The 57671-nt window shown below is 71.5% G+C and carries 48 protein-coding genes, 3 pseudogenes and 1 riboswitch (1 of these 52 running past the window's edge); of the genes and pseudogenes, 22 read left to right on the forward strand and 29 right to left on the reverse strand.

Features of this window, described 5'->3' with window-relative positions:
• Positions 1–152 precede the first annotated feature (152 nt).
• Both EER30_RS27840 and EER30_RS27845 read left to right on the forward strand, forming a co-directional pair.
• Positions 153–390 (forward strand): annotated as a pseudogene (locus tag EER30_RS27840) (steroid 3-ketoacyl-CoA thiolase); the annotation flags it as partial.
• Positions 391–460: 70 nt separating this feature from the next.
• Positions 461–2464, forward strand: coding sequence for a S9 family peptidase (locus EER30_RS27845; RefSeq protein WP_205650445.1), 2004 nt, complete (start codon positions 461–463; stop codon positions 2462–2464).
• Here EER30_RS27845 and cydC read toward each other — a convergent pair.
• The 3 genes from cydC to EER30_RS27860 are packed head-to-tail and all read right to left on the reverse strand — an operon-like array spanning position 2421 to position 8368.
• A complete protein-coding gene (gene cydC / locus EER30_RS27850; RefSeq protein ID WP_240670340.1) occupies positions 2421–6017 on the reverse strand; it encodes a thiol reductant ABC exporter subunit CydC in 3597 nt (1198 codons plus the stop codon). The genes EER30_RS27845 and cydC overlap by 44 nt on opposite strands.
• Positions 6014–6994, reverse strand: coding sequence for a cytochrome d ubiquinol oxidase subunit II (gene cydB, locus EER30_RS27855; RefSeq protein WP_127503586.1), 981 nt, complete (start codon positions 6992–6994; stop codon positions 6014–6016). The genes cydC and cydB overlap by 4 nt, the downstream gene beginning before the upstream one ends.
• Before the next feature lie 12 nt (positions 6995–7006).
• A complete protein-coding gene (locus tag EER30_RS27860) occupies positions 7007–8368 on the reverse strand; it encodes a cytochrome ubiquinol oxidase subunit I (protein WP_127503587.1) in 1362 nt (453 codons plus the stop codon).
• Positions 8369–8447: 79 nt separating this feature from the next.
• Between EER30_RS27860 and EER30_RS27865 the strand changes: the two genes are divergently transcribed.
• The 3 genes from EER30_RS27865 to EER30_RS27875 all read left to right on the forward strand — a co-directional run bounded on the left by EER30_RS27865 (position 8448) and on the right by EER30_RS27875 (position 10964).
• Positions 8448–8798 carry a BlaI/MecI/CopY family transcriptional regulator gene (locus EER30_RS27865; RefSeq protein ID WP_127503588.1) on the forward strand — a complete coding sequence of 117 codons (351 nt, stop codon included), beginning with the start codon at positions 8448–8450 and terminating at the stop codon, positions 8796–8798.
• 4 nt (positions 8799–8802) lie between these two features.
• Positions 8803–9711 (forward strand): M56 family metallopeptidase, encoded by a 909-nt coding sequence (locus EER30_RS27870; protein ID WP_127503589.1) that lies wholly within the window; start codon positions 8803–8805, stop codon positions 9709–9711.
• Positions 9712–9833: 122 nt separating this feature from the next.
• Positions 9834–9972: riboswitch (cyclic di-AMP (ydaO/yuaA leader) on the forward strand.
• A 14-nt stretch (positions 9973–9986) separates the two neighbouring features.
• Positions 9987–10964 (forward strand): C40 family peptidase, encoded by a 978-nt coding sequence (locus EER30_RS27875; RefSeq protein ID WP_127503590.1) that lies wholly within the window; start codon positions 9987–9989, stop codon positions 10962–10964.
• Positions 10965–11070: 106 nt separating this feature from the next.
• Here the strand turns inward: EER30_RS27875 and EER30_RS27880 are convergent.
• Both EER30_RS27880 and EER30_RS48050 read right to left on the reverse strand, forming a co-directional pair.
• Positions 11071–12072 (reverse strand): annotated as a pseudogene (locus EER30_RS27880) (RNA-guided endonuclease InsQ/TnpB family protein); the annotation flags it as partial.
• Between the two features lie 12 nt (positions 12073–12084).
• Positions 12085–12279 (reverse strand): helix-turn-helix domain-containing protein, encoded by a 195-nt coding sequence (locus EER30_RS48050; RefSeq protein WP_205650447.1) that lies wholly within the window; start codon positions 12277–12279, stop codon positions 12085–12087.
• A 110-nt stretch (positions 12280–12389) separates the two neighbouring features.
• Here EER30_RS48050 and EER30_RS27885 point away from each other — a divergent pair, with 110 nt between their 5' ends.
• Complete coding sequence (locus EER30_RS27885) at positions 12390–13580, forward strand: AAA family ATPase (RefSeq protein WP_127503591.1); 1191 nt, start codon at positions 12390–12392, stop codon at positions 13578–13580.
• Entirely contained in the window at positions 13577–14719 is a 1143-nt protein-coding gene (locus EER30_RS27890) for a hypothetical protein (protein ID WP_127503592.1), read from the forward strand. The genes EER30_RS27885 and EER30_RS27890 overlap by 4 nt, the downstream gene beginning before the upstream one ends.
• A 95-nt stretch (positions 14720–14814) precedes the next feature.
• On the opposite strand, the gene EER30_RS27895 is transcribed toward EER30_RS27890, so the two are convergent.
• The 3 genes from EER30_RS27895 to EER30_RS27905 all read right to left on the reverse strand — a co-directional run bounded on the left by EER30_RS27895 (position 14815) and on the right by EER30_RS27905 (position 17667).
• The gene (locus tag EER30_RS27895) at positions 14815–15561 is read right to left on the reverse strand and encodes a YcnI family copper-binding membrane protein (RefSeq protein ID WP_127503593.1); all 747 of its coding nucleotides are present in this window, start codon (positions 15559–15561) and stop codon (positions 14815–14817) included.
• Between the two features lie 90 nt (positions 15562–15651).
• A complete protein-coding gene (locus tag EER30_RS27900) occupies positions 15652–16968 on the reverse strand; it encodes a sensor histidine kinase (RefSeq protein ID WP_432417574.1) in 1317 nt (438 codons plus the stop codon).
• A 39-nt stretch (positions 16969–17007) separates the two neighbouring features.
• The gene (locus tag EER30_RS27905; RefSeq protein WP_127503595.1) at positions 17008–17667 is read right to left on the reverse strand and encodes a response regulator transcription factor; all 660 of its coding nucleotides are present in this window, start codon (positions 17665–17667) and stop codon (positions 17008–17010) included.
• A gap of 103 nt (positions 17668–17770) precedes the next feature.
• On the opposite strand from EER30_RS27905, the gene EER30_RS27910 reads away from it, so the two are divergent.
• The 4 genes from EER30_RS27910 to EER30_RS27925 all read left to right on the forward strand — a co-directional run bounded on the left by EER30_RS27910 (position 17771) and on the right by EER30_RS27925 (position 21619).
• Positions 17771–18883 (forward strand): LolA family protein, encoded by a 1113-nt coding sequence (locus tag EER30_RS27910; protein WP_127503596.1) that lies wholly within the window; start codon positions 17771–17773, stop codon positions 18881–18883.
• A gap of 87 nt (positions 18884–18970) precedes the next feature.
• On the forward strand, positions 18971–20110 hold the full coding sequence (gene trpB, locus EER30_RS27915; RefSeq protein ID WP_127503777.1) for a tryptophan synthase subunit beta: 1140 nt from the start codon (positions 18971–18973) through the stop codon (positions 20108–20110).
• Entirely contained in the window at positions 20107–20928 is an 822-nt protein-coding gene (trpA, locus tag EER30_RS27920; RefSeq protein ID WP_127503597.1) for a tryptophan synthase subunit alpha, read from the forward strand. The genes trpB and trpA overlap by 4 nt, the downstream gene beginning before the upstream one ends.
• Positions 20849–21619 carry a GntR family transcriptional regulator gene (locus EER30_RS27925; protein ID WP_240670341.1) on the forward strand — a complete coding sequence of 257 codons (771 nt, stop codon included), beginning with the start codon at positions 20849–20851 and terminating at the stop codon, positions 21617–21619. Before trpA ends, EER30_RS27925 begins: the two co-directional genes overlap by 80 nt.
• 8 nt (positions 21620–21627) lie before the next feature.
• Here EER30_RS27925 and EER30_RS27930 read toward each other — a convergent pair whose 3' ends face one another.
• Positions 21628–21897 carry a DUF2277 domain-containing protein gene (locus tag EER30_RS27930; RefSeq protein WP_127503779.1) on the reverse strand — a complete coding sequence of 90 codons (270 nt, stop codon included), beginning with the start codon at positions 21895–21897 and terminating at the stop codon, positions 21628–21630.
• A gap of 78 nt (positions 21898–21975) precedes the next feature.
• Here EER30_RS27930 and EER30_RS27935 point away from each other — a divergent pair, with 78 nt between their 5' ends.
• Positions 21976–22359 carry a DnaJ family domain-containing protein gene (locus EER30_RS27935; RefSeq protein WP_127503598.1) on the forward strand — a complete coding sequence of 128 codons (384 nt, stop codon included), beginning with the start codon at positions 21976–21978 and terminating at the stop codon, positions 22357–22359.
• On the opposite strand, the gene EER30_RS47345 is transcribed toward EER30_RS27935, so the two are convergent.
• Positions 22348–23961: a DUF6114 domain-containing protein gene (locus EER30_RS47345; RefSeq protein WP_164842504.1), complete on the reverse strand. Its 1614-nt coding sequence runs from the start codon at positions 23959–23961 to the stop codon at positions 22348–22350. The two genes, EER30_RS27935 and EER30_RS47345, sit on opposite strands and share 12 nt — an antisense overlap.
• Before the next feature lie 87 nt (positions 23962–24048).
• Positions 24049–24687: a DUF6230 family protein gene (locus EER30_RS27950; RefSeq protein WP_127503600.1), complete on the reverse strand. Its 639-nt coding sequence runs from the start codon at positions 24685–24687 to the stop codon at positions 24049–24051.
• A gap of 391 nt (positions 24688–25078) precedes the next feature.
• On the opposite strand from EER30_RS27950, the gene EER30_RS27955 reads away from it, so the two are divergent.
• The 3 genes from EER30_RS27955 to EER30_RS27965 are packed head-to-tail and all read left to right on the forward strand — an operon-like array spanning position 25079 to position 30378.
• Positions 25079–27133, forward strand: a complete 2055-nt coding sequence (locus EER30_RS27955) for a transglycosylase domain-containing protein (RefSeq protein WP_127503601.1) — start codon at positions 25079–25081, stop codon at positions 27131–27133.
• Positions 27134–27181: 48 nt separating this feature from the next.
• Positions 27182–28471 carry a sensor histidine kinase gene (locus EER30_RS27960; protein WP_127503602.1) on the forward strand — a complete coding sequence of 430 codons (1290 nt, stop codon included), beginning with the start codon at positions 27182–27184 and terminating at the stop codon, positions 28469–28471.
• Complete coding sequence (locus EER30_RS27965; RefSeq protein ID WP_127503604.1) at positions 28468–30378, forward strand: ATP-binding protein; 1911 nt, start codon at positions 28468–28470, stop codon at positions 30376–30378. The genes EER30_RS27960 and EER30_RS27965 overlap by 4 nt, the downstream gene beginning before the upstream one ends.
• Here EER30_RS27965 and EER30_RS27970 read toward each other — a convergent pair.
• The 6 genes from EER30_RS27970 to EER30_RS27995 all read right to left on the reverse strand — a co-directional run bounded on the left by EER30_RS27970 (position 30323) and on the right by EER30_RS27995 (position 39825).
• A complete protein-coding gene (locus EER30_RS27970; RefSeq protein ID WP_127503605.1) occupies positions 30323–32941 on the reverse strand; it encodes a molybdopterin-dependent oxidoreductase in 2619 nt (872 codons plus the stop codon). The two genes, EER30_RS27965 and EER30_RS27970, sit on opposite strands and share 56 nt — an antisense overlap.
• A complete protein-coding gene (locus tag EER30_RS27975) occupies positions 32938–33729 on the reverse strand; it encodes an FAD binding domain-containing protein (protein ID WP_127503606.1) in 792 nt (263 codons plus the stop codon). The genes EER30_RS27970 and EER30_RS27975 overlap by 4 nt, the downstream gene beginning before the upstream one ends.
• Positions 33730–33794: 65 nt before the next feature.
• Positions 33795–35216, reverse strand: a complete 1422-nt coding sequence (locus EER30_RS27980) for a hypothetical protein (RefSeq protein ID WP_127503608.1) — start codon at positions 35214–35216, stop codon at positions 33795–33797.
• Between the two features lie 253 nt (positions 35217–35469).
• Positions 35470–37617, reverse strand: a complete 2148-nt coding sequence (locus EER30_RS27985) for an RICIN domain-containing protein (RefSeq protein WP_127503610.1) — start codon at positions 37615–37617, stop codon at positions 35470–35472.
• 10 nt (positions 37618–37627) lie between these two features.
• Positions 37628–38809 carry an alginate lyase family protein gene (locus EER30_RS27990; protein ID WP_127503611.1) on the reverse strand — a complete coding sequence of 394 codons (1182 nt, stop codon included), beginning with the start codon at positions 38807–38809 and terminating at the stop codon, positions 37628–37630.
• Positions 38810–38946: 137 nt separating this feature from the next.
• Positions 38947–39825 carry an SDR family oxidoreductase gene (locus EER30_RS27995; protein ID WP_127503612.1) on the reverse strand — a complete coding sequence of 293 codons (879 nt, stop codon included), beginning with the start codon at positions 39823–39825 and terminating at the stop codon, positions 38947–38949.
• A 127-nt stretch (positions 39826–39952) separates the two neighbouring features.
• Here EER30_RS27995 and EER30_RS28000 point away from each other — a divergent pair, with 127 nt between their 5' ends.
• On the forward strand, positions 39953–40531 hold the full coding sequence (locus tag EER30_RS28000; protein ID WP_127503613.1) for a TetR family transcriptional regulator: 579 nt from the start codon (positions 39953–39955) through the stop codon (positions 40529–40531).
• A gap of 32 nt (positions 40532–40563) precedes the next feature.
• Positions 40564–42252 carry an FAD-binding dehydrogenase gene (locus EER30_RS28005; protein WP_127503614.1) on the forward strand — a complete coding sequence of 563 codons (1689 nt, stop codon included), beginning with the start codon at positions 40564–40566 and terminating at the stop codon, positions 42250–42252.
• 10 nt (positions 42253–42262) lie between these two features.
• Here the strand turns inward: EER30_RS28005 and EER30_RS28010 are convergent, their stop codons facing one another.
• From EER30_RS28010 to EER30_RS28030, 5 genes are all read right to left on the reverse strand, one after another.
• Positions 42263–42550 carry an SDR family oxidoreductase gene (locus EER30_RS28010; RefSeq protein WP_240670342.1) on the reverse strand — a complete coding sequence of 96 codons (288 nt, stop codon included), beginning with the start codon at positions 42548–42550 and terminating at the stop codon, positions 42263–42265.
• Positions 42519–43010 (reverse strand): hypothetical protein, encoded by a 492-nt coding sequence (locus tag EER30_RS28015; protein ID WP_127503615.1) that lies wholly within the window; start codon positions 43008–43010, stop codon positions 42519–42521. Before EER30_RS28015 ends, EER30_RS28010 begins: the two co-directional genes overlap by 32 nt.
• Entirely contained in the window at positions 43007–43564 is a 558-nt protein-coding gene (locus tag EER30_RS28020) for an RNA polymerase sigma factor (protein WP_127503616.1), read from the reverse strand. Before EER30_RS28020 ends, EER30_RS28015 begins: the two co-directional genes overlap by 4 nt.
• A 58-nt stretch (positions 43565–43622) precedes the next feature.
• Complete coding sequence (locus EER30_RS28025) at positions 43623–44009, reverse strand: hypothetical protein (RefSeq protein ID WP_127503617.1); 387 nt, start codon at positions 44007–44009, stop codon at positions 43623–43625.
• 67 nt (positions 44010–44076) lie between these two features.
• On the reverse strand, positions 44077–45036 hold the full coding sequence (locus EER30_RS28030) for an RICIN domain-containing protein (RefSeq protein ID WP_164842505.1): 960 nt from the start codon (positions 45034–45036) through the stop codon (positions 44077–44079).
• Positions 45037–45653: 617 nt separating this feature from the next.
• Between EER30_RS28030 and EER30_RS50015 the strand changes: the two are divergent.
• Positions 45654–45857: pseudogene (locus EER30_RS50015) on the forward strand (short-chain dehydrogenase); the annotation flags it as partial.
• Positions 45858–45960: 103 nt separating this feature from the next.
• Here EER30_RS50015 and EER30_RS28040 read toward each other — a convergent pair.
• Entirely contained in the window at positions 45961–48408 is a 2448-nt protein-coding gene (locus EER30_RS28040; RefSeq protein WP_127503619.1) for a VIT domain-containing protein, read from the reverse strand.
• Between the two features lie 110 nt (positions 48409–48518).
• On the opposite strand from EER30_RS28040, the gene EER30_RS28045 reads away from it, so the two are divergent.
• Complete coding sequence (locus tag EER30_RS28045; protein WP_127503620.1) at positions 48519–49730, forward strand: RNA-guided endonuclease InsQ/TnpB family protein; 1212 nt, start codon at positions 48519–48521, stop codon at positions 49728–49730.
• A 13-nt stretch (positions 49731–49743) separates the two neighbouring features.
• Here EER30_RS28045 and EER30_RS28050 read toward each other — a convergent pair whose 3' ends face one another.
• Positions 49744–50376: a helix-turn-helix domain-containing protein gene (locus EER30_RS28050; protein WP_127503621.1), complete on the reverse strand. Its 633-nt coding sequence runs from the start codon at positions 50374–50376 to the stop codon at positions 49744–49746.
• 46 nt (positions 50377–50422) lie between these two features.
• Between EER30_RS28050 and EER30_RS28055 the strand changes: the two genes are divergently transcribed.
• Positions 50423–51130 carry a cyclase family protein gene (locus EER30_RS28055; RefSeq protein ID WP_240670343.1) on the forward strand — a complete coding sequence of 236 codons (708 nt, stop codon included), beginning with the start codon at positions 50423–50425 and terminating at the stop codon, positions 51128–51130.
• A 22-nt stretch (positions 51131–51152) separates the two neighbouring features.
• Here the strand turns inward: EER30_RS28055 and EER30_RS28060 are convergent, their stop codons facing one another.
• From EER30_RS28060 to EER30_RS28075, 4 genes are read right to left on the reverse strand one after another with little or no spacing between them, the layout of a single operon-like run.
• On the reverse strand, positions 51153–53243 hold the full coding sequence (locus EER30_RS28060; protein ID WP_127503622.1) for a M6 family metallopeptidase: 2091 nt from the start codon (positions 53241–53243) through the stop codon (positions 51153–51155).
• 39 nt (positions 53244–53282) lie between these two features.
• Positions 53283–53549, reverse strand: coding sequence for a hypothetical protein (locus tag EER30_RS28065; RefSeq protein WP_127503623.1), 267 nt, complete (start codon positions 53547–53549; stop codon positions 53283–53285).
• Positions 53550–53579: 30 nt separating this feature from the next.
• Positions 53580–54365 carry an ABC transporter permease gene (locus EER30_RS28070; protein ID WP_127503624.1) on the reverse strand — a complete coding sequence of 262 codons (786 nt, stop codon included), beginning with the start codon at positions 54363–54365 and terminating at the stop codon, positions 53580–53582.
• The gene (locus EER30_RS28075; RefSeq protein ID WP_127503782.1) at positions 54362–55261 is read right to left on the reverse strand and encodes an ABC transporter ATP-binding protein; all 900 of its coding nucleotides are present in this window, start codon (positions 55259–55261) and stop codon (positions 54362–54364) included. The genes EER30_RS28070 and EER30_RS28075 overlap by 4 nt, the downstream gene beginning before the upstream one ends.
• A 129-nt stretch (positions 55262–55390) precedes the next feature.
• Here EER30_RS28075 and EER30_RS28080 point away from each other — a divergent pair, with 129 nt between their 5' ends.
• Positions 55391–56692, forward strand: a complete 1302-nt coding sequence (locus EER30_RS28080) for a sensor histidine kinase (RefSeq protein ID WP_127503625.1) — start codon at positions 55391–55393, stop codon at positions 56690–56692.
• The gene (locus EER30_RS28085; protein ID WP_255436936.1) at positions 56689–57399 is read left to right on the forward strand and encodes a response regulator; all 711 of its coding nucleotides are present in this window, start codon (positions 56689–56691) and stop codon (positions 57397–57399) included. Before EER30_RS28080 ends, EER30_RS28085 begins: the two co-directional genes overlap by 4 nt.
• 149 nt (positions 57400–57548) lie before the next feature.
• Here EER30_RS28085 and EER30_RS28090 read toward each other — a convergent pair whose 3' ends face one another.
• A protein-coding gene (locus EER30_RS28090) for a dipeptidase (protein WP_127503627.1) crosses the window boundary here: on the reverse strand, positions 57549–57671 show its 3' end. Its footprint extends 1056 nt past the window's final position; the window shows 123 of its 1179 coding nt (coding positions 1057–1179); its start codon lies off the right edge, out of view — the gene reads right to left on this strand; its stop codon occupies positions 57549–57551.

A 57671-nucleotide genomic window follows, 5' to 3' on the forward strand; every position in this document is an offset into this window, starting at 1 on the left:
ACGTGCGCAGGGCGCATACTGGCGGTGACCTCGTCGGGGGTTTCGGTCGTGTGTGGTAACTCGATCCGAACCCACGACGAGGTTTTTACGTCGCTACGTCCCTCTTCCCGAGTGAGTTACGTACAGAACTTCTGATCAGGCGCTTAGCGCACGAGGTGAACGAGGCTTTCGCCCCGGTGGTGCTGGCCTGGCAGGCCGAAACCGGCGCCGACCCGGCCAGGGTGAACGTCCACGGCGGCGCGATCGCGATCGGCCACCCCCTGGGAGCCAGGGGCCCGCCTGGCCACCACGCTGCTGACCGTGCTCGAACAGACCGGCGGCCGCTACGGCCTGATCACGATGTGCGAGGCCGGCGGCACAGCCAACGCGACCATCATCGAACGCCTCTGACCGTAAGCCGATTCACGTCTGAGGTGGTGATAGGTGTAGAAAGCTCCGCATGCTTGTGTCGTTTCCCCGGATGTTGTCGCGGACTCAGGGCTTCACGCTCGGGCGGCCGCACCGATTCACGGTCTCGCCCGACGGCACGAGGCTGGTGTTCCTGCGCAGCCGGGGCGGGGAGGACCGGGTGCGCCGGCTCTGGGAGCTCGACCTGGTCACCGGCGAGGAGCGACTGCTGGCCGACCCGGGGGCGCGGGGCCGGGGCATGTCGGCGGCCGAGCGGGCCCGGCGCGAGCGGCAGCGCGACCGGTCGGCCGGCGTCTCGGGTTACACCGCGGACCAGGGCGTACGGGTCCTCGCCTGTACGGCCGGCGAGAAGCTCTACGTCGTGGCCGACGGCGACACGCGCGAGATGGCCGCCCGTACACCGTTGACCGACGCGACGGTCAGCCCGGACGGCTCCGCGGTCGCCTACGTGCACGACGGCGAGCTGCGGCTCATCGGCACCGACGGCACGGACGACCGGGCGCTGGCGTCGCCGGAGCACGCGGACATCACGTACGGGCTGGCCGAGCACGTCGCGGCCGAGTCGATGGACCGTACGCGGGGGTTGTGGTGGTCGCCGGACGGGCGGCGGCTGGCTGTGGCCCGGGTCGACAACTCGCCGGTCGAGGTGTGGCACCTCAGCGACCCGGCCGAGCCGACCAGGGCGCCGACCGCCCAGCGCTACCCGCGCGCGGGCACCGCGAACGCCGTCGTCGACCTGCTCGTGCTCGACCGCGAAGGCGGACGGCGTACGGTCGATTTCGGCTGGGCCGACTACGAATACCTCGTCGACGTCGTGTGGGACGAGCACGGGCTGCTCGCCGTGGTGCAGAACCGGCCGCAGACGACGATGCGCGTGCTGGCCGTCGACCCGTTCACCGGGCGCACCGAGGTGCTCGCCGAGGCGAGTGACCCGGCGTGGACCACGATCGTGCCCGGCTTCCCCGGGCGTACGCCGTCAGGGTCTCTGGTGTGGACGGAGGACCGGGGCGAGACCCGGTTCCTGACCGTCGGCGGCGAATCGGTGACGCCGCCCGGGCTGCAGGTCTCGTCTCTGTGCGCTATCGACGGCGACACCGTGCTGTTCACCGCGTCGTCCGAGCCGACCGAGCGGCACCTGTGGACCTGGTCGGCGGCCGAAGGGTTGCGCCGTCTCACCACCGAGCCGGGGCTGCACACCGGGTCGCGGGCCGGTGGCGCCACCGTGATCAGCTCGGCCACGCTCTCGGGGACGCGGGTGACGTGCTCAGGTCGTACGGTCAAAGATCTTGCTCTCAGCTCGCCCGTGGTCCCCAAGGTCTCGCTGCTGCGCGCGGGACGGCGTGACCTGCGCACCGCCGTGTTGTTCCCGGCGGTCTGGCAGCGCGGCGAACGGCTCCCGGTCCTGATGGATCCCTACGGCGGGCCGGCCGCGCAACGCGTCGTGGCCGACCGAGCTCGGTTCTACTCGTCGCAGTGGTTCGCCGACCAGGGTTTCGCGGTGGTCGTCGCGGACGGGCGCGGCACCCCCGGGCGCGGCCCGAAGTGGGAGCGTGAGGCACACGGGCGCTCGGCCAAGAAGCTGCTCGACGACCAGGTCGAGGCGCTCGAGACGGTGGCCGCGCGCTACCCGGAGCTCGACCTGAACCGGGTCGGCATCAGGGGGTGGTCGGCGGGCGGTTATCTGGCCGCGCTGGCCGTGCTGCGCCGGCCCGACGTCTTCCACGCGGCGGTGGCGGGCGCCCCGGTGACCGACATGCGGCTCTACGACACCCACTGGCAGGAACGTTATCTCGGCGATCCGCGGCTCGACCCCACGCCGTACGAGGAGGCCTCGCTGATCGCCGACGCGCCGCTGCTCGACCGTCCGCTGCTGCTGATCCACGGCCTTTCCGACGACAACGTCTATCCGGTGCACACGATGCGGCTGTCGGCGGCCCTGCTCGCGGCGGGCAAACCGCACACCGTGCTGCCGCTGCCGGGCGCGAGTCACATGCCGCCCGACACCGACCTGCTCACACCGGAACTACGGTTCCTGCGGGACGCGTTGCGGGCGTGAGCCGGCCGTCCTCGAGACGCAGGACCCGGTCGACCAGGTCGAGGCCCTCGGGGCGGTGGGTGAGCAACAGGACCGTACGACCCGTGGCCGCGTCGAGCAGGTCGGTCATCACGGCTTCGGCGACGTCCTCGTCGAGTCCCTCGGTCGGCTCGTCGAGGATCAGCACCGCGGGGTCGGCGACCAGGGCCCGCGCGACGGCGAACCGGCGGGCCTGACCGCCCGACATCGTGGTGCCGCCGCTGCCCAGCCACGTGTCGAGGCCGTTGGGCAGGGCGTCGAGCCAGGCCTCCAGGCGTACGCGGGTGAGGGCCGCTCGCAGCTGCGCGTCGGTGGCCTCGGGGTCGGCCAGCCGCAGGTTCTCGCGCACGGTCGACGCGAAGACGTGGTCGGTGTCGTCGCCGACCAGCACGATCCGGCCCCGTACGGCGTCCTCGGGCAGGTCGCCGTGGTTCAGCGTGCCGTCGCGGGCGTCGAGCAGGCGGGCCACGACGGCGGCCAGGGTGGACTTGCCGGAGCCGGAGCGGCCCAGGATCGCGGTGCGGCTGCCGGCGGGCAGGTCGAGGGTGAGGTCGCGCAGGGCGGGCTCGCGGGCCGGATCCCAGCCGGCGGTGACGTGGTCGAGCCGCACGTCGGTGAGACCGTGGCGGGTGGTGCCGGTGAACGTCGCGGTGGGCGTTTCGCTGGTGAGGGTGGCCAGGCGGGCCCGCGCTCCAGCGGCCCGCTGACGGGCGACGGCGGCGTCGGGCAGCGTGAGCACCGTTTCGCCCAGCACGACGGTGGCCAGCAGCAGAACGGCCGACCACTCGGGGGTCAGGCCACCGAGTGCGAAGGCGACCCCGACGACGGCCACCCCCCAGCCGAGATGCGCGAGCGCGGCGGCCCCTCCGGCGCTGTGAGCGGCCCGCGCTTCGAGCCGGGCCAGGTCCCGGCTGCGCCGACGAGGTACGTCGATCAGGCCGTTCGCGGTCGTCAGGTCCTCGATGCCGTCGACCGTCTCGACCATCGCGTCCCGCAGCCGGGACCGGGCCTCGCCGGTGGCGGCCTCGTCGCGGGCGGCCTGGCGCGCGGCCAGCGCGGGGGCGAGGACGGCGGCGATCAGCAGGCCGGCGGTCAGAGGGAGGGCGGCGGCGGGGGCCGTGCCGACCGCGGCCGCGCCGGCTACGAGCACGGTGACGGCGGCGATCAGGGCGGGCAGCTTGCCGCGCAGCAGGCCGTCGACGCGGGCGTCCACGTCGTCGGCGACCTTGCTGAGCAGGTCGCCGCGGCGGCGCAGGCGAGGGCCGGGGACGCGGGGGATCAGGTCGGCGAACACGCGGGCGCGCCAGGCGCCGAGGCGGGCGAAGGCGACGTCGTGGGCCACGAGCCGTTCGACGTAGCGCAGCAGCGGACGGGCCACCGCACTGCCCCGCACGAGCACGACGGCGGCGGACAGGGTGAGAACCGGCGGCAGGAAGGAGGCCCGGACCAGAAGCCAGGCGGCCGCTCCGGTCAGCACGATTCCGGCCAGCGACGAACCGCTGCCGAGCGCCACCGCGACGCCGGTGCGCCGCCACAGAGGAGTGGGGCGGCGGCTCGCTGCTGCTGCGGTGGCCGTCGTCGTGGGTGGTGTCGGGTGAGCGTGCGGAGTTGTCGTGGTGACCGGCGGTGCGATGACGGGAACTGTGCGGTCGGCCGCGGCCAGCAGGGCCGGGCGGTGCGCGACGACCAGGACCGCGTGACCGGCTCGGGCGGCGGCGCGCAGGCGGTCGATCACCAGGGCTTCGGTGGCGGTGTCGAGGTGCGCGGTCGGTTCGTCCAGCAGCAGGGTAACCGGCGAATCGGGGACTGCGCGGCCGGGGGAGGGCCGGTCTGTGGACAACGTGAGCCCTGTGGACAACGCCGGAGTGCCGGCCCGGAACGGCGTAGCGTGACCGGCATCCCGGGTGGGTGGGCCGGGTAGCTCCCCCGCACCCCGGGCGGGTGGGCCGGGTAGCGGGTGCTGGGGGGCGAACTGCGCCTGGTGCAGCAGGGCAGCGAGAGCCAGGCGCTGACGCTGGCCTGCGGAAACGCCGCTGCCGCGTTCGCCCAGGGCAGTGGCCGGGGTCAGATCGGGGGCCAGGCCGACGGTGTCGAGGGCGGCTTCCACCTCGGCCGAAGGGGTGCCGCTGGGGAACAGGTCCGCGACGGTTCGGGCGTGCGGCAGGGTCGGGCGCTGTGGGAGGTAGAGCGGGTTCGTCGCGTGGGCGGTTCCGGCTCGGGCGTGCTGCAGGCCGGCCAGCACGCGCAGGGCGGTCGTCTTGCCCGCGCCCGAGGGGCCGCTGAGGGCTACGAACTCGCCCGGTCGGACGACCAGGTCGTCGAGGGCGAGCGCGTTGCGGGTGGTTCCGGGATAGCGGGCGCGCAGGCCGGCCGCGACGATGCCGGCCGGCGCACCCGACCCGGCGGTGAGGCCGGCGCGGGCGGCGGCGGGACTGTCCGGCACGGCGGCGGGGGCGGTCAGCACCTCGTCCACGTCGGAGATGACGGCGCTCGCGTCCGTCGAGGCGTGATAGCGGGCGGCCATCTCGCGCAGCGGGCGGTACGCCTCCGGGGCCAGCAGGATCACCAGCAGGGCGGGGGCCAGGTCGAGGTCGCCGGCGGCGACGCGCAGCCCGGCCTCGACGGCGATCAGGCCGACCGAGAGGGTGCCGACCAGGTCGAGGGCGGTCGACGAGAGGAAAGCGACCCGCAGCACGCGCAGGGTGGCCGAGCGGTGCTTGTCGGTCAGGTCCTCGATGACGGCGGTCTGGCGGGTGGCGCGGCCGAAGACGCGCAGGGTCGGCAGGCCGCGCACCACGTCGAGGAAGTGGCCGGCCAGCCGGGCGTCGGCCTGCCAGCGGCGGCGGGCGGCGGCCTGGGTGGCCCAGCCGATCAGAGCACCGAGTACGGGGATCAGCGGCAGCGTGACCAGCGCGATGATCGCCGACGTCGGGTCGACCAGCGCCATCGCCACGATGACCAGCGGGGGCAGGGCCACGCCGAGGATCAGCGCGGGCAGGTAGCCGCTGAACCACGGCTTGAGCGCGTCGAGCCCGGTCGTGAGAACGGCGGTCAGCCGGCCCGCGCCGAAGGAAGCGACCCACGCCGGGCCCCGCGCGGGCAGCACCGTCAGCATCTCGCCGCGCAGTTCGTCGGTGACGCGGGCGGCCGTGCGGCGGGCCACCACCTGCTCGGCCCAGGTCAGCACCGCTCGGGCGGCGTAGGCGAGGGCGAGCAGCCCCGCCGCCCAGCCGGGGCCGCGGGTGACCAGCAGGGTGAGCGCCACCGCCAGCAGCAGGGTGGCGCCGGCCTGACCCGCTCCGAGCAGGGCCAGGCCGGCGATGCCACCCCGGCTGGTGCGGGCGTGCCGCACCAGCCGGGGGTCGAGCGGTCCGCGGGGCGGCGCGGACCGCTTCGAAGCCGCGGCGGAGGACGCCGCGAGAGGGTGCGCCGCGGAGGCCGGGCCGGCAGGGGCCACGGCCTCCGCGGCGGCGGGAGCCGCCGGCGTGAACGGAGAGGGTTGGACGCCGGCAGCGGGTTTGGTGGGGGTGGTCACGAGGGCACCCGTTCGCTCGCGACGCGGCGACGGAAGACCCAGTACGAGAAGGCCTGGTAGGCGATCACGCCGGGCAGGATGAAGGCTCCCGCCCACGTGATGAGCTCAAGCGCTTGGGGAGTGGCGGCGGCCGATTCCCGGGTCAGCGACCACGCCGGGTCGAGCGTGCTGCGCAGCACCACCGAGCCGTGCGTCGTGAAGACGGCCACCACCGCCGCCGCCACGCCCGCGGCCGTCGCCGTGAAGGCCAGGGCCTCGCGCCCGAGCCGGGCCAGCATCGACGCACCGAAGCTCAGCACCGCCGCGACCAGCACGGCCGGGGAGCCCGTACCGATGCCGACGGCCAGCAGCGCCCCCGAGCCGAGAATGCCCAGCCACCGCGCCAGCGTGCGGGCCCGGTGACGCAGCGGACCGCTGGTGCGCAGCGAGAGGAACGTGGCGCCGAGCATGAGCGCCGCGTAGAGCGCCGCCAGCGCCCCGAACCCGGCCGCCGGCGTGAACACCGGGCCGAGTGTGCGGGCGAACCCACCCCCGGTGACGTCGCCGTCCGCACCGATTGCCAGACCGTGGGCGAAGACGGCCAGCAGCGCGCCCCACACCAGCACGATGCCGAGCGAGCTCAGCCCGAGTGCCCAGTCCGCGCGGCGCCGGTAGCGTTCGCCGTCGCCCTTGCCGCGGAACTCCAGCGCCACGCCGCGCACCGCGAGCAGGAGCAGCAGCACGACCATCGGCAGGTAGAGCCCGGAGAGCAGCGACGAGTACCAGGCCGGGAACGCCGCGAAGGTGACGCCGATGGCCCCGACGAGCCAGACCTCGTTGCCGTCCCAGAACGGCCCGATCGTACGGACGGCCGCGCCGCGCTCGTGGTCGTCGCGGCCGAGCAGCGGGCCGAGCAGGCCGACGCCGAAGTCGAAGCCCTCGAGCACGAAGAACAGCACCCAGGCGAGCACGACGACCGAGAACCAGAAGGTGATCACGGGAGGGGCTCCTCAGTAGACGGGCGCGGGTTCGGGGGTGTCGGCCGCGGCCGGAGTGGGGGCCAGCGGTTGCCGCGAGAGATGCCGTATCAGCCGGAACCAGACGACGGCCAGCACGCCGTAGACGACCGTGAAGCCGGCCAGGGACGCGATCACCTCGTTGCTGGTCAGCCCGGGGGAGATGCCGTCGGCGACCTTGGAGATGCCGAACGCGATCCACGGCTGCCGCGCGGTCTCGGTGAAGATCCAGCCGAACGTGTTGGCCGCGGCGGGCAGCAGCGGGATGAGCGGCAGCCACCGGGTCAGCCAGCGAGGAGCGTTCCGCGATTTCCGCGTACGCCAGAGGTAGTAGGCGGCTACGGCGGCGGCCAGCATGCCCGCGCCGATCATGAGCCGGAACGACCAGAAGGCGACCGGGATCATGGGCACGTAGGAACCGGGGCCGAACTGGGCGGCGTACTGGGCCTGCAGGTCGTCGATGCCCTGGACGGTCGCGGTCGGGCTCCCCTTGGCCAGGATCGACAGCAGCCACGGGATCTCGAGCTCGAACTCGGGCAGCGGCTTGCCGGTCGCGAAGACGGCGAACGGCGCGCCGGTGGTGGTCTGGTAGAGCGCCTCGGCGGCGGCCATCTTCATCGGCTGGACCTCGGTGATGACCTTGCCGAGGTGGTCGCCGGTGAGGGCCGTGAGCGCCCCGCCGGCCAGCGTGAGCCAGGCGCCGAGGCGAGCCAGGATCTTGTACGCCGGGTCGGCCGCGAGACGCCACACGCCGAGCGCGAGCAGCAGCGCGCCACCGACCATGATCGCGCCCGACAGCGTGTGCGGGAACGCGGCGAGGTTGACCTTGTTGAGCATCAGCTCGGTGAACGAGGTGAGCCGGGCCCGGCCGGTGACGGGGTCGAGAACGTACGCCACGGGGTTCTGCATGAACGAGTTGCCGGCCAGGATGATGAACGCCGACAGCATCGTGCCGACCGCGACGATCGCGATGCACGCGGTGTGGATCGCGCGCGGCAGCCGGCCCCAGCCGAAGTACCAGAGCGCGAGGAACGTCGCCTCGAGGAAGAACGCGAGCATGCCCTCGATCGCCAGCGTCGGGCCGAAGACGTCGCCGTAGAACTTGGCGAAGGCGCTCCACCCCAGGCCGAACTGGAACTCCTGGACGAGTCCGGTGACCACGCCGACGGCGAAGGTGACGATCAGCAGCTTGCCGACGAACTTCGTGAGGTTCAGGTAGTCGTCGCGCTTGGTGCGCAGCCAGGCGATCTGAAGGCCGGCGGCGGTCGCGGCCAGGCTGATCGACAACGGCACGAAGAAGTAGTGGTAGATCGTCACCACCGCGAACTGCAGCCGTGTCAGATCCAGGACGTCCATGGGTTGAGGCCCCCCTCTACGACGTTTCGTAGTAGATACTACGCCCCGTAGTACGACGCCATGCAGTAGTATCGGACACATGGCTCTCGGGGATTTGGAACGCGAGGTCATGACGCAGTTGTGGGGCGCCGGCGAGCCGCTCACCGTGCGGCAGGTGCACGAGCGCCTCAGCCGCCAGCGCGACCTGGCCTACACGACCGTGATGACCGTGCTCGACCGGCTGGCGAAAAAGGGTGTCGTCACCCAGCAGAAGGCCGACCGCGCCTATCGCTACGTGCCGGCGCAGACCCGCGAGGAGATGACCGCCTCGGTCATGCTCGACGCGCTGACCGCCAGCGACGATCAGGACGCGGCGCTCGCCTACTTCGTCGGGCAGTTGCCGCCCGACGCGCTGGCCGCCGCGATCGCGGCCGCGACCAAGAGAAAATGATCGGGTGACCGCGCTGCTGCTGGGTGCGCTCGGCCTGACCCTCTCGCTGGTCGTGCCGAACGCTCTGGCCAAGGCGCGCTGGCCCGACCGGGCGCCGGTCGCTGCCGTCCTGCTCTGGCAGTCGATCACCCTCAGCGCGGTGCTCTCCGCGCTCGGCGTCGTGCTCGCCGCGCCCGAAGAGGTCACCCGCGCCGCCGGGTCCAGCAAGCCGGTCACCGAGGCCGTGCTGATCGGCGCGATGGCCGTGGCCGCGCTGATCATCCTGCGGCTGCTGATCTCGCTGGCCGGGGTGAGCCGCCGCTCGCGGGCCCGCCGCGCCCGGCACCGGCTGCTCGTCGACCTGCTCGACCGGGCCGAACAGCGCCGCGAGCTCGGCCCGGAGAACCTGCGCGTGCTCGACGGGCCGCTGCCGCTGGCCTACTGTGTGCCCGGCCGTGAACCCCGGGTGGTGCTCAGCCACGGCGTGCTGCAGGTGCTCGACCGCCCGCAGATCGACGCCGTCCTCGCCCATGAGCAGGCCCACCTGCGCCACCGGCACGAGGTCGTCATGGAGTCGTTCACCGCGTTCTACCGCGCGGTGCCCCGGCCCCTGCGCAGCCGCAAGCCGCTCGACGCCGTACACCTGCTCCTGGAAATGATCTCGGACGACGTGGCGCGGCGCGTGGTCGGGGCCGAGCCGCTGCGGTGCGCGCTCGAGCAACTCTCCGATCCCGTCCCCCTGGCGGAGGACGTGAAGACCGACCCGAGGGGCGACGCCCGCCGCCGCAGGCTGGACCGGCTCGACGAGTCGCACACCCCGTCCGTCGCCCTGAACGCGCTCGCCGGGGTCGCCGCGGCCGGCCTGCTGGTGCTACCCACAGTGATCCTGGTGCTGCCGTGGCTCGACCGCGCGCTGGACGCGTGGCCACTGTAGTCACTCTGCGTAGACGCGGATGTGCGTACGGTTTCGCCTCCGATGTGGCTTCAGTTACCGGCTTGATCGGGAGTACGGTGTTGCACGGTCCGGCAGCCCCCCATCGTCCATCCGGCCGATCTGCGGGACCACCGCCTAATCGCTGTGTGCGAGCGAACCGGGGACCCAGGCAGTTGGGGTGAGGCCGCGATCCGTCGCGGCCGGGCGCGCTTCCCGTCCGAACCCGTCAGCTAACCCGGTCGGCGGCCTGACGGAAGAAAGGACACCACACCTTCGTGCGTCGTGCCGCAGTAGTGCGCAGTCTCGTCTGCGCCGTTGCCGCGGTCGGGGTCATCCTCACCGGACCCGCCGCGGCGCAAGCAGCGCCCTCGCCGTCGTCGGTCGAGGCGCAGATCGACAAGAAGTGGAACGAACTCGAGCCGACCATCGAGCAGTACAACGACGTGCACGGCAAGCTGCTCAAGAACCGGTCTCAGCAGAAGAAGCTCGCCGCCCAGCTCACCCCGCTGCAGGTGAAGGTGGACGTCGCGCTCCGGCAGGTGCGAGGCCTGGCGATCGACGCGTACATGCAGGGTGCCCCGAACGCGCTGAACGCCATGCTGATCAGTGGTTCGCCCACCGGGCTGACCGACAAGCTGACGTACCTCGACCAGCTCGCTCGCAACCAGCAGGCCCAGATCGCCGACGTCGTGGCGCTGCGGGACAAGCTGGCCAAGACCAAGAGCGACCTGGATGTGGTCACCCGGTCGATCGCCGCGCGCGACGTCGACCTGGGCAAGCGTAAGAAGAACATCGAGACCCAGATCACCGCACTGCAGAAGCTGCGCATCCAGGCGTACGGCTCGGCCGACGCCAACGATGGGCCGCTGAAGCTGGGGCCCTGCCCGGTGACGTACACGAACGACAAGGGCGGGCGGGCCGCGCAGCGCGCCTGCGACCTGGTCGGGCTGCCGTACGTCTTCGGGTCGACCGGCCCCAACTCGTACGACTGCTCGGGTCTCACCCAGGAGGCCTGGGGCAGCGTCGGCGTCTCTCTCACCCACTACACGAAAGCGCAGTGGACCGAGGGACGAGCGGTGTCGAAGAGCGAGCTGAGACCGGGAGACCTCGTGTTCTACTTCCCGGGCAGCCTCCATCACGTGGCCATCTACATCGGTGGCGGCCTGGTGGTGCACGCTCCGCACACGGGTGACCATGTGCGCATGGCGACCATCGATCGGGGTCCGATCGCGGGTTACCGCCGACCAGGTTAAACCGGGGCACGCATGTGTCGAAGGCCGCCGTGGTATCCGCCACGGCGGCCTTTCGATCTTCCCGGGGGGCGCGGGCATAATTCGGTGTCTTGACATCGTCCCCGCCCTAACGGACGGGGATTCCCTTGGTCGCCCTTGGGTGTTCCTGCTTCACCGTCGGCTGCCCCGAACGGAGGTTCCCCCGTTGAGGTCTTATACCTCCTCCACAGGCTGTCACGGAGAGCCCCTCCGCCAGTATGTTGCGGGCCGCGTTGACATCGCGGTCATGGACGGTGCCGCACCGGCACGTCCACGTCCGCGTGGACAGCGGCATCCGCTCGGCGAGCGCACCACACGTCGAGCACAGTTTCGAGCTGGGGAACCAGCGGTCGACAACCACGAGGTTGCGGCCGTACCAGTCGGCTTTGTATTCGAGCATGGTGCGGAACTGCCGCCAGGCCGCATCGCTGATGGCGCGGGCCAGGCTGTGGTTCTTGACCATGTTGCGCACGGTCAGGTCCTCGATCACGATCGTTTGGTTCTCACGAACGATGGTCGTGGACAGCTTGTGGAGCAGGTCACACCGGCGGTCGGTGATCCGGGCATGAACGCGGGCCACCTTCAGCCGGGCCTTAGCCCGATTCGCGGAACCCTTCTCCTTGCGCGCCATCGCCCGCTGAGCTCTAGCGAGAGCCTCACGGTCGGCGCGCTCATGCTTCGGATTGACGACCTTCTGCCCGGTAGACAGGGTGAGCAGGCTGTTCAGCCCGGCGTCGATCCCGATCGCGGCCGTCGCCGGTACCTGCTCGATCACGTCCTCGCAGAGCAGCGAAACGAACCAACATCCGGCCGCATCCTGAGACACGGTCACCGTGGACGGAGACGCATTCTCGGGAAACGGACGCGACCAGACGATCGCCAGCGGGTCGGTCATCTTCGCCAGGGTGAGCCGGCCACCACGCCACCGGAACGCGCTGGTCGTGTACTCCGCCGAGCGACGGGACTTCTTCTTGGACTTGAACGTCGGGTACTTTGCCCGCTTGGCCCAGAAGTTCGTGAACGCCACCTGCAAATGCCGCAACGCCTGCTGCAACGGCACGGAAGACACGTCGTTGAGGAAAGCCAGCTCCTCGGTCTTCTTCTACTCGGTGAGCAGCGCCGAGGTGGCGTTGTAGTTGACCCGCTCCTGGCGCAACGTCCACACCTCGGTGCGAGCCGCGAGCGCCCTGTTGTAGACCAGCCGGACACACCCGAACGTACGGGCAAGCTCAGCGGCTTGCTCGCCGGTCGGGTAGAAGCGGTACTTGAACGCCCGCTTCACCGTCCTTCCGGTCACAGCTCACAAGCTAGCCAACGGTCTTGTAAATATCGAGGCGACGCGCCGTATGGCCGTAGCCTCCGTTTCCTCCCGGTCCTGAGGGACCGGGTTTCCACGGAGGAGATCCGATGAACGACTCGCCCCTCATCGACAGCCTCCTCGCGGCCGTCGACGCCCGGCCCGACGACCTGCCGTTGCGACTGCACCTCGCCGAGCTGCTCGTCGGCGCGGGGCGCGGGGCCGAGGCGATCGGGCACGCCGCTCAGGTGCTGGCCCGCGAGCCGGGCAACGAGACCGCTCAGAAACTGATGACGTCGGCGTTGGGCAAGCCCGTTCCGGCTCCCTCGGTCGACTGGGCGGCCATGGAGCAGGAGATGGGCGACGTCGTCCCGCCCCGCTTCTCGCACGAGCCCGAGCCGGTTCGAGGGCACGACGACCGTACGTTCGACATCGAGACGTCCACCGTCACGCTCGCCGACGTCGGGGGCATGCAGGAGGTCAAGAAGCGCCTCGAGGTCTCGTTCCTCGGCCCTTTGAAGAACCCCAAGCTGCGTACGCTGTTCGGCAAGAGCCTGCGCGGCGGCCTGCTGCTCTACGGGCCGCCCGGCTGCGGCAAGACGTTCCTGGCCCGCGCGGTGGCCGGCGAGATGGGGGCCGCGTTCATCTCCCTGTCGATCACCGACGTGCTGAACATGTGGGTCGGCAGCTCCGAGCGCAACCTGCACGACCTGTTCGACTCGGCCCGCGGGCACGCCCCGTGCGTGCTCTTCCTGGACGAGATCGACGCCCTCGGCCACAAGCGCAGCCAGCTCAACTCGTCGTCGATGCGCACGGTGGTCAACCAGTTGCTGACCGAGCTCGACGGCGTCGACGGCAACAACGACGGCGTCTTCGTGCTGGCCGCGACGAACGCCCCGTGGGACATCGACTCGGCCCTGCGCCGTCCGGGGCGTCTCGACCGTACGCTGCTGGTGCTCCCGCCCGACAAGGCCGCGCGCGCCGCGATCCTGCAATACCACCTGCGCGACCGTCCCGTCGCCGGCATCGACCTCGGCCGCGTCGCCGACCTGACCGAGCACTACTCGGGCGCCGACCTGGCCCACATCTGCGAGACGGCGGCCGAGTTCGCCATGCGCGACTCGATCGCCACCGGCGAGATCCGCATGATCAACCAGGACGACATGCTGGCCGCCGTCCGCGAGATCCGCCCGTCGACCGACGGCTGGTTCGCGACCGCCCGCAACGTGGCCATGTTCGCCAACGAGTCCGGCGAGTACGACGAACTGGCCGCCTATCTGAAGAAGCGCAAGAGCCGGTGACCTCGCCGCCCGGGCCGTACTGGCGGGCGCAGCGGCTGGCCGAGGTCGGGCACTACGACGAGGCCGAGCGGGTGGTCCGCGAGGGCCTGGCCTCATCGCCGGGCGACGGCTGGCTGCTCACGTTGCTGGCCTCGGTGCTGCGGCTGCGGCGGGACTACGCCGGGGCGCTGACCGCCGCCTCCGCCGCGGTCACGGCCGCGCCGCTGCTCGCCGACGCCCACCTGGAACGGGCCGAGAACCTGATCGTCCTGGTGCGGGCGCGCGAGGCGGTCGAGGCCGCCTCCGAGGCGGTGCGGCTTACGCCGTCGGCGGCCTCGGGGCATTTCGTGCTGGCCCGTTCGCTGGCGGCTGCGCGCTCGTTCGACCAGGCGCGGGCCGCGGCGGCGCACGGGCGGGCGCTCGACCCGCGGTCGGTGGAGGGCCTGCTGACGGTCGCCGACGTGGAACGCGACGCCGGGAACCGTGCCGAGGCCCTGGCGGCGGCCCACGCGGCGCTCAACCTGTCGCCCGACAACGCGTACGGCCGGTGGCTGGTGGCGATGCTCGACGCCGAACGGCTGAAGGTGCGGCGCTCGATGCGGGCCCTGCGCGACGTGGCCCGCGACAACCCGGCCCGCGCCGACGTGGTCTCGATGACGTGGCCGATCCGCGGCGTGCTCAGCGGTCTGCGGCGCGGACTCGTCCTGAGCGCCGCGCTGGTCTGCGTGCTGCTGCTGGTCGCGCTCTGGTGGACCCCGGCCGGGTTCTTCGCCCGGCTGGTGGCGATCGTGGTGGCGGTGGTGATGGCCGGCTTCGCCGCGCGCGTGCTGATCCCGGCGGGCCGGTTGCCGTGGCGCTGCCTGGCCCTGCTGCCCCGTCTGATGCGCCGGGCCGACCTGGCCGGGCTGACCCTCACCGGCGTGGCGATCGCACTGCTGGCCCTCTTCGCCGCCGTCGACTGGTGGCCGCTCCCGGTAGCCGCGCTGGCGTTGACGCCGCTGCTCTGGGCCCTCAGCTTCGTCGAACTGCTGGGCGCCGGCCTGGACGACCCCGGCAGCCGCCAGGCGATCCACGACTGGACCGACGAGATCCGAGCATGGTGGCGCACCACGAAGAAAGACCTGCGCGAGGCCTGGAACGAACCGCGCGGCAAGCACTGACTTCGCCCAGCCCCACCTCTCCCGCGCCGCTTGCACCTGCACACAGAAAAGCCGGGCGATCGTGATGATCGGCCCGGCGTTCTCGTTCTGCGGTCTTACTTGTCGGCGGGCTTTTCCGGCACGGCGACGGTCTCGGGGCGGCGGCCCGAGCGGGCGTAGGCCAGCATCGCGACGATCAGCGCGAGCACCCCGGCGACCAGGCCGGCGATGCCGAACGCGTTCGAGCCGCTGGAGTCGTCGGCCGGGGCGGCCTCGGGCGCGGCGGCGGCGCTCGGGCCCGGGGCCGCGGCGGCGGTGTCGGTCGCGCCGGCGGCCACCAGCTTCAGCACGGGCGCGGGGCTCTCCGGCTCGCTGCCGTCAGTCGTCGGCTCGTCGATCCAGCGCACGGTGTTGCCGTCCGAGTAGAACTGCAGCGTCTTGAACACCATCTCGCCGGACGCGGGCAGCGGCCCCATCGAGACGTCGAACTCCTGGAACTGGTGCGGCTTGATCGCCGAGTCGGTCTTGGCCGTCCACACGATCTTCGACACCGCCTCGTTGATCTTCGCGCCGTGCGCCTCGAGCGGCGTGGCCAGCTTCGAGATCGTCGTGACCACGTCCCAGCCGACGACCGGCCTGACCGACACCGAGGCGACCGGCTTGTCGGCCGGCAGGTTCACCTCGACCTTGGTGGTGGAGGCGGTGTCGGACTCGTTGGGCACCCGGAACGTGACCTTCGAGTATCCGCCGGCCGTGGCGGTGCCGGGGTTCACCGTGACGTGGGCGGAAGCCGGCAGAGCGAGGGCCAGCGTGAGTCCGGCGACGGTGGCGCCCACCACAGCCGAGCGCTTGAACAGGGACATCCTTGAGGAAACCTTCCACGTGGGGGATCCGCCCGGTGCCGGGCACTCCCTGTTGGTCGTTCCCGGGCGCGAAAGAGTTCCCGGGAATTCTCACCGAAGTGCGGGCAGGCGTACGTCGACCCGCAGCCCCGGACCGGCATCACTCAAGGTTACGGTGCCGCCGTGGCGCCGCACGAGTTCCCGGACGATCGCCAGACCCAGCCCGGACCCGCCCGCGTCACGCGCCCGCGCGTCGTCGAGCCTGGTGAAGCGGTCGAATACGCGTTCGCGGTCGGCGTCGGGGATGCCCGGCCCGTCGTCGGTCACGGTGATCACCCGGTGGGATCCCTGCGCACTGACCGTGACCTGAACGCGGGACTTCGCGTGCCGTACCGCGTTGTCGAGCAGATTGGCCACGACCCGGCCCAGCGCGTCGGGTTCGCCGGTGACCTCCATCGGCGCGGCCGGCCGCAGGTACGAGACCGACGGGTAGCGGTCGGTGACGGTGCCGACCAGCGCGCCGAGGTCGACCGACCGGAACGGCGCGGAGATCACCCGGCCGGTGCCGCCGTCGTCGGAGCGAGCGAGCAGCAGCAGGTCGTCGACGAGACGGGTGAGCCGCTCGACGTCGGTGAGCAGGTCGGTCGAGAGCGCCTGCCAGTCGGTGTCCGGCAGTCGTTGCGAGACTTCGAGTTCCGTACGCATGTTGGTCAGCGGGCTGCGCAGCTCGTGCGCCGCGTCGGCGACGAACGCGCGCTGCCGGATGCGGGCCGACTCGAGCCGGTGCAGCATGCCGTTGAGCGTCACCGCCAGCCGATGGATCTCGTCGCGCGACTCCGGCACGGGCAGGCGACCGGCCCGCCCGCCCCCGGTGATCTCCTCGGCCCCGGCCCGCAGCGCGTCGACCGGGTGCAGCGCGGCCCCGAGAACACGCCACAGCACCGTCGCCAGCAGCCCGACCAGCAGCGGGAACGCGACCAGAAGGGCGAGGCGCAGAATCCGTACGCCCTGGCTCAGATCACTCGTGTCACGGGCGACCAGGACCCGCAGCGGAGCGGTCGGCGGCCCGGCCGTCACCATCACCACGCGGGCCTCGCCGTCGAGCCCGATGCGGCTGCCGGGGATCTCGCGCACGGCGCCGTCGGTCAGGCCCCGCAACTCGTCGTCGTGCAGCATCGGGACCAGCCGGTCAGCGTTGGCCGAGATCGCCAGCACCCGGTCCTGGGAGTCGATCACCTGCACCTGCATGGCCGGGTTGGCGACGATCGGCTCGGCCAGCGAGTCCTGGTCGATCAGCTTGGCGACGCCCTGGGCGGTGGTGACGGCCTCGGAGTTGACCGCGCGCAGCAGCGCGAAGTTGAGCACGCCGACCAGCAGCACGCCGCCGGCCGCGAGACCGAGGGTCAGCGCGGCGATCGAGACGAGCACGAGACGCGCCCGCAGGCTGATCTCCCGGGGCCGCACCACCTAGAGCGCCGCCAGCCGGTAGCCCGCGCCGCGCACCGTCTCGAGCCGCTCGCGTCCGATCTTGCGGCGGACGTAGCCGACGTAGACCTCGACGGCGTTCGGCGCGGTCTCGATCGCCGCGTCCCACACGTGGTCGAGCAGCTCGATCTTGCTGACCACCTCGCCGGGGCGGCGCATCAGGTATTCGAGCAGGGCGAACTCGCGCGCCGTGAGCGTCACCTCGGTGCCGGCGACCGTGACCCGCCGCTCGGCCGGGTCGAGCTCGACGTCGCCGTGGCGCAGCACGACGGGCCGCTCGTGCACCCCGCGGCGCAGCAGCGCACGCAGCCGGGCGAGCAGAACGACGTACGAGAAGGGCTTGGTCAGGTAGTCGTCGGCGCCGCAGTCGAGACCGTCGGCCTGGTCGTACTCGCCGTCCTTGGCCGACAGCATCAGCACCGGCACCCAGTTCGACTCGGCGCGCAGCTGGCGCACCACGCGGTAACCGCTGAGCCGGGGCAGCATGACGTCGAGGATCATCGCGTCGTACCCGCCGTGCCGGGCCATCTCGAGCCCGTCCTGCCCGTCACCGGACACGTCGACCGCGAAACCCTCGGCCTGCAGACCACGCTGCAGCGCCGCGGCGAGCCGCGCTTCGTCCTCCACCACCAGCAAACGCACTCCAATACTTTTGCACGCTAAGGGCAACCCCTAGGGGCGGCTCTCAGCCCGGTCACAGCGGTGATGCCGCACTCTTGTGACAGATCAACGGGAGGTGGACATCGTGTCCGTGTTCAGGTCAAGGCCGGCGCTGCGCTGGCTCGTGCCGTCGGCTGCGGCGGTGGTCGTCATCGGTGGCGGCGCGATCGCGGGGACGATCGTGGCGAGCGCCGACCCCTCGCTGCCCGAGCGCAGCGCGGCTCAACTGCTGGTCGATCTGCAGAACGCCAAGGTCGACGGGCTGTCCGGCACCATCGTGCAGAGCGCCGATCTGGGTCTGCCGCAGATCTCCGGGCTCACCACCGGCAACCCGCTCACCAGCCTCATCGCGGGCAGCAACACCGCGCGGGTCTGGTACGCCGGTGAGGACAAGGCGCGGCTGGCGCTGCTGGGCACCGACGGCGAGACCGACGTCATCCGCAACGGTAACGACGTCTGGATCTGGCAGGAGAAGGACAAGGCCGCCACGCACGTGAAGGTGCCGGCCGGTAAGGGTGAGAAGCCGCAGGCGCTGCCCGGCGGCGTGCCGTCGACCCCGCAGGAGGCGGCCGACGCGGCGCTGGCGGCGATCGACGACACCACCCAGGTGAGCACGACGGGCGCGGCCAAGGTGGCCGGGCGCGACGCCTACGAGCTGGTGCTCAGCCCGCGGGCCAAGGAGTCGCTGATCGGCCAGGTGCGGCTGGCGGTCGACGCGGAGCAGCACATCCCGCTGCGGGTCGACGTCTACGCCAAGAACGCCACGAGCCCGGCCGTGCGGGTGGCGTTCCAGCAGATCAGCTTCGACAAGCCCGACGCTCAGCAGTTCGCCTTCAACCCGCCGCCGGGTACGAAGGTGACGGAGTCGAACCTCGCCGAGCTCGAGAAGGGCGCGGAGAAGAAGGCCGAGGCCCACAAGCCGCCGGTCGCCGGCTCCGCCGCCAAGCCGGGCGAGGGTCCGAAGGTCGTCGGGGAGGGCTGGGCGTCGATCGTGACGGCAAAGCTGCCCAAGGCCTCGGGTGAGGAAGGCAAGCAGATCGACGGTGTACTGGGCATGCTGCCCGAGGCGAGCGGCACCTGGGGCAAGGGCCGGATCTTCGCCGGTTCCCTGTTCAGCGTGCTGATCACCGATGACGGCCGGGTGCTCGGCGGAGCGGTCTCGCCGGAGGCGCTCTACGCGGAGGCGGCCAAGAAGTAACACGCCAACAGTTATAGAACTCCCGACCGGGTTGTGTAACACTCGGTCGGGAGTTCTATAACTTTGGAGGCCGTGGTGTCTGCTTTGATGTCCGTCCCGGTCGCCGGTCGCTTCGGCGACTTCGGCGGCCGGTTCGTTCCCGAGTCCCTGGTCCCGGCCTGCGGGGCGCTCGCCTCGGCGTTCGCGGCGGCCTGGGCCGACCCCGATTTCCGCGCCGAGCTCGACGACCTGCTCGCCGTCTACGCCGGCCGCCCCACGCCGCTCACCCCGGCCCGCACGCTCTCGGCCGACCTCGGCATCGAGCTGCTGCTCAAGCGCGAAGACCTGGCCCACACCGGCTCCCACAAAATCAACAACGTGCTCGGCCAGGCGCTGCTGGCCCGCCGCATGGGCAAGAGCCGCCTCATCGCCGAGACCGGCGCGGGGCAGCACGGCGTCGCCACGGCCACGGCGGCGGCGCTGCTCGGCCTCGAGGCGACCGTCTACATGGGCGAGCGCGACATCGAGCGCCAGCAGCTCAACGTCCTGCGCATGACCACGCTCGGCGCCACGGTCGTCCCCGTCACGACCGGCAGCCGTACGCTGAAGGACGCCACCAACGAGGCCATGCGCGCCTGGGTGGCCGACGTCGGCGACGCCCACTTCCTGCTCGGCTCGGTCGGAGGCCCCCACCCCTACCCGTGGATGGTCCGCGAGCTTCAGCGGGTCATCGGTGACGAGGCCCGCCGCCAGAGCCCGTACGTGCCCGACGTGGTCGTGGCCTGCGTCGGCGGCGGCTCCAACTCGGCCGGCACGTTCGCCGGCTTCGTCGACACCCCGGCCCGCCTGGTCGGCGTCGAGGCCGCGGGCGGCGCGGCGATGACCGCGGGACGGCCCGGCGTGGTGCACGGCGCCCGCTCGATGGTGCTGCAGGACGCGGAGGGCCAGGTCGCCGAGGCCGAGTCGATCGCCGCCGGGCTCGACTATCCCGGCATCGGCCCCGAGCACGCCCACCTGGGCGCGGTCGGCCGCGCGGAATACTTCACCGTCTCCGACACCGAGGTGATCTCGGCCGTACGCCGCCTCGCCCGCGCCGAGGGCATCATCTGCGCCCTCGAGTCGGCCCACGCGGTCGCCTGGGTGCTGCGCGAGGCCGGTACCCCGCTGCTGCCCACCGGCTCCCGCGTGATCCTGACCCTCTCGGGCCGCGGCGACAAGGACATGGCCACCCTGGGAGCCGTCGCATGACCGCCAAGCTGCTCGTTCCCTACCTCACCGCGGGCGTCACCGAGAACTGGCTCGACTACCTGCTCGCCGTGCAGGAGGCCGGGGCCGACGCGGTCGAGATCGGGCTGCCGTTCTCCGATCCGATGCTCGACGGTGTCACCATTCAGGAGTCGTCCGACCGGGCGCTCGCGCGTGGTGCAACCGTGGCGTCGATCCTGCGTGACGTGCGCGGCGTGCGCGATCGGCTGCGGGTGCCGTTGATCGCCTTCACCTATGCCAACCTGGTCTACCGGCCGGGGCCCGCGGTCTTCTGCCGGGAGCTCGCCGACGCGGGCATTCGCGGGCTGATCGTGCCCGACCTGCCCCTCGACGAGGCCGGCGAGGTGTCGCGGGCGGCCGAGGCGGCCGGGGTCGAGCTGACGCTGCTGGTCGCGCCGGTCACCCCGGACGACCGGCTGGCCGAGATCGTGTCGCGCAGCCGCGGCTACGTCTACGCGATCAGCCGCATGGGCACGACCGGCGAGCGCGACGCCCTCGCGTCGTCCGCCGCCGCCCTCACCGCCCGCATCAGGACCGCTCAGCAGCGAGCGAACCCGGACGGGCGTCTGCCGGTGCTCGTGGGGTTCGGGGTCTCGGGGGCCGCGCAGGTCGCCGAGGCGGGACGCGCCGGGGACGGAGTTGTGGTGGGTTCGGCGTTGATGCGTAGGGTGCTGGACGGAGCCACGCCACACGACCTGGGGGCCGAGGTCGCGAGCCTGCGTGCCGCTCTCGACCGTTGCGACCAGGAGGACTCCGCTGACCGGACCGCGTACGCCGAAGTATCAGGTCATCGCGGCTGACCTGAGCAGCAAGATCCGCGGCGGGGAGCTGACGCCGGGCTCGGCGCTGCCCCCGCAGAAAGAGCTGAGTGCCCGGTACGGGGTGACCCTGGCGACGCTGCGGCAGGCGTTGCAGCAGCTCGAAGCGGACGGGCTGCTGTCGCAGCAGCCGGGCCGGGGCACCTTCGTGGCCGAGCCGCGCGCCGCCTACCGGCTCGACTCGCTGCGCGGCTTCGCCGAGGACCTGAGCGCTCAAGGGCGGCTGGTGGCGACCCAGATTCTCGGCCAGACGGTGTCGCCGCCGCCGTCATGGGTGCAGGCCCACTTCGGCAACCGGCTGCCCGCCGTGCGGCTCGAGCGGATCCGCCTGCTGGCCGGCCATCCCGCGGTGCACCAGGTCTCGTGGATCCGCGGCACCGAGCTGGCCAGGACCGACCTGAGCGGGGTCTCGCTCTATGCCGCGCTCGCCGAGCACGGGATCGTCGTGCACCGGGCCAGCGAGTCGCTGCGCCCCGGCCTGCTCGACGAGACGACCGCCGCGCTGCTGCGCCAGCCGCCGGGCACGCCAGTCTTCCAGTCGGAGCGGGTCACCTTCGGCCTCGACGACAGCGCACTGGTCGCCGACCGTGCCACGATCCTCAGCACGATGATGGAGGTGCGCACCGAGCGCGAGGTCAGCGGCCTGTCGATGCAGTGGGTGCAGCTGCCCTGACCGCTGGGTCAGTTGGCGTAGCGCTTCTCGGCCCGGGCGCGGGCCTTGGCCGCCTCTTCCTCGCGGTTCTTGGGCGGGGCGGTGGTGACCAGCTCGGCCAGGAGCTCGGCGGTGGCCTCGGCCACGGCGGCGACCGCGCGGTCGAAGGCGGCCTGGTTGGCCTGGGACGGGCGGGTGCTGCCGGCGACCTTGCGCACGTATTGCAGAGCGGCGGCCTGGATCTCGTCGCCCGTGGCGGGCGGCTCGAAATTGTGCAGCTGGTGGATGTTGCGGCACACGGCGGTGACCTCCGAGGCGAGCGGGGACCGGACGCTTGCCAAGCTATCGCGCCGGTACGACGAATCTACGATTGACGCATGGCGCACTGGTACGAGTCGTCCATCGACCGGCAGCTCCGGGAAGCGGCCGAGCGGGGCGAGTTCGACAATCTCGAGGGCCTGGGCAAGCCGTTGCCCGACCACGGCCAGGAGTACGACGACGACTGGTGGGTGAAGGACTGGCTGGAGCGCGAGGGCGCCGCCGCCGGCGTCATCCCGCCCACGCTGGCCCTGCGCCGCGAGACCGAGGACCTCGACGAGAAGGTCGGCCGGCTGCGCACCGAACGTGAGGTGCGCGACTACGTGACCGGCCTCAACGAGCGGATCCGCCGGGCCCGGGTGGGCCTGATGGACGGCCCTCCCGTCGTACTCCCGCCTTTTGACGTTGACCTTGTCGTGTCGAGGTGGAGGTCAGGGGGTTGAGCCGTAGGTCTCGCGGATGTTCAGCGGGTCGGCGGTCAGCGTGTCGCAGCGGACGAAGGACAGTTTGATCGTCACGTCGGTGAACCAGAGCACCGGCAGGGTCAGCGGCGGCGGCTTGTCGGGGGTGAAGGTCACCGGGATCACGCCGAAGAGCTTGCCCTTCATCTCGGACGTGTAGAACCGCACCCGCCCGTCGGTGACCAGCTCGTTGCTCTTGATGATCGTCCAGGCGTCGCCGGGCTCGTCGATGGTCAGCGTGAACGGCTTGTTCACGGCCTTGTCCATGCTGAACTTCAGGGCCTTGTAGCTGCCCTTGGCCGTCGGCATGTCGACCACGCCGTGATAGGTCGAGTTGTACATGGTCAGCGAGTCGACCTGCATCAGCCCGGGCTTGTCGGCGACCCGCGGGATGCCGTCGGGGTCGGCCACCTTGCCCATCACCCGGGGTCCGAGGCACGGGATCTCCTCGGCCGAGGGCGAGGCCGAGGCAGCGGAGGAGGCCGGCTTCGACGACGAGGAGGACGAGGCCGCCGACGGCGAAGTGGCCGAGGGTGCGGCTGGGCCGGAACCCGGCGGGGCCGAAGTCGGGGAGGCCGGAGCCGAGGTCGCCGACGGCGACGGCGACGTGCTCGGTGAGGGCGACTCGTCGCCGATGCCGAGCAGGTTGCCCACGCCGTCGATGAGGTCGCCGATGCCGTCGAGCACGTCACCGTCGCCGGCGCCCTCCTCGGAGCCCGCCCCGTCCCCCGCGCCGGCCGAGGCCGACGCGGAGGAGGTGGGGCCCGCCGGCGGCTTGGCCCCCGTAGGGTCGCCGACCGGCGGTTTCAGGGTCGGTTCCGCGTCCTCGCCGGCCGGGGTTTCCGGCGAGGACGCGGGGACCGAGGCCGGCGCCGAACTGGTCACCGAGGAACGGGACGGAAGCCCCTCGGGACAGTCGACGGCGCTGGCCGGCCGGCCGCTCCCGGCCACCAGCAGGCTGCCGGTCACGATGACCAGCAGCAGGGCGGCGGTGAGCGCCCGCGGGTTCTTGTGCAGCCCTTCACGCGGGGCCGGGGGCTCCTCCGCCGGGCCGGGCCCGGCGGGCCGCGGGGCCGTGGTGCCCAGGCCCGGGATGAATGCCGTGTCGCTGTCGCGCGCCGGCCGGTCGCCGTGCCCGGCGATCTCGACGGTCTCACGCTCGGGCGTCGCCGCCGAGGAGGGATCGTCGTCCTTGTCCTCCGCGGCCGGGGAGGGCGCCTGCTTGATCCTCGGCGGCCCCCACGCGATCACCAGCGCGCCGCCGATGATGCCGAAGAGCATGCCGAGGAAGAAGCCGCCCAGGTTGAGCCCGACGAAGGTGTAGAGAGCGGTGAGCAGCGCGATGATGCCGTAGAAGATGCGCTGCGCCGGGGTGAACCAGCTCAGCAGACCGCAGAGCAGCAGCAACAGCGGCAGCAGGTAGGACAGGAAGCCCTGCGGTCCGAGGTGGACCTCCAGGTTCCCCAGATTCATGTTGGCGCTGTAGAGCAGCTCGACGGCCGCCAGCACGAGGAAGAAGCCGCCCCAGAACGGCCGCTTGCGCCGCCAACGCCGGAACTCGCTTCTGAAGCTGTCCTGAGCCACCTGTGTCGCCTTCCAAACCCGAGAAAATCGATGAGAACGTGGATGGGGCCCGCGGATTGCCGTCCGCGAGCCCCCGAGGCGTCAGGATCAGCCCTGGTAGCACTCTTTGCTGCTGTCGCCGATGTAGAGCTTGAGGCTCATCCCGGTCAGCTTGAAGGTCGACGCCGAGGTCATGTACGCCTTCTGCTTGAGCCCGACGATCGTCACCTTGTCGGCCTGCTGGCCGAACCCGCCGATCTCGCCGTGCTCCTCGCCACCGTCCGCGTCGAGGGTGGACGCGTCCTGGCCGATGTTGATGTCCGAGAACGTGGCGTCGCCGCTCAGCTCGGACATGCCGATCAGCAGGTCCTCGGCCTCGGCCGGCTTGTTCGGGTCGGTGCCGGCCTCGATCCGCAGAATGACCGGTCCGGCCGCCACCGACTGGCAGAGCTTGTAGATGTCGGCCGACCCGATGCCCGACATGGCGGCCACGACGTACTTCTGGCCGGTGCTGGGCTGCACCTTCTCGGTCGGCAGCGTCTTGCTGTACTGGGTGAAGCCCTCACCGACGAGCCGGTCGGCCGTCAGCTTGAACTGGGTGCCCGACACCGAGAAGCTGGCGGCCAGGGCGCCGGTGGCCAGGGCGACAACCAGTCCTCCGGCGACCACGGTGGGCACACCCAGCGCTACGGCGAAGCGACGCCAGTTGGTGCGTCCGTACGCCGGATCGCCTTGCGCATCCTTCACGGATCCTCCTATGTGGTGGAAAGACGGCGGCGACTGGCCGCACCTCACGGATGGCATCGACGGGAGCACTTGCCGATCAACCGCTGCTAGTGAGGTCCGTCGATGCCGTCGCTTAACGTGCGGGAAATGTTGCCGCGCAGGCCGCGCCGGTACAAGGGCCTTGGCTACTAGTCAGTAACCCACGTCACTTGATCTTCATGACTCTCCGTGAAGTCGAGGCAGTGATCAACGCCGATACGGTCGTAATTCGGACGAACGGATCGATGTGACGGTCACCACGTGTATAGGGCGGGCAAAAGATTACGGATCGGTAACGAAACCCAGGTTGCTTTCAGGAATCGGTGTTAACGACTTGATCGAAGACAGCGGAAAAGCACGGAGGACCCCCTCGATGATCTCCAGCAGCAGGCGCGCCCTCGGTCGCCTCGGTGGCGTATTAGTGCTGGTCGGAGCCCTGGTCGGGGTGTCCGCGATCCCGGTCGGGGCGGTGCTGATGGCCGGCGCGCACTGGAACGAGAAGCAGCGCGCCGAACTGCCCGCCCAGTTGCTCGACCCGCCGGCCGCCCAGCTGACCCGCATCTACGCGAACGACGGCAAGACGCTGATCACCACGTTCTACGACGAGGACCGGCACGACGTCACGCTCGATCAGATCGCGCCGGTCATGCGCGACGCGATCGTGGCGGCCGAGGACACGCGCTTCTACGACCACGGCGGCGTCGACCTCAAGGGGGTGGCCCGCGCGCTGGTCAAGGACGCGGGCAGCGGCAGCGCCGAGCAGGGCGCGTCGACGCTGACCATGCAGCTCGTGCGCAACGTCCTGAAGGAAGACCCGAACCTCACGGCGGCCGAGCGCGCCGAGGCCACCCAGGACACGCCGGGCCGCAAACTGCGCGAGATCCAGTACGCCGTGGAGCTCGAGAACCGGCTCAGCAAGGCGCAGATCCTGCGGAACTACCTCAACGTCGTCTACTTCGGCGACGGGGCGTACGGCATCGAGGCCGCCGCCCGCCACATCTTCGGCGCCGACCCGGCCCGGCTCGACCTCGCGCAGGCGGCCCTGATCGCCGGCATCGTGCAGTCGCCCGAGGCCGACAACCCGATCGGCGGCGACCGGGCCAAGGCTCGCGAGCGCCAGCTCTACGTGCTCGGCGCGCTGGTCAAGGCCGGCAAGATCACCGAGGCGCAGCGCCGGGCGGCCGCCGCCGAGAAGCTCACCTTCTCGGGTCGCGTCCAGCCCAACGGCTGCGTCGACGCCAGCGGCGAGGACGGCTTCTTCTGCGACTATTTCCAGCGCTGGTGGGACGCCCAGCCGCAGTTCGGCGCCACGCCGGCCGAGCGGGCCGACGCCCTGCGGCGCGGCGGCTACTCGATCGTCACCACGCTCGACCCGGCCGTGCAGAAGGCCGCGGCCAAGCAGTCCCGCGAGGTCTACGGGCTGACGAACCGCAAGACCCTGCCGATCGCCGTCGTCCAGCCCGGCACCGGCAAGGTGCTCGCGCTCGCCGTGAACCGGCACTACGGCGTGGCCAAGAAGACCACTGACACGGTCAACCCGCTGGTCAGCGGTGGTGCGGGCGTGAACGGCTACCCGTCCGGCTCGACGTTCAAGATGTTCACGATGCTGGCCGCGCTCGAGGCCGGGATGCCGTTGAACACCGGGTTCGACTCGCCCGCGAAACTGGTCACCGAGTGGCCCGACGACGGCCCCGGCAACTGCGACGGCAAATACTGCCCGGGCAACGCCAACCCGGCCTGGATGGACGGGCAGCGCACCATGTGGGACGCGTTCGGACGGTCCGTGAACACTTACTTCGTGCACCTCGAGGAGCAGGTCGGCCCGGCCGCCGTGGTCGCCATGGCCAAGCGGCTCGGCGTCAGCTTCAGCAACCCGGCCGACGCTCGACTGGCCGGGAACCCGGACTCGTGGGGGTCGTTCACCCTCGGCGTTATCGATACGACCCCGCTCGAACTGGCCTCGGCCTACGCGACCGTGGCGGCCGAGGGGAAATACTGCGCGCCGCTGCCGGTCGCCTCGATCACCGGCCCCGACGGCAAGCGGGTGCCCGTGGCCGAGAACTGCAAGCAGGTGCTCGACCCCGAGATCGCTCGGGCCGCGACCGACGCCGCCCGCTGCCCGGTCGGTCAGCAGAGCAGCGCGGGCACGTGCAACGGCGGCACCGCCGAGCAGATCGCCGGTCTCTTCGGCGGGCGCGACGTGGCCGGCAAGACGGGCACCACCGAGGACAGCCGCACCGAGACCTTCGTCGGCTTCACCCCGACGGCCGTCGCGGCGGGCATCGCCAACGACCCGGTCAACCCCTCCGACCTGGTCGGCAGCGCGGTCGAGGCCCGGGTCGTGACGGCGGTCGGCCGCACTTTGCGGGTCGCGGACGGCGGCGGGCGGTTCACGCCACCGAGCGACGGGGCCGCGTACGGGAGGTGAATCGGGTGTTTTCTCAGCCTCAGGGGGTTTTCTGCCGACATTAACCGTGTGACCGCCGCCCACGAGCAGCGACGTCTGGCCGCCCTGCATGAGTACGACGTGCTGGACACGCCGGCCGGTGACGAACTGGAAGCCGTGGTGCGGGTGGCCGCGACGGTGGCGGGTGTGCCGTTCGCGACGCTGAATCTGATCGACGAGAACCGGCAGTGCCAGCTCACCACCACCGGTTTCGAGGGCGGCGACACGGCCCGCTCCGACTCGATGTGCGCCGTCGGGTTCCAGCGCGGCGACGTCACCTACCTGCCCGACGCCAGCCTCGACGCGGCGTACGCCTTCAACCCCTGGGTCACCGGCCTGCTCGGCAGCGTGCGGTTCTACCTCTCGGCGCCGCTGGTCACACCCCAGGGGTACGCCCTGGGCTCGCTCTGCCTCTTCCACACCGAGCGGCACGAGCTGACCGCCGAGCAGATCGACCGCCTCGGTGACCTGGCCACGGTGATCGTGGCCCTGTTCGAGCGCCGCCGGCAGGCCCGGGCCAACGGCGAGCTGGCCACCGAGGTGCGCGAGCAGCACGAACAGCTCGAACGGGCGCACGCCGACCTCGGCCGGGCCCATGCCGAACGGGCCACCACCATCGCCGAGCTGCGCCGCTCCAACCACGAGCTGGAGCAGTTCGCGGGCGTCGTCAGCCACGACCTGGCCGCCCCGCTGACCGTGGTCAACGGCTATCTGGAGCTGCTGGAGGAACAGCTCGGCCGCGACGACGAGCAGGCCGAGCGCTGGATCGGTTCGGCCATCCGGGCGATCGGGCGCATGCACCGGCTGATCACCTCGCTGCTCAGCTATGCCCGCGCCGGTCAGGCCCCGCTGCGGGCCGAGCCCGCCCGGCTCGGCGAGCTGACCGAGCAGGCCCTCAACGACCTGCGCGGCAGCATCGACGGCGCGACCGTCGACGTGGCGCCCGGCCTGCCGGTCGTCGAGGCCGACCCGACCCTGATCCGCCAGCTGCTGCAGAACCTGCTCGGCAACTCGTTCAAATACCGCCGCGGTGACCGGCCGTGCCGCGTCGAGGTCAGCGCGGAACGCGACGGCGACCAGTGGCGGATCGCGGTGGCCGACAACGGCACCGGCATCCCGCGGGCCCAGCGGGACCGGGTCTTCGAGATGTTCGCCCAGGTCGACCCGGCCGCGGGCAAGGGCTACGGGGTCGGGCTGTCGACCTGCCAGCGAATCGTCGACCGCCACGGCGGGCGGATCTACGCCACCGAGACGCCCGGCGGCGGCACCACGGTGGTCTTCACCCTGCCGGACGCCGAGCGGGTAGCGGCCGCCTCATGATCTTCGAGCGGTTCGCGTTCACGAGGCTGAAGTACCGCGTCGCGGGTGGCTTCACCGGGCTGCTCCTGCTCCTCCTCACGCTGATCGTCGCGCACTTCGCCGTCACCGAACGCCAGCGGCTGCAGCACGAGCGTTTCACGCAACGCATCGAGGTGGCCCGCTCCACCAACCACGCCGTCCTGCAGTACCTGACCGACGCCGAGACCGGGGTCCGCGGCTTCCAGCTCACCGGCGATCAAACCTTCCTCGAGCCGTACGGCAGTGGCCGGGCCGGCGCGTTCAGCGCCATGGACCGCATGGCCGCCGACCCGCTGGACGCCGAGACCGCCCGGCTGCTGAACGCCGAGCGGCAGGCGGCCGAGGGCTGGCTCTACGGCTACGCCATCCCGATCGTCAACGCCGGGACGATCGACGCCGACCCCGGGCGGGCACTGCGCGGCAAAGACCTGTTCGACCGCCTGCGGACCGCCAACGCCGACGTCTTCGCCGCGGTCGAGAGCTACGAGCAGCGCCTCGGAGACCAGGAACGCGACGGCGCCCAGCTCGCCACCCTGCTCTTCGCCGGCCTCGCCACCCTGGTCGTCGCGGCCGGGCTCGGCCTGGCCATGCTGCACCAGCGGCACCTGCTCGTGCCGCTCGAACACATCCGCCGCACCCTGCGCCGGCTGGCCGACGGCGACCTGTCCGCCCGCGTGATGCCCGCCGGGCCGGGCGAGCTGCGCGCGGTGGCCGGCACCCTCAACGACCTGGCCGCCGAGACCGAGCGTCTGATCAGCGCCGAGCAGGCCCGGGTGAGCCGCGGTGAGCTGCGCCAGGAGGTCACCCAGCAGCTTCAGGAACGGGCCGAGCCGCACGACACCGGCCGGCCGATCGAGGTGACCTGGCCCGAGACCGCGCCACCGCTCGACCCGGCGATCGCCGAGCAGGCCCGTTCGTGCGCGCCGGGCGGCTCGCTGGAACCGGCCGGACTGCCGGGCGGCCTCGTCATCCCGCTCAGCGGCGACGCGGGCTGTCCACCCGGGCTGATCTGCGTGGTGCGCGACGAGGGTCGGGCCTGGGCCGAGGAGGAGCGCCGGCTGCTGATCGGGCTGGCCCGCGAGATCGACCACGCGGCCCACCAGGAACGGTTGCGGCTGCGCCAGGCCCGGCTGATCAACGAGCTGCGGGTGCTCGACGAGCAGAAGAACGTCTTCGTCGCCACCGTCACCCACGAGCTGCGCACGCCGCTGACCAGCATTCTGGGCTTCAGCGAGATGCTCGCCGACGACGAGGAGAGGACCGACGGACTGTCGCCGGCGCAGCGCCGCGGCGTCGGGGCGATCCAGCGCAACGCCCACCGGCTCGAGGCGACTGTCGCCGACCTGCTGCTGCTCGACCGCTCCCACGAACGGCCGGGCCCTCAGCAGGTGCCGGTCGACCTCGCCCGGCTGGTCGGTCAGGCGCACGCCGCGCTCGGGATCGCGGCGCGGGCCAAGGGCCTGAAGTGCGAACTCGTGGCCGAGCCGGGCTGGGTTCGCGGCGACGCCGTCCAGCTCGAACGGGCCGTACGCAATCTGCTCGACAACTCCGTCAAGTTCACCGCACCCGGAGGGCGGCTCGAGTGCCGGCTCGACTGCACCGGCGAGCGCGCCGTCGTCACCGTCTCGGACACCGGCATCGGCATCCCCGCCGACGACGTCCCCGGCCTGTTCACGCCGTTCCACCGGGCGGCGAACGCGATGGATCAGGCCGTGCAGGGCAACGGGCTCGGCCTGGCGATCGTGCGCAACATCGTCGCCGACCACGGCGGCACCGTGACCGTGCGTTCCGAGCTGGGCCGGGGCAGCACGTTCACGATGACGCTGCCCCTGATCACGGAGAAGCGGAACCGGCCCGCCGCAGAGCCGACCAGATCCGGTCACGGGTGAGAGGCAGATCGGTCAGGCGTACGCCGGTCGCGTCGCGGATCGCGTTGGCCAGCGCGGGCGCGACCGGGTTGAACGGGCTCTCGCTCATCGACTTCGCCCCCAGCGGCCCGATCGCGTCGTCGGTGGCGGCGAACAACACCTCCGTACGCGGCACGTCCGCGAAGGTCGGCAGGTGGTACTGGCGGAAACCGGTCGTGGTGACCTGACCGTCCGGGCCGACGTCGACGTGCTCGGCCAGGGTCGCGCCGAGCGCCTGGGCCACGCCGCCCTCGATCTGCCCGCGGCACTGCAGCGGGTTCATCACCGTGCCCGCGTCGGCGCTGTGCACGCTGCGCAGGATTTGCAGCTCGCCGGTGCCGGGGTCGACGGCGACCCGGAACCACTGCGCGTTGAACGCGACCGATCGCGGGCTGCCGCCCCAGTGGCCCTCGGCGCTGAACCGTCGGCGGGCGGCCATTTCCTTCAGCACGGTCTCGGTCAGCTCGCGCCCGCCCGCTTCGGCGCGCAGCACGGCGTGCAGGCTTCGCGACGCGTGCAGCACGGCCTGGCCGGCCACGACCACGCCGGTCGACGCGAAAGCGCCGGTGTCATGCCGTACGACGTCGGTGTCGGACTGCCGCACGACGATCCGGTCGGGGGTCGTGCCGAGCGCGTCGGCGGCGATCTGGGTGTGCACGGTCGTGCTGCCGTTGCCGAACTCGGCGGTGCCGACCGCGATGTCGAACCGGCCGTCGGGCAGCAGGGTGGCGGTCGCGTCCGCGTAGTGGCCGCCCGGCGGACCGGCCGCGATCATCGTGATCGCCATCCCGTCGCCGACCTGCCAGCCGTCCATCGCGGGCTTCGGTTCGGCGGCGGCCTGCCGCAGATGAGCGAGGCACTGGTCGAGACCGTAGGACGCGATCGTCAGGTCGTCGGCGTGATCGCCGGGCGCCGTCAAATGATCACCCGGCCGTACGACGTTCCGCTCGCGCAGCGCGATCGGGTCGAGGTTCAGGCGGCGGGCCAGCTCGTCGAGCGCCGACTCCACCGCGAACGAGACCTGCCCCAGCCCGTACCCCCGGAAGGCGCCGGCCGGGACGGTGTTGGTGTAGACGGCCCACGCGTCCGTGCGCATGTTCGGGCAGCGGTAGAGGGCCACCGACTCGTGGCAGGCGTGGAACATGACGGCGGGGCCGTGATTCCCGTACGCCCCGGTCTCGGAGACGACCCGCAGGCTCAGCGCGGTCAGGGTGCCGTCGGCGCGTGCCCCGGCCTTGACGGTGACCGTGAACGGGTGCCGGGTGGTGGCCGACGTGAACTGCTCGGCCCGGGTGAACTCGTGCCGCACCGGGCGCCGCAACCGCAGCACGGCCAGTGCGACCAGGTCTTCGACCAGCATCTCCTGCTTGCCGCCGAAGCCGCCGCCGACCCGCCCGGTGAGCACCCGCACGCGGTCCTCGGGCAGGTCGAAGAGCACGGCCAGGGCCCGCCGGGTCAGGAACGGGGTCTGCGTGCTCGTGCGGATGACCAGGCGGCCGTCCTCGTCGAGCCGGCCGACCGCGCCGTGCGTCTCCAGGCTCGCGTGCTGCACGCGCGGGGTCCGGAACGTCTCCTCGTAGACGACGTCGGCCTCGCCGAAACCTTTGTGGACGTCGCCGAAACCGTCGTGCAGCTCGGCGACCACGTTGCGCTCGGCCCCGTCGTGCAGCCGCGGGGCACCGTCGGCCATCGCCGACTCGGGCGTGAGAACCGCGGGCAGCACCTCGTAGTCGACGGCGAGCGCGCGGCACCCCGCCTCGGCGGCCGCCTCGCTGGTCGCGACGACTGCGGCCACCCGCTGCCCGGCGAAGCGGACCACGTCGTCGAGCACCCGGGTGTCGGCCGGATCCTCGGACGCGTGCTCGTGCTGGGCCGTGGAGAACCGGCGCTCGGGCGCGTCGGCGTGGGTGAGCACCAGCTCGACGCCCGGGATGGCGAGCGCGGCCTCGGTGCGCACGGCCAGGACGCGGGCGTGCGCGTGCGGCGAGCGCAGGACCTTCAGGTGCAGGACGCCGGGCACGTCCTCGTCGAACGTGTAGCGGGCCGTACCGGTGACCACCTCGGGACCGGCCGGGGCGCCGAGGCTGGCACCGACCGCCGCGCCCGGCACCGGTTCGGCCACGTTGACCACACCCGCCACCGCGTCGGCGATCGCGCGGTAACCCGTACACCGGCAGAGGTTGCCCTTGAGGGCGCGGGAGAGGTCTTCGCGCTGGTCGTCGGTGAGCGCGGCGGTCGTCATGATCAGGCCGGCCGTGCAGAAACCGCACTGGAAACCCTGGGCGTCCAGGAATCGCTGTTGCACGGGGTGCAGACCGTCGTCGCCGGCCAGGCCCTCGATGGTGGTGACGTCGCGGGCGGCCGCGCGGAAGGCCGGATAGACGCACGAGTGCACGGGCAGCCCGTCGACGTGCACGGTGCAGGCGCCGCAGTCGCCGGTGTCGCAGCCCTTCTTGACGCCGAAGCAGCCCTCCTCGCGCAGGTAGGTGCGCAGGCACTGGCCCGGACGGGGCGCGCGGTCGTGCGGGACACCGTTGATGATCATGACATCAGCTCCGTGCGGACCTCCTCGGCGTAACGCCGGGTGAGCTGCCGCCGCCAGGCCGGAAGACCGTGAACGTCGTCGACGTAGGCCTGATCGGGGATGCGCTCGGTCAACGCGACCTGCAGCAGCTCGGCGCTCGGCGGCTGAGGAAAGCGCAGCACGAAGGGGCGCTTGGTCGCGGCGGTCACGGTCAGCACGAGGCCCTTGTCGTCCTGGCCGTCGCCTCGCCTCCCGATGATCAACACGCCGGAGCGGCCGTGCGCGTGCAGAGAGCCCTGGCGGTACGCCGTGACCGCGCGCAGCGCCGCCGCCGGCAGATGCATCGAGCGCAGCAACTCGCCCTCGCGCAGCACCGACGTGCCCTCGCCGGTCACGAAATCGGCGACCCGGACGACACGCTCGGCACCGGGGCTCTGCAACAGCGCGGTGCCGTCGAGCGCGGCCCCGAGCGCGATCATCGGCCCGGCCGGCAGCGCGGCGCACAGGTTGCCGCCGACGGTCGCCACGTTCCAGATCTTGAAGGAGGCCAGGAAGGCGTGGCAGCACTTCTCGGCGATGTCGTGACCGCTGGCCGCGAGCTCGGCGATCGTGCAGGTGGCGGCGATCTCCAGGCCGTCGTCGTGCGGCGTGAGCGCGGGCCAGCCCGCGGTGGTCAGGTCGAGCAGCCGGGTCAGGTGCGGACGGGGCTCGCCGAACAGGGCCGTCCCGCCGCCGAGCCACGCGTCGCCCGGCCGCCACTGACCAACCTCAGCCGGGCTGATCACTTCGGCGACGGTGTTCAGATCCACGTAAGCACGCTACTCGGATTGTGTTACCGATCACTCACGTTCCATCCGAGGATCGCGGGCTGGCTTTATCCGAGGATCGCGGTTGTGGCTGCGACCGTCGCGGCCCAGACGGCGAACAGCAGCACCGGGCGGCGGGGCACGTCGAGCTCGGGTGGCGGGGGCAGCGGGCTGAGCGAGAGCGCGCGCAGGCGGGTGTCGCGCAGGGCGGCCACGAGCTGGTCGGCGCTGCGCTGGTGGGCCCGCGACGGCCAGGGCGCGGGAACGGGCACGTTGAGCACGGCCTCGCCCGCGGTCAGCACGACCGTGCCCGAGTCGTCGTGCACGATCGCGCTGTCGGTGGCCCACGGCTCCCGGTTGCGGCCCCGGAAGCCGATCGCGGCGATACCGCCCGCGTGCCAGCGCAGACGGGGGCGCAGCTGCGAACGCCAGCCGAACTCGTACCCGGCCGCGGCGGCCACGGCGACCGGGGCGAGCAGGGGCAGGCCGACGAGATGGGCCAGTTCGCCGGCGGCCAGGGCGGCGCCGAAGCCGATCGCGACGGTGGCGATCCACGCGCGGCGCGGCGAGATGCGGTGCTCACGGGCGTGGAACGCGCCGGCGTCGCGGTCGGCCGGACGCAGCGCGTCGGGGTCGACGAGCTGCTCCTCGTCGTCCTCGATCTCGCGGGGCAGGCCTTCGACCACGTCGTAGGGGACCTCGACGACCTCGCCTACCGGACCGACCGGGACGTGCAGGCGGTCGCCGACCTCGAGCACGCACCAGGCGCCGGGCCGCGGAACGCCGTAGAGGACGGCGGCCTCGGTGTGCACGTCGTCCTCGTCGTGGCGGGGTTCGGGTTCGGCGACGTCGAAGGCGAACTCGAGGGCGGTGCGGCCGTCCTCGGCGGGGAGCAGGACGTGGACGTAGCCCTCCTGCTCGACGGCGCGCACGGCGTGGACGGGCTGGGGCGCGAGGAAGAGGTGGCGCAGGGCGGCCTGGTGGCGGACGGCGCGGGCCAGCAGGGCGCAGCCGAGGGCGAAGGCGGCGACGGTGGCGGCCAGGTAGGGCACGGCGGCGTCGTCCACGGCGACCCAGGCGACTCCGGAGGCGGCCGCGAGCAGCAGCGCGAAGCCGGCGACCTCGGCGGGGGCGGCGACGTGGGGGAGGGCGTACGGGGCCGGCGGGCGACGGTGCGGCACGGGCAGCGGCGGCGGCGTCCGGTCGAGCCGGGCGACCAGGATGGCCACCCCGGCGTAGGCCCAGACGGCCGCGACGGCGCCCAGCCCGGTGGCGAGCGGCGTCCACAGCACCGCGCCGAGCATCGCGGCCCACGCCGCCGCCGCCCGGTGCGCGTAAACCATGATCGCCGGGGCCAGCAGCACTCCCAGGCCGACCCAGCGCGCGGCCGGAGCCGGGTCGGAGGGGCCTCCGAACAGCCCGAAGAGCAGCAGGAACGTGACCAGCCCGGCGGCCGGCACCGCCGTCTCCACCCGCAACAGGACACGCATGCCCTAATCGTCCGCGACACGACCGGACCCAGGAGGCGAAATCGCGCAGACGAACAACGGCCGGCCGCCGAGAACCGCTCAGGGTCCCCGACGACCGGCCGCCGCTACGAGCCGCTTCCCGCGGGCCGCCCGCTCACGGGCCACTTCCCGCGCAGGCTGCCCGCTTACGGGCCGCTTCCCGCGGGCCGCCCGCTCACGGGCCACTTCCCGCGCAGGCTGCCCGCTTACGGGCCGCTTCCCGCAGGCTGCCCGCTTACGGGCCGCTCACGATGCTGGTCACCTGGTGGCCGCTGTTCACCGTGGCGCCGGTCGTGTTGATGACGTTGGTGATGGTGCCGACGCCGCCGAGCGAGACCGTGACCATGTCGCGGAACCGCACGCCCGACTTGACCGGCACCTCGAACGCCCGCGCCGCCACCACCGACGGGTTGACGTTGAAGAAGCAGTAGCTGCCCAGCCCCCACGCCTCGTGCGTGTTGACCGCGTCGGCGACCTTGTAGGCGGCCCAGCCCCGCGTCGACCCGTTCATCCAGGCGGCCTGGTTCGGCGGGTCGTAGGGCATCTCGTTCTGGTAGAAGTACGTTCGCCCGCCGTTGCCGTTCCAGATCGTCTGGTGCTGCTGGTAGTGCTCGACGAACAGCCCGTACATCGTCACGTTGTCGCCGTTGACGATCAGCCCGTTGCGGCCCGGGTTCTGGGTCCAGCCCCAGGTGCCGTCGTTGCCGTGGTCGGCCCGCCAGATCCACAGGTGGTCGCCGATGACGTTGTCGCTGTTGATCTCGACGCTCACCGTGGCCTTGCCCGCGATCGACCCGCCGACCCGGACGAAGACGTCGGAGAGCACGGTCGGGTTGGCCGCGTGCGACGCCGACGAGTTCGACGGACCGACCTGCAGCAGCGTGTTCGAGTTGGTGGTGCCCGCGTCGAAGAGCACCCCGGCCAGGCGTACCCCGTCCACGTCGGCGACGTTCATGGCGTTGATGCCGCCGAGCGGGACGAAGGTCGCCAGCCCCAGACCGAGGATCACGGTGTCGGCCCGGGTGACGTTGAGCGTCTGGTTGAGGTTGTAGACGCCCGGGGTGACCAGCAGGTTCTTGCCCGACGCGAGGGCCGCGTTGATCGTCGACGCGGTGTCACCGGGCTTGACGACGTAGAACGTGCTGATCGGCAGCGAACTGCCCGCCGGGTTGCCGTTGGCCCACGTGGTGCCGGACGTGTTGCTGCGCAGGGCGGGCACGAAGACCTGGTAGGCCCCGGCGTTGTCGACGTACAGGTAGGGCTTCTCGGCGACCAGCGGGGTGGAGCCGATCGTCGTGTAGGGCGGGTTCGGGAAGCTCTGTGCCGGCGCGCCCGGCGAGCCCACGAAGACCTGGTTCCAGTTCGAGCCGTTCCAGCTGCCCATCTGCGAGTTGCGGGTGAGGAACTGCTGCTGGCTGCCCGACTGGATCTGCCCGTCGATCTTGGAGTCGGCGATGAAGCCGCCGGACGACCAGCCGCCGTCCGACAGCGCCAGGTTGCCGCGCACGTGCATGCGGCGGTAGGGCGCGGCCTGCGAGACGGCCCAGCGGTCGAGCCCGTCGGGCGGGGTGACGCTCAGACCCTCGGCGGAGCGCCAGAAGTTCTGCGTCGCGTTCTGCGAGCCGTCGTGCCACCAGTCGGCCTCGACGTGCACGTGGCCGTTGATGTTGACCTGGTCGGGGCTGAGGCCGAGCCCGGCGACCTGGGTGAAGAACCCGACGTTGACGTCGTTGTTGTAGCTGCCCGGCTTGAACAGCAACGCGTACCGCGCGGTGCCGAACTGGTTTTCCACCTGCTGGTTGAAGACCTGGTTGAGCCGGCTCTGGATGGTGGCCGACGACATCGACGGGTCGAAGATCGTCACGTTCGGGCCGAGGTCGGGGTTGTTCGGGTTCGGCGGGATGGTCGGACCACCCGAGTGGGTCCACTTCTGGTTGGCGCCGCCGCCGCACGACCAGAGCTGCAGTTTCGCGCCGTCGGCCAGGTTGTTGTCCTTGATGTCGAGGCACTTTCCGGCCTTGACGTTGACCAGGTCCTTGGCGGCGTTGAGCGTCCACTGCTGGCTGGTCAGGCCGGCGAAGCAGTCCCACAGGTGCACGACCGCGCCGTCGTTGGTGGCGCCGTTGGCCACGTCGAGGCACTTGCCGAGGCCGCGCACCGAGCCGTCGTCGGCGAACGTCCAGGTCTGGTTGGGGCCGTTGTTGCAGGCCCACATCTGGGGCTGGTTGCCGTTGGCGGTGCTGCCGTTGGTCACGTCGAGGCACTTGCCGTTGGCCGAGCTGACCACCGTGCCCGTCGTGGCGGCCTGCGCGCTCGTCATCCCGACGAGGCCCATGCCGATCGTGGTGAGGCCGATGATCGCGGCCGTCAGAACTCGTCTCATCGTCCTCGCCTTACGCCGGGTTGCTGGCATGGGTGAGCGTCTCCCAGGCGACGAACAGGTTGTTCGTCCCTTGCGGGCGGCGCGATTCGGTGTAGGTGCGGCTGTTGGTCATCGCGATGCCGAGCCGGTTGGCCAGCGCGTTGTAGGCGACCTCGGTCACCGGGCCGAGCCCTTTGACCACGGAGCCGCCGCAGATGTTCGAGGGCACGGCGGTGCCGTTCTCGAACTTGGTGTGGAAGCCGAGCGCGTGACGCATGCGCTCGGACAGCGACGGCCACAGGTCCTCACCCTGGATGCGGGTCGTCTCGGCGATGTGGCCGATGGCCGAGATGCCGTAACCGGTGTGGGTGAAGTCGCGGCACGTCTCCTGCGACAGCCCGTCGACGAAGGTGCTCTGCCCCTGCCAGTAGCTGATCAGCTCGGCCCGGGTGTCGACGCCCCCGACCGGCGGATATTTCGGCTGGGCGCCGTCGGCCGCGATGTAGATGTACGCCGCGGCGCGGGCCTTGAAGCGGGTGATCGCCCGGTCGTAGCTCGCCCTGTCCTCGAGGAAGACGGAGATGCCGACGGCGGCCTCCATCATGGACAGCTCCCAGTTGCCGTTGCTGCTGCTGCCCGGGATGACGACCGGGAGGTAGACATCGCGCAGCATGGTGGCGAACCGGGCCTGGTTGGGCCAGCTCGAATACGTGTATTTGATGATCTCGGCGGCGCGCGGCCACACCGAGCCGGCCCAGCCGGTCTGCAGCGGGGCGTTGCTGTTGGTGTGCGACCGGATGGTGGCCGACCACGCGTCCATCAGCGCGATCGACTTCTGCGCGTACGCCGCGTTGCCGCTGATGTACCAGATCAGCGCGTCGGTGTACGCCGCGATCGCGTCCTCACGCTCGTCGGTGCATCCGTTGTTGGGGTTGGAGTACGAGCCGCACTCGACGGTGGCGCGCGGGGCCGGCGTGCGCGACAACGACGCGTACCGGCTCGCGACCATCTGGTTGTAGGCGGCGGTCCACGGCTGGGCCCCGGAGCTGACTTTGCCCTTGACGAAGTCGAGCTGGGGACGGCTGACGAGGACGCCGGGGTGGGTGAAGGTGGCGGGGGCGGCTTCGGCGGCCGACGGGCGGAGGCCGAAGGTGGCGGAGGCGGTGGCAGCCATCAATGCCATGAAGGCCGCCAGGAGCGCGCGTCTGCGCATGGGGATCTCCCGGGGGATGTTGGGGATGAGCGGGGAGAGGGAAACCGGAAAGTGACTTAACAGTTCCCACGTCGAGAGATCCCGGTCAAGCACATATTGACCGACTTAAGTTTCTCTTAAGGTTGTTTCTTTGGGCCTTACTTGAAGTAGTGGCCGTCGGCGAGGTCGTCCAGCAGGCCCGGGCCGGTGGGTTCCCAGCCGAGCAGTTCGCTGGTCAGCGCGTGGGAGGCGGGGCTGTCGAGGGCGAACAGCGGGCCGATCCAGCCGAGCTCGTCGGGCGTGGCCGGCGCGACCGGCACGCCGAGTCCCCGGCCGATCGCCTCGGCGATCTCGCGCCCGGTGACGCCCTCTTCCGCGACGGCGTGCAGCACCGAACCCGCCGGCGCCTTCTCGACGGCGAGCCGGAAGACGGTGGCGGCGTCGTCGCGATGCACGGCGGTCCAGCGGTTCGAGCCGAGGCCGATGTAGCCGGCTGTCTTACGTTCGCGGGCAAGGTCGATGAGCGTCGGCACGAAACCCTTGTCGCCCTCGCCGTGCACGGTCGGCGCGAGCCGGACGACCAGGGGGCGGACGCCTCGGTCTTCCAGGGCGAGGGCCGCGGCGGCGGACTGCGTGCGCGGGTGGGCGGTTGCCGGGTCGGGCAGGTCTCGCTCGGTGGCGACCCGGCCCGGAAGCAGGCCGAGGGTGCCCGAGGCGATGGCGAACGGGCGGCCGGTGCCATCGAGGGCGGCGCCGATCGTGTCGATGGCGGCGCGGTCCTTGCGCAGGGACTCGGCGAAGTTGCCGAAGTCGTGGACGAAGGCCAGATGAATGACGGCGTCGGACTCTTTCGCGCCCTGGCTCAGCACGTCGAGCGTGTCGAGGTTTCCGCGCAGCACCCGGGCCCCGGCCGCGGCGAGTTGGCCGGCCGCCGCGTCGGATCGGGCCAGTCCGGTCACCTCGTGGCCGTGGGCGAGCAGGTCGGGAACGACGGCGGAGCCGATCCAGCCGGAGGCGCCGGTGACGAAAACGCGCATGGTGATCCTTCTTTCGCAGAGCCGACCTTGATGTCAGCCGCTGTCATCACTCTAGCCCTTGATGTCAGTCACTGCCATCGCCGAGCGGCCCGCGATGTCAGAAACTGTCGTCGCCTAAACTTGGGTGATGGGACGCTGGGAGCCGAACGCGCAGGCCCGCCTGCGTCAGGCCGCGATGGACCTCTATGCCGAGCGCGGCTTCGACCAGACCACCGTCGCCGAGATCGCCGAGAAGGCCGGCCTGACCGAGCGCACGTTTTTCCGCCACTTCGGCGACAAGCGCGAGGTGCTCTTCGGCGGCTCCGAGCGACTGCAAGAGATGCTGGTCGCCTCGGTGACAGCCGCCGACCCGGGCACAGATCCGGCGGTCACCGTGGCGGCGGCCTTCGAGCACGCCGCCGAGGACTACTTCCCGCCCGTCGGCTACTCCCGTCAGCGTCAGCAGGTGATCGACGCGAACCCCGGGCTGCAGGAGCGTGAGCTGGCCAAACTCGACGGGCTGGCCGCGGCGATGGCGGCCGCCCTGCGCGAACGGGAGACGCCGGACCTGCCCGCCGCCCTGATCGCCGAGACCGGGGTCGCCGCGTTCAAGGTGGCCTTCGTGCGATGGGTCACCGACCCGGCCGACGCCCCTCTGCTGGGGCACGTGCGCTCGGCTTTCGCGGCGCTCGGCGACGTGTGGAGTTTCGCGCCCGGTCGAATCTGAAACTTCCTCAGGGTCCGGTACATTGCCGGGTCATGGACGCAGACGTCATCGTCGTCGGGGCCGGTCTCGCCGGGCTGGCGGCCGCCCACGAGCTCACCTCGGCCGGCAAGCGGGTCGCCCTCGTCGACCAGGAGAACGCGGCCAACCTCGGCGGGCAGGCGTTCTGGTCGTTCGGCGGCCTGTTCCTGGTCGACACCCCCGAGCAGCGCCGCATGCGCGTCGCCGACTCCTTCGACCTGGCCTGGAGCGACTGGCAGGGCAGCGCCGGCTTCGACCGCGCCGACTCGCCCGGCTCCTGGCCCGGCGAGGACGCGTGGGCCGTCCGCTGGGCTCGGGCGTATGTTGAATTCGCCGCGGGGGAGAAACGCGCCTGGCTCTCGGAGCTCGGCATGACCTGGTTGCCGACCGTGGGCTGGGCCGAGCGCGGCAGTCTGCGCGCCGACGGGCACGGCAACTCGGTGCCGCGCTTCCACGTCACGTGGGGCACCGGCACGGGCGTCGTCGCGCCTTTCGTCCGCTCGATCCAGGACGCCGCCGCACGTGGCCTCGTGAGCTTCCACCACCGGCACCGCGTCGACGAGCTCGTCCTCGAAAACGGCATCGTCACGGGCGTACGGGGAAAGGTCCTGGCGCCCTCGGACGGGGCTCGGGGAGTGCCGTCGAGCCGCGAGACGGTGGGTGACTTCACGTTGACGGCCCAGGCGGTCGTCGTGGCCTCCGGCGGCATCGGGGGCAACCATGATCTCGTACGGAAATATTGGCCTGACGGTCTCGGCACGCCGCCGCGGCACATGATCACCGGTGTCCCCGAGTATGTCGACGGGCGCATGCTGGAGATCTCGGCCGGTGCGGGCGCGCGGCTGGTCAACCGCGACCGCATGTGGCACTACACCGAGGGCATCCGCAACTGGGACCCGATCTGGCCCGGCCACGGCATCCGCATCCTGCCGGGACCGTCGTCGATGTGGTTCGACGCGCTCGGCCGGCGGCTGCCCGAGCCCTGCCTGCCCGGCTACGACACCATGAGCACCCTGCGTCACCTGCGGACCACGCCGGAGATCGCCGGTTACGACCACTCCTGGTTCATCCTCACCCAGAAGATCATCGAGAAGGAGTTCGCGCTCTCCGGCTCGGAGCAGAACCCGGACATCACCGCGCAGGACAAGAAGGCGTTCCTGCGCGAGCGGATCCTGGGCAAGGGGGCGCCGGCGCCGGTCGAGGCGTTCAAGCGCAAGGGCGCCGACTTCGTGGTCGCGTCCAACCTGGACGACCTGGTGGCCGGCATGAACAAACTGACCGACGAGCCGCTGCTCGACGCGGCCCGGCTGCGCACCCAGATCGAATCGCGCGACCGTCAGATCGCCAACCCGTTCTCGAAGGACGCGCAGGTCCAAGGCATTCGCAACTCGCGGCGCTACCTGGGCGACCGGATCGGCCGCACCGCGACCCCGCACCGCCTGCTCGACCCGGCGGCCGGCCCGCTGATCGGCATCAAGCTGCACGTTCTCACCCGCAAGACGCTGGGCGGCATCCAGACCGACCTGGACTCACGGGCGCTGTCGGCCGACGGCGGGCCGATCCCGGGCCTCTACGCGGCGGGCGAGGTCGCGGGGTTCGGTGGCGGCGGTGTCCACGGCTACAACGCTCTCGAAGGCACGTTCCTGGGGGGCTGCCTGTTCAGCGGTCGCGCCGCGGGCCGCCACCTCGCCCGTACGCTCTGAGGTTTGAGCCCTAGATGCTCCAGCCGCCGTCGATCGTGATCGTCGCGCCCGTGATGAACGCGGCGTCGTCACTGGCCAGGAACGCGACCGCCTGGCCGACCTCCTGCGCGGTCCCGTACCGGCGCCGATGCCGCGCGACCCGCCGGTCACGAGGGCGGTTCGTCCTGTCAAATCCTGGGGCATGGCGATGTTCTCCTTGTTCGTTGCCTGCCCGATGAAAGTTAGAGCTTGACGCTAACGTCAATGTCAAGGATGCGTCGCGTGCGTCACGGGATGGGGCGACTGCCGATCGAGGCACACGCGGCCGCCGCGTCGGCGAATCTTTCCGCTGGATAGATCACCGAGCCACCCGCGTCCTCGCCCGGGTGCCGGCACGCGACGAACGACGCCGGCCTCGGAGTGCCGTCGCCGAACATCACGGTCCAGCTCTCGGCGCAGGCCTTCGCGGGATCGGCCGGATCGAACTTCTCGTTCGGCTGGGACAGGTCGGCGTCGGCCGACAGGGTGCGAGCGCACATGCCGCCGCTGGGGTCGCCGTCGGAGAACGGCAGCCCGTTGGCCACGGCGACACCGCCCGCGCCCGTCGCCAGCACCGCGCCGGCGACGATGGCGAAGATCCGGTTGCGGCGCTTCGCGGGGGACGGTCGCCGGGTCTCCCGCAGCACACCGTCGAGCACCGCCCGGCCCTCGTCAGAGGCGGCCCAGCCCTGGATCTCGGGCGGACGCGCGCGGCTCACCCGGCGCAGATCGTCGTTCATGAGTTCGTCTCCCATGCCGGGCGGCCGGCGAGCGAGCCGCCGGGGGTGATCGGGTTCAGCGCCGCGCGAAGCCGTTTCCGGGCGCGGTGCAGGCGGACGGCGTACGCGGCCTGGCTGCACCCCAGGGCCTGAGCGGCCTGGGCGGCGGTCAGGTCGTACCAGCCGGTCAGCAGCAGCACCTCGCGGTCGGGCTCGGACAGGCCCGCCAGCGCGCGCAGAGTGTCGTGCCGTTCGATGGCGTCCTCGATGCCGGAGTCGCCCGGCTCGAAGCGGTTCTCGGTCAACATGCGTTCCACCACCGCTTCCGTACGTCCCTGGGACCGCCGATGGTTGGCCAGCACGCGCCGCGCCACGCCGTAGAGCCAGCCGCGCGGATCAGCCGGAACGTCGGTCTTCCTGCGCCAGGCGATCGTGAACGTCTCGGCCAGCACGTCCTGGGCCGTCTCGTGGTCGGTGCGGTGGCGCAGGAACGTCAGGACCGCGTCGGCGTGCTGCCGGAAGAGCTCTTCCAGCCACCCTTCGTCAGGCGGTCGAGTCCGGAAGCCGAGCAACATGTCCTCCTCTCGTCACAAAAGTGGCCGCCCGCGACCCGGGGCCGCGGGCGGCACTTCCCTACGCGCCGGCGATCGCGATCGGCACGGCGCCGATCGAGGCGCAGGCCGTCTTGGCGTCCGCTCCGGCGGCGGCCGGGTAAACCACGGAACCGCCCGCGCCAGCCCCCGGGTGCTCGCAGGCGACGAACTTCGCCGGCTTCGGGCCAGCGTCGCCCCACATGACGGTCCAGCCGTCCGCGCAGGCCTTCGCCGGGTCGGCCGGGTTGAAGTCGCCGGCCGGCTCGGACAGGTCCGCGTCAGCGGAAAGCGTACGGGCACACATGCCGCCGCTCGGATCGCCGTCCGAGAACGGTAGTCCGCCGGCCATCGCCACCCCGCCGACGCCGCCCGCCAGCACCAGTCCGCCGACGACGGCCAGGACGCGCCGCTTCGTTCCGAGTTGCATCGTGCTCTCCTCCTGCTGCTTTTCGCTTTCAAGCAGGAGGTGTCCGGCCGGACGAAGATGTTTACAGCTAAGGAATGGACCAACTTTGGGTCGTGGAACCGTCGCAGTCGGTGACCCGTACGCCGGAACCGGCGCGGCGACCGCCCGACGGGTCGGTCAGGCAGTCGTCGGACGACGCGTTGATCAGCCGCTGGCCGTCGCGACGCCACCGGGCCGCCTCGCGGTCGTCGCAGCGCAGGATGCGCACGGCGCCGTCGCGGAAGGACGTGGCGCATTTGCCCAGCACACGCAGGGTGCCGTCGGTGGCCAGGGTCCAGGTCTGCGCGCCCGTGTCGTTGCAGCGCGCGACCTGGATGTGGTTGTAGTCGAAGGTGAGCCCGCCGTTCAGGTCGAGGCAGAGGCTGTTCTGGCCGCGGATGACGCCGACCCGTTCGCTCGGCGACGCCGGCGGCTGGGTCGTGGTCTTGCCGGGCGTCGGGGTCAGGGCGATCGGCTGGCCCGCGGACGGGGTGGCGCCGGTCGGCTTGCCCGAGGCGGCCCGCTTCGTCGGGGTCGCCCCGCCGTCGGTGTTGCCGGTACCGGTCTGGTCCTCGTCGCCGTCCGGGTCCTCGACATCGGGGAGGCCCGCGGCGGGGGTGGACGCGGCCAGCGAGCCGGTGACGAGCGGCCCGGTGGCGGCCGGGACGGGGCCACCGGGCAGGCCCGTCGAAACCATGGGGCGTACGTCGTCACGCAGCGCGGCGAAGCCGGCGGCAGCAGCCCCCAGCACGACCGCGGTGGCGCCGCCGGCCAGCACGACCAGCCGTTTGCGACGCCGGCCGGGGGCCTGCTTGCCCGCCACGGGCAGGTGCATGATCGCGGTCGGGGCGTCGTCGGCGCCGGAGCCCACAACGGTCGGCCGGGGCGGCGTCGCGCTCGCCGGCCAGGTCTGCGTCGCGTCGTCGCCGCCGAGCGAGCCCTGGTCGCGCAGCACGAACGGCCGGACGAGCAGAGGGTCCCGCTCGTTGGTCTGCTCGCCGTTCGTCACGCTGCCCCCGCCGCCGTCGAGCCGTCCGAACTGCTGATGATCATGCCGCTTTCCCGGACATCCGACTTTCCGCCCGCGAGGCCCGAGAGGACCAGCTTCGGTCGGCATCGCGACAGTTGACCGTGCGGCAACGTTCCACTCCACAGCAGAGAACCGAGTTGATCTCGCGAGAACCTACCGTCTAGATCATCCGGAAGCGAGCGCGGGTGCCGGTCGGATAGTCGAAACGACTTAACGCGGAGAGCGTCGTGCGGTGACCGGCGCCACGCGGGCCCGTTGGTCGGGCTTCGAACAGGGGAGGCAGGCGGCTGCCAAGCGGCGGCTTCCCGCTGAGAGCGGCCCTGAGACGTCAAACAGACTCTGGGGGATCGTAGGAAACACCCTGTCACCGACCTGCCCTGCCCCTCGTCGGCCGAGGAGGCCAGGCGATGAGTGCGCCGGCGAAGATCGCGCTGATCACGGGGGCCAATCGCGGGATCGGCCGAGCCAACGGCGGTCGCCGCCGCGGGCAAGGGCATCGACGTCGTGCTGACCTACCGCTCCGACGAGGGGGAGGCTGAGGCGGCGGTCAAGGAGGTGGAAGGGGCCGGTGCCCGGCCGCCGCCCTGCGCCTCGACGTGGACGACATCGGTTCGCTCGACGGGTTCGTCGGTGCGTTCACGGCCTTGCTGCGCGACAAATGGGATCGCGAAGACTTCGACTACCTCGTCAACAACGCCGGGTCGCAGCGTCCGGGCCTGCTCGGCACCGTCACCGAAGCCGACTTCGACGCGCTCGTGGACGTCCTCTTCAAGGGACCGTTGTTCCTGATCCAGAAGCTCGCGCCGCTGCTGGCCGACGGCGGTTCGATCATCAACATCTCCAGCGGGGTGACCCACTCGGCGCGTGGGTGCCGACTCAGCGCCGGGTGGGTGGCGTTACGGGTCAGCGTTTCCAGAAGGCCTTTCGCTCGGGGGCGGGCTCGGAGGCGGACGGCTCTGCGGAGGGCGATGACCCGGCCGCGCCGGCGAACGCGGCCAGGGCGGTCAGCGCGGCCGTCCACTTGCCGGTGGTGGGCAGGTCGGAGCGGAGCTTGGCGACCAGGTCTTTCAGCGGCGCGAAGTCGGGGTCGGCGGAGGAGCTGATCAGGACGTCGAGCCGGCTGAGCAGGTCGTCCAGGAGGTCGCGGCGCTCCCACTCGGGGAGGGCCGACGCCTCGTGCAGGCGGCGGAGCTCGGTGGCGGCCAGCGTGCGCATCTCGTCGAGGGACGGGGTGGTCGACGACGGGGCCATGGCCTTGCCGGCACGGATGGAGGCCGGGATCGCGGCGATGCCCGGACGGCGGGCGCTGCCGGGGGCGGCGCCACCGCGGCCCACGTAGCCGGCGGCGGGGCTGCCCATGATGCCGCCACCCGCGCCACCGGTCTCGGCCACGTCGGCGAAGGTCGGGGCGAAGCGGCCGGGGGCGGCCGGCATCGGCGGGGCCGCGGCGGCCGACAGGTTCATGAAGGTGGCGGACACGTCGGCGGGGGTTTCCCAGCCGTCGGGGAACTCGACCGGCTGGGTGACGCGCCGCGTCTCGCCGCCCTCGTTGACGACCCGGTTGTCGACGGCCACGAAGGCCGTGAACCGGCACAGCACGCCGTAGCGCAGCGAGGCGGCGACGATGCGCTGCTCCAGGCCGCGGTCGCCGGCGGCGTAGGCGTCCTCGAGGTCGCGGAGCCGGGCGCGGGCCCACTGGGCCTCGATGGCCGGCTCGATGCGCTGCTGCAGCGGGACCGTCGTGCGGAATTCCTGATCGTCGCGGGTGCGGCCGGTGACGACCAGCTCGCCGCTCGGGCGGCCCGTGTAGCGGCCGCTCACCACCAGTGGGACACCGGGATAGAGGCCGGGCAGGCGGGCCGGGGCGCGGTCGTCGTCGACCAGTTGCACGCCGGTGGCGGCGATGCGCAGGTCGGTGACCGTGGGAGCGCCGATGCGGCGGTGGATGTGTTCCATGGCCTCGTCGAGACGGTCCTCGCTCTCGACGAGCTCGGCCCGGCCGGCGCCGAGGGCGGCCAGGCGGCCCAGGAAACCGGCGTTGACGGCGCGGTCGATGCCGATCGTGTGGATGCGGGTCGTGCCGATCAGGGGGGTGACGTCGTGGACGATCTGGTCCTCGTTGCCGACCTGGCCGTCGGTGACCAGCACGAGCACCCTGTCTCGGCCTTCGCTCGCCTGCAGCAGGCGGAGGCCCTCGGTGAGCGGCGACAGCAACTCGGTGCCGCCGCGGGCTGTCGCCTTGGCCAGGTGTTCGACCGCGCGGAAGCGGTGACGGTCGTGCGCCTCGGCCAGGCCGGAGGGCAGGTCGTCGGGGCGGTCGACCTGGTGGTCGAACGTGAGCACGGCGAAGCGGTCGGCGGCGGTCAGCGTGTCGACGACCCGGGCCGCGGCCCGCCGGGCGGCCACCATCTTCCAACCGCCCATGCTGCCGGAGCGGTCGAGCAGGAGGACGACGTCTTTGGGACGCGCGGGTGCGGCCGCCGCCGGGGGCAGCACGATGAGCTGGAAGACACCCTCGGGCTGCTCGGCGCTCTCGTCGGGCACAGCGATCGCGGTCTCGCCGCCGCCCGCGTAGGGCAGCCGGAGGATGAAGTCGCGGTTGGCCCGCTCGCCGGGGCCGATCGTCAGCACCCCGTCACGGTCGACCACCGTGTGCAGGCTGGAGCGGACCTCGCCCAGCTCGAGGCCGGCCGCATCGATCTCGACGGAGATGGCCAGCCGCAACGGGTTGGGGAAGCCGGGCAGCAGCACCGGCGGCGTGATGCGCGAGGCGTCGGGAACCGCGTCGGTGTCGGGCGACCAGCCCTCGCCGACCGCCGGGCCGGGCAGGGGAGTGCCGGGGATGTAGCGCGGGGCCACGACCAGCGGGAACCGGAAGGTCGCCTCACCGTCCTCGAAGGGGAGCGGGCCGACCAGGCTCAGCTCGACCACGACGCGCTCGCCGGGCATCAGGTTGCCGACGCGCATCGTGAAGACGTCGGGCCGCTCCTCCTCGGCGATGGACGCGCGCCGGCCGGACGCGATGGCCTGGTCGTAGGCCTCGCGGGCCTGTCCGCGCTCTTGCAGCTCGGCCGTGACCGTGCGGTTGTCACAGGTCATGGTCATGCCGGTGACGGCGGCCCGGTCGGGCAGCGGGAAGACGTAGGTCGCCTCGAGCGCGACGTCGTGCACGTTGACGAACTCGGTGACCAGCACCGTGCGCGCGACCAGGCCGCTGACCCGCGCGCGGACCTCGAGACGGTCGAGCGGCAGGGCGCCGCGGTCGGTGCGCAGCATGCCGAAGCCCGAATCCGGAAGGATCTTGATGCGGCTGATCTCGGCGGAATCCATCGGAGTGACGGAGATGGTCATCGGATCTCCTCAGTGGAAACCCAGCCGTTCAGGGCCGGGAGGATACGGAGGCTACGGCCGTGCGGCGCGCCTCCATGGTCTTCACGAGTTGGTCTGCCAGTTTGTGGGCCATGTCCACGAGGGTGGTGAAGCGGGCGTACAAGTACCGCTTCTACCCGACGCCGGAGCAGGCCGCTGAGCTTGCCCGCACGTTCGGGTGTGTCCGCCTGGTCTACAACAAGGCGTTGCAGGCGCGCAGCGAGGCGTGGACGCTGCGGCAGGAGCGGGTCAACTACAACGCCACGTCGGCGCTGCTGACCGGCTGGAAGAAGACCGACGAGTTGGCGTTCCTCAATGAGGTCGGTTCGGTTCCGTTGCAGCAGGCCCTGCGCCATTTGCAGGTCGCGTTCACCAACTTCTGGGCCAAGCGCGCCAAGTACCCGACCTTCAAGAGCAAGAAGAAGTCGCGCAGGTCGGCGGAGTACACCATCAGCGCGTTCCGCTGGCGTGACGGCCGTCTGACCCTGGCGAAAATGACGGCGCCGCTGGACATCGCGTGGTCGCGTCCACTGCCGGAAGGTGCGGCGCCGTCCACGGTGACCGTGTCGCAGGACGCGGCCGGCCGCTGGTTCGTGTCCCTGCTGTGCGACGACCGCATCGAGCAGACCCCCGCGGTCCACGCTGCCGTCGGGATCGACGCCGGGCTCGACTCGCTGCTGATCCTGTCGACTGGGGAGAAGATCACCAACCCCAGGCATGAGCGGGCCGACCGTAAAGCCCTCGCCAAGGCGCAACGCGCCATGGCGAAGAAGGAGAAAGGCTCCGCGAACCGGGCCAAGGCCCGGCTCAAGGTGGCCCGGGTGCATGCGCGGATCACCGACCGGCGCCGCGACATGCTCCACAAGCTGACCACTCGGCTCGTGCGTGAGAACCAAACGCTCGTGATCGAGGATTTGACCGTGCGCAACATGGTCAAGAACCACTCGCTGGCCCGCGCGATCAGCGACGCGGCCTGGCGGCAGTTCCGCACCATGCTCGAATACAAGGCCGCCTGGCACAGCCGTGAGCTGATCGTGGTGGACCGCTGGTTCCCCAGCTCGAAACTCTGCTCGACCTGTGGGGCGCTCGCTGAGCGAATGCCACTGAACATCAGGTCGTGGACGTGCCGGTGCGGCACGGTCCACGACCGCGACGTCAACGCGGCCCGCAACAATCTGGCCGAGGGGCTCTCGGTCGCAGCCTGTGGAGGAGGCGTAAGACCTCAACGGGGGAACCTCCGTTCGGGGCAGCCGACGATGAAGCAGGAAAACCCGAGGGCGACCAAGGGAATCCCCGTCCTTTAGGACGGGGAGGATGTCAAGCGGGACTCCCATCGATCAGGCCTTCGGCGGAGGTGAGGCCTCGGGCGGCGAGCAGAGCGAGCAAAGGTTCGGCGGCTTCGGCGACGGCGTCGCGGTCGTGGTCGGACAACGGACGGGGTACGAGAAGCAAGACTCCGCCGCCGAGAGCGACGCCGGTGAAGGGCTGGGTCGGGGGAGTTGGCCGGTCGGGCGCGGCGATGGCGGTTGACATGAGGGGCAGCGCGGGCGCCGGTGGGGGCGTCGCGGCCGGCTGATCGGACCAGAAGCGCGGACGGGAAGGTGCCTCGTCGGCCGAGTCGTCGCCGATCTGGACGAGCAGCCGGGGCGGCACGTGGGCGATGTCGGCGAGCGAGGAGGGGGAGATGCCGGTCAGCTCCTCTTGGATCTGGGCCAGGCTGTGGCCCTCGGCCTGGCGGCGCTTGATGGCCACCAGTTGCTCGAGGTGGCGGGGACCGTAGAGCGCGGAGCGGCCCCGGGTGCCCAAGGGGCGGTCGACCAGGCCGATCGTCGAATACCACCGGATGGCGCGACGGTCGGGCACGTCGCGGACGCGTCCGTTGGGTGCGCCGGGGTATTCGGCCTCGAGGGCCTTGCGCACCCGTTCCACCAACTCGTCGAGCGTCCACATGCCCACCACTCTGACACTGTCACCATGACACTGTCAATGAGATAGAGTGAGCGAACCGATGCGACTGATCAGCCTGTCCCACGTGAGCGACCCCGCCATCACCAACATCTACCCCGGCGACCCGCCTTTCGAGCTCGAGACGGTCGCCACAGTCGAGAAGGACGGTTACTACCTGAGATATGTCCGCCAGGGCGAGCACACCGGCACCCACTGGGGCGCGCCCGGGCACTTCAATCGGGGCGAGCCGCTGGCCGACGAGCTCGACCTGGAAGACCTGCATCTGAGAGCGGTCAAGATCGACGTACGGGAGCAGTGCGCGCGCGATCCCGGCTACGCCGTGACGATCGCCGACATCGAGACCTGGGAGGAGGTGCACGGGCGCATCCCCGACGAGTCCATGGTGATCATCTGGACCGGCTGGGACGCCAAATGGGGTACGGCCGAGTTCACCAACGCCGGCGTCGACGGCGCGCCACGCCACCCCGGTTTCGCCGTCGAGACCGTCCGCTGGCTCATCGACACGGGCCGTCTCGGTCGCCGGGGCGGCACGGGCACCGACGCCTTCAGCCCCGACGTGGGCGCCGACGCCACCTACACGGTCTCGCACCTGGTCTACCAGCGGCATCGCATCAGTCTGGAGGTCCTCGCCAACCTCGAGGCCCTCCCCGAGACGGGCGCCCACATCCTGTGCGGCGGCCAGATCAACCGGGCCGGCTCGGGCTCGCCTGCCCTGATCTACGGCCTGCTGCCCTGAGGCGACGGCCTGCTGCCCTGATCTACGGCCTGCTGCCCTGAGGCGACGGCCCGGCGGGGCGCGGCGGAGTTCCTCCTGGTGCGTAGGGTTCGGTGCCGCCGCCGGGTTGGAGGGCGCCGTTGACGACCAGGCGGTAGGGGGCGTAGCGCTTCTCCTGCTCGGTGGGCTCGTCGTGGGAGATGACGGCCACGACCTTCGGGTAGGACGCCAGCCGCCGGAACTCGGCGACCGGCACGACCTCGACGTGGCCGCCGCGCAGCCCGACCAGGCGCGCCTGCCAGGCGTGGACCGGGGTCGGGTTGATCTCGGTGGGCGGGCGCCAGCCGGTCATGGTCGTGCCGTCGGTGAGGACGCGGCCGGCCAGGGTCATGGTGCCGATTCGCCAGCCGCCCTGGGCCAGCACGCCGTCCGAGACGTACCGCAGACCCAGGAGCACGGACTTCCCGGCGTACGGGGAAAGGTTGTAGCCGGCTTTGACGACGCTGCCGCTGATGCCGGTCAGGCCCGGTCCGTGCGGCCCGGGGGTGGTTCGGTCGCCGGTCACCGAGTGGAACGTGCGGCCGCCGTTGGTCGAGATCGTCACGTAGCCGAAGTCGCGGCGCTCCTGCATGCCGTAGGACGTCTCGAGCGTCAGCACCGGGTCGCCCGCCGGGATCGTGACCGGCCGAACGCCGTACGCGTCGAGGTTGTTGCCGTTGCCCGAGAAGAGGGTGCCACCGACCGTCGTCCAGCCGAGGGGCAGCGGCCGCAGGTGGGTGGCGCCCTCGAAGGACACCGAGCGCAGCGGCGTCGGCAGCGGCACATAGTCGGCCCCGTTCGGCGCCGCGCCCGGCTCGTCGTACGCCGCCTTGTTGCCCAGGTTGACCGACGAACGCAGGCTGGGCGCCGTCACCCGCGAAAGGTCCACTCCGGATTTCGCCACGTCGTCGACCAGCGTCATCAGCTGATAGTCGTGCAGCACGTCGGACAGGGAAGAATCCGCGGGCAGGGCGGCCCGCATCGACGCCAGTCCCTGCCGCGATCCGTCCCGGTGCAGGGTCGAGACCACCTCCGGACCGAACCGGTCACGCAGGTAGAGGAAGAACTGGAACGCGTTGCCGTAATCGGCCAGCACGTCGCTCGGCGCCCCCTCGTCCCACAGGTTCAGCGAGTTCTGCGGCCCCCCGCAGTCGCGCGCGTTCGGGTTGTGGCGCGTCTTCACCGGCCCCCAGCCCTGAAAACACATCAGGTGCGTGTCGTTGCCCGCCTCGTGCACCGTGTTGCGCGCGTCCGCGTAGCCGGTCAGCGTCGACGCGAAGTCGGCCAGCCCCTCGTTGAGCCAGGTCGTCTCCTTCGGATCGGTGTTGTACTGCAGCAGGTGCAGCCACTCGTGCGCGAAGGTGGCCTCGTACATGCGGGGACGCGCGGGCCGGCTGGTGCACAGGTCGTCGGTCGGATCGTTCGCGGGCTGGGCGCCGAGCCGGTGTTTCCAGTCGTACGCGTCGATCGTCATCACGTTGCGGTCGAAGAGCTCGTTGAGCTGCCGCGAGAAGAACCCCGCGACGTACGTGGTGACCGCCGGGAACCGGAAGAAGTTGTCGTCGCGAATGTTGTCGACCAGGGTGACTGTCTTGTTGCCGTCGCCCGTGAAGTCGCCGTCCATCGTCGCGCGCGTCCCGTCGCGATCGCGCGGGGTGCTGAAGGCGGCCGTCTCCTTCGGATAGATCGTCTGGTCGAACTCGGTGACCAGCGCGGCCACGTTGGCGTCGCTGACCTCGATCGAGTTCGTGCGGCAATCCGCGGCGGGGAAGGCGAGATCGCGGGCCACCCACACCTCGATGTGGTTCCCGACCGCCTTCAACGTGTACGGCTTGGGGTAGTACTTGCCGGTTGTCTCGTCGAGCCCGAGCCACTGGCGTTCCGTGCCGACCGGCGGCGTCGGGGCGGGCGCCGAGCGTCCGGAGGGTCGCGACGGCAACGGCAGACGGCGGCCTTCCAGCGTGAAATCGGTGCGCGCGAGTTCTCGTACGTCGGGATCGGTCTTGGCCGCTCGGGCCTGGGCCGGAGTCACGACGGCGGCCAGCAGGACAGTCACCAGCAAAGCCACAAAAGCCGAAAAACGGGCGCGAATCATGAGGCCGGAGGCTACTAGGAGCGAGCGGCGATCACGCGGCTATTCGAACAGGGAGTGCCCGCGTCCACCCTCGGCGCGCCGACGGGCCCGGCGGCGGAACTGCACCACGACTATGTCGACGACGGCCACCACCGCCCAACCGGCCAGCAGCCAGCCCGGCACCGTCAGACCCGCGCGGAAGAGCAGGATCGACAGCACGGTGCAGACGACCAACCCGAAAGCGGCCAGGATCAACCGCAGATTCAGAGCGCTGTACGGCTTTTCGACCGTGCCGCGCCGGTCGGGCGGTTGAGCGCTGATGGGCATGCTCAACCGTACTCCCGGCCGGCACCCTGCCTACGACACCTCGCGCCGCAGCACTCGCCACACGCCCAGCACCAGCGGCAGCAGCACCCAGACGGCGGCCGAGACGCCGATCCGCGCCCACTCGCCGCCGGTCGCGTTCGCCTCCGACAGAGCCGTGGTCGTGATGTTGATGTCGAGCCACTGCGACGCCGTGCCCAGCGCCTTGATCGTCTCGCCCAGGATCGACCAGACCGTCGGCAGCGCGAAGAACAGCACGATGGCCAGCGGCGAGTTCAGCAGCAGCGCGCCGAAGCCGAGCCCCATCAACACGAAGATCACCTGGACGGCCAGGCCCTGCCAGATCAGCGAGCCGGCGATGTCCCAGCCGCCGTCGCCGCCGGTCGCGGAGCCGAGCAGGTTGGCCGCCGCGGCCAGCACGAAGGTCGCCGCCGTCGAGGCGATGGCGATGAGCACGCCGGCCAGCAGCTTGGCCGCGATCACCCGCTCGCGCGCCGGGACCAGGGTGAACGTGGTGAGCGCGGTGCGTTGCGACCACTCCGCGGTCATCGACAGGATGCCCAGCACGGGCAGCAGCACGGCCGACGGCACCAGGCCGAAGGCGAAGAAGCCGTCGAAGGTCAGCTCGTCGTCCGGCGCCCAGCCCAGCATGATCGCTGAGGTGCCCAGGGTGGCCAGGCCGATGATGATCAGCAGCCACAGCCCGGCCCGGGTGTCGCCCAGCTTGCGCAGCTCGATCATGGTGAGCCGGGCCAGCGGGACCGGGCGGCCGCTCTCCCGCGTCACCGGCGGGGTCGTGGTCTCGAGAACGGCGGTCATCGGACGGCCTCCTTGACGGAATCGCCGGCGGTCAGGGTGAGGAACATCTGCTCGAGGCCACCGGAACCGGCCGGTCGCAGTTCGAGCAGGACGAGCCCGGCGTCGGCGGCGGCCCGCCCGATCGTCTCGGACCCGACCGGAACGACGACGCCCCCGTCGGTCGTCTTCGTCCCCTTCAGCCCGGCCCGCTCGAGCACCATCGCGAGCGCTTCCTGGTCGGCGGCGCGCACGAAGGTGCCGGACTGGGCGAGCAGGTCGGCCTTGTCACCCTCCGCGACGACCTTGCCGGCGCCGATCACGACCAGCTTGTCGGCCACCGCCTCGACCTCGCGCAGCAGGTGGGAGGAGAGCAGCACGGTGCCGCCACGGTCGGCGAAGTCGCGCAGCAGACCGCGCATCCAGTAGATGCCCTCGGGGTCGAGCCCGTTGGCCGGTTCGTCCAGAATCAGCACGGCCGGGTCGCCGAGCATGGCCAGGGCCAGCCCGAGCCGCTGCCGCATGCCCAGGGAGTACGCCTTGATGCGGCGCTTGCCGGCGGTGGCGTTCAGGCCCACCCGTTCCAGCGCGCGCGGAACCTCGCGGGTGTCGACGCCCATGGTCAGCGCGGCAAGGGTCAAAGCCTCCCTTCCCGTACGACCGGCGTGCTGGGCGGAGGCGTCGAGGAGCACGCCCACGTGCCGTCCCGGGTTGCCGAGCTTGCGGTAGGGCACGCCGCTGACGCTCGACGAGCCGGCCGTCGGCGGGGTGAGGCCGCAGATCATGCGCATGGTGGTCGACTTGCCGGCGCCGTTCGGGCCCAGGAACCCGGTCACCGTGCCGGGCTCGCAACTGAAGGACACATCGTCGACGGCGGGATGGGTGCCGTACCTCTTCGTGAGATGTTCGACCGTGATCATGTACTCAGCGTGCCGGGAGCGGCCGGCGGGGCGCTTCGGCCGGAGGTAGGCCACCGGAGAACCTTGGTAGGGCCCGACCACCGACTTTGGTAGGTATCCGCCCCTGCGACCCGGCCGTAGGCTCCAAACGTGGCAAAGCTTCAGGAATACAGCTGGTTGCTGCCGTCGTCGATCGAGACGTCGGCGGCCTCCCGGCGCTCGACACGCGACTGGATCGTCGACGCGATCTGTTTCCTGATCGGGTACGGCTTCTGCCTGGTCCTCACCTACGACCTGCTCAACGCCGACTTCTCGTTCGCGCCCGAGTGGTCCGACACGCCCCCGTGGCTGGCCTGGATCGACCTCGCCGTCGGCACGGTCATCGGGGCCGGCCTGTGGTTCCGCCGCGGCCGGCTGCTCATCCCGCTGGCCGTCTTCTGTGCCGTCGTCTCGATCTTCACGGTCGCCGGGGCCATCTCCGGTCTCATCGTCCTGTTCAGCGTCGCCGTGCACCGCCGGTTCGGGGTGCTGGCCGCCTTCGCGGTGGCGGCACTGGCGGCCAACGCGATCTTCCCGTTGATCCGCCCCGAGAACGACCGGGCGTACGGCGAGACCATGGGCTGGGGCACGGCGATGATCATCATTGTGTGCCTGTGGGGCATGGTGATCCGATCGCGGCGCCAGCTCGTGCTCTCGCTGCGCGACCGGGCCGAGCGCGCCGAGTCCGAGCAGCAACTGCGGGTGGCGCAGGCCCGCTCGGTCGAGCGCAACCGCATCGCCCGCGAGATGCACGACGTGCTCGCCCACCGCATCTCCCTGCTCAGCCTGCACGCGGGGGCGCTCGAGATCAAACCCGACGCGACGCCCGAAGAGGTCACGAAGGCTGCCGGGGTGATCCGGGCCAGCGCCCACCAGGCTTTGCAAGACCTGCGCGAGGTGATCGGGGTGTTGCGGGCCGACCGGGTCGAGGGCGCTCCCGAGCCGCCGCAACCGACGCTCGACGCGCTGCCGGCACTGGCCGACGAGTCGCGGGCGACCGGGGCCAAGGTCACGCTCGACGTGGGCATCGAACCCTCGGCGGTGCCCGACGGCACGGGCCGCACGGCCTACCGCATCGTGCAGGAGGGGCTGACCAACGCCCGCAAGCACGCCGCCGGCACAGCCGTGCGGGTCAGCGTGGCCGGGTCGGCCGGGAAGGGCCTGGTGATCGACGTCCGCAACCCGTGGCCGATCGGCGGGCGCACTACGGGGATCCCGGGCACCGGCACGGGTCTGATCGGCCTGACCGAGCGGGCGCTGCTGGCCGGGGGCCGGCTCAGCCACGGCCGCACCCCGCAAAACGAGTTCGCCCTGACAGCGTGGCTGCCCTGGCCCGCCGAGCCCCCTGAGCCCGCCGAGCCCGCCGAAACGGATCAGCGCGGGGCGACGTCGGTGTGGGCGGGTGCGGCGTGAGCAGCTCGGCGGGTTCGCGGGCCGGCGCGGCTTCCGGTGCCGGCCCGGGCGAGAGCGGTCCGGTGCGGGTCCTCGTCGTGGACGACGATGCTCTGGTCCGGGCCGGGCTCAGCATGATTCTGTCGGCGGCGTCCGATGTCACGGTGGTGGGGGAGGCGGCCGACGGGGCCGAGGTTCCCGGTGCGGTGTCGCAGCACGAGCCCGACGTCGTGCTGATGGACATCCGCATGCCCCGGATCGACGGGCTGGCCGCCACCGAGACGCTGCGGGCACGGCCGGGGGCGCCCGAGGTGATCGTGCTGACGACCTTCGACGCGGACGAATACGTGTTACGGGCGCTGCGGGCGGGGGCCAGCGGGTTCCTGCTCAAAGACACACCACCGGCCGAGATCCTGCGGGCCGTGCGGCGGGTCGCGGCCGGCGAGGCGATGCTCTCGCCCACGGTCACCCGGCAGCTCATCGCCCACGTGGCCGCACCCGCGCCGCCCTCGCGCGGCCGGGCCGGCGAGCGGCTCGACCAGCTCAGCGAACGCGAGCGCGAAGTGGCGCTCGCGCTGGCCCGCGGCGGCTCCAACGCCGAGATCGCCGCCGAGCTGCACATGTCGCTCGCCACCGTGAAGGCCCACGTGTCCCGCCTGCTGATCAAGCTGGAGCTGAACAACCGCGTCCAGGTGGCGATCCTGGTCCACGACGCGGGCCTGGCCTGACCCGCGCCGCGGGCCCGCGGACGGCTGGCACCGTCCGCGGGCGGCTCGCTGTGCGCGGGGCCTCGCTGTGCGCGGGGCCTCGCTGTGCGCGGGGCCTCGCTGTGCGCGGGGCCTTGCTGTGCGCGGGGCCTCGCTCCGCGTGTGCTCGGTCAGCGGGCGGGGCTGAGGGGCCAGAGAGGCTCCTGGGCCAGGCGCTCCGATTCGCGGAGCACTCGGAGGATGTTGCCGCCGGCCAGCTTGGCCAGATCTTCGTCGGACCAGCCTCGGCCCTT

The organism is Actinoplanes solisilvae, assembly GCF_003999975.1.
Lineage (GTDB): Bacteria > Actinomycetota > Actinomycetes > Mycobacteriales > Micromonosporaceae > Actinoplanes > Actinoplanes solisilvae.

What these genes read in the sequence shown, in the direction of transcription:
- EER30_RS27935 (WP_127503598.1), top strand. Translation starts at nt 21,976, where the DNA reads ATGGCGCACTGGTACGAGTCGTCCATCGACCGGCAGCTCCGGGAAGCG.
- EER30_RS27980 (WP_127503608.1), bottom strand. Translation starts at nt 35,216, where the DNA reads ATGCGTGTCCTGTTGCGGGTGGAGACGGCGGTGCCGGCCGCCGGGCTG.
- trpA (WP_127503597.1), top strand. Translation starts at nt 20,107, where the DNA reads ATGACCGCCAAGCTGCTCGTTCCCTACCTCACCGCGGGCGTCACCGAG.
- EER30_RS28060 (WP_127503622.1), bottom strand. Translation starts at nt 53,243, where the DNA reads ATGATTCGCGCCCGTTTTTCGGCTTTTGTGGCTTTGCTGGTGACTGTC.
- EER30_RS28015 (WP_127503615.1), bottom strand. Translation starts at nt 43,010, where the DNA reads ATGAACGACGATCTGCGCCGGGTGAGCCGCGCGCGTCCGCCCGAGATC.
- EER30_RS27885 (WP_127503591.1), top strand. Translation starts at nt 12,390, where the DNA reads ATGAACGACTCGCCCCTCATCGACAGCCTCCTCGCGGCCGTCGACGCC.
- EER30_RS27995 (WP_127503612.1), bottom strand. Translation starts at nt 39,825, where the DNA reads ATGCGCGTTTTCGTCACCGGCGCCTCCGGCTGGATCGGCTCCGCCGTC.
- EER30_RS27860 (WP_127503587.1), bottom strand. Translation starts at nt 8,368, where the DNA reads ATGGACGTCCTGGATCTGACACGGCTGCAGTTCGCGGTGGTGACGATC.
- EER30_RS27865 (WP_127503588.1), top strand. Translation starts at nt 8,448, where the DNA reads ATGGCTCTCGGGGATTTGGAACGCGAGGTCATGACGCAGTTGTGGGGC.
- EER30_RS27990 (WP_127503611.1), bottom strand. Translation starts at nt 38,809, where the DNA reads ATGCGCAGACGCGCGCTCCTGGCGGCCTTCATGGCATTGATGGCTGCC.
- EER30_RS28075 (WP_127503782.1), bottom strand. Translation starts at nt 55,261, where the DNA reads ATGATCACGGTCGAACATCTCACGAAGAGGTACGGCACCCATCCCGCC.
- EER30_RS28000 (WP_127503613.1), top strand. Translation starts at nt 39,953, where the DNA reads ATGGGACGCTGGGAGCCGAACGCGCAGGCCCGCCTGCGTCAGGCCGCG.
- EER30_RS28005 (WP_127503614.1), top strand. Translation starts at nt 40,564, where the DNA reads ATGGACGCAGACGTCATCGTCGTCGGGGCCGGTCTCGCCGGGCTGGCG.
- EER30_RS27845 (WP_205650445.1), top strand. Translation starts at nt 461, where the DNA reads ATGTTGTCGCGGACTCAGGGCTTCACGCTCGGGCGGCCGCACCGATTC.
- EER30_RS28020 (WP_127503616.1), bottom strand. Translation starts at nt 43,564, where the DNA reads ATGTTGCTCGGCTTCCGGACTCGACCGCCTGACGAAGGGTGGCTGGAA.
- EER30_RS28050 (WP_127503621.1), bottom strand. Translation starts at nt 50,376, where the DNA reads ATGTGGACGCTCGACGAGTTGGTGGAACGGGTGCGCAAGGCCCTCGAG.
- trpB (WP_127503777.1), top strand. Translation starts at nt 18,971, where the DNA reads ATGTCCGTCCCGGTCGCCGGTCGCTTCGGCGACTTCGGCGGCCGGTTC.
- EER30_RS27970 (WP_127503605.1), bottom strand. Translation starts at nt 32,941, where the DNA reads ATGATCATCAACGGTGTCCCGCACGACCGCGCGCCCCGTCCGGGCCAG.
- EER30_RS27955 (WP_127503601.1), top strand. Translation starts at nt 25,079, where the DNA reads ATGATCTCCAGCAGCAGGCGCGCCCTCGGTCGCCTCGGTGGCGTATTA.
- EER30_RS28045 (WP_127503620.1), top strand. Translation starts at nt 48,519, where the DNA reads ATGTCCACGAGGGTGGTGAAGCGGGCGTACAAGTACCGCTTCTACCCG.
- EER30_RS28040 (WP_127503619.1), bottom strand. Translation starts at nt 48,408, where the DNA reads ATGACCATCTCCGTCACTCCGATGGATTCCGCCGAGATCAGCCGCATC.
- EER30_RS28065 (WP_127503623.1), bottom strand. Translation starts at nt 53,549, where the DNA reads ATGCCCATCAGCGCTCAACCGCCCGACCGGCGCGGCACGGTCGAAAAG.
- EER30_RS28070 (WP_127503624.1), bottom strand. Translation starts at nt 54,365, where the DNA reads ATGACCGCCGTTCTCGAGACCACGACCCCGCCGGTGACGCGGGAGAGC.
- EER30_RS27895 (WP_127503593.1), bottom strand. Translation starts at nt 15,561, where the DNA reads ATGTCCCTGTTCAAGCGCTCGGCTGTGGTGGGCGCCACCGTCGCCGGA.
- EER30_RS28025 (WP_127503617.1), bottom strand. Translation starts at nt 44,009, where the DNA reads ATGCAACTCGGAACGAAGCGGCGCGTCCTGGCCGTCGTCGGCGGACTG.
- EER30_RS27985 (WP_127503610.1), bottom strand. Translation starts at nt 37,617, where the DNA reads ATGAGACGAGTTCTGACGGCCGCGATCATCGGCCTCACCACGATCGGC.
- EER30_RS27965 (WP_127503604.1), top strand. Translation starts at nt 28,468, where the DNA reads ATGATCTTCGAGCGGTTCGCGTTCACGAGGCTGAAGTACCGCGTCGCG.